55 protein-coding genes and 1 pseudogene (2 of these 56 running past the window's edge) are annotated in these 57,671 nt (G+C 71.2%); 20 read left to right on the plus strand and 36 right to left on the minus strand.

All coding sequences use genetic code 11. The features are described from left to right. From NE234_RS45325 to NE234_RS16245, 7 genes are all read right to left on the minus strand, one after another. Positions 1 to 498, minus strand: the 5' portion of a protein-coding gene (locus NE234_RS45325) for an RDD family protein (RefSeq protein WP_252781114.1). Its footprint begins 288 nt before the window's first position; 498 of the gene's 786 nt are visible here — the first part of the coding sequence; it begins with the start codon at positions 496 to 498; its stop codon lies beyond the left edge, outside the window. A 72-nt stretch (positions 499 to 570) separates the two neighbouring features. After that, positions 571 to 897 (minus strand): DUF2752 domain-containing protein, encoded by a 327-nt coding sequence (locus NE234_RS44340; protein WP_256512267.1) that lies wholly within the window; start codon positions 895 to 897, stop codon positions 571 to 573. A gap of 287 nt (positions 898 to 1,184) precedes the next feature. Further along, complete coding sequence (locus NE234_RS16225) at positions 1,185 to 1,934, minus strand: PP2C family protein-serine/threonine phosphatase (protein ID WP_252781116.1); 750 nt, start codon at positions 1,932 to 1,934, stop codon at positions 1,185 to 1,187. Positions 1,935 to 2,049: 115 nt separating this feature from the next. Further along, positions 2,050 to 2,676, minus strand: a complete 627-nt coding sequence (locus NE234_RS16230) for a response regulator transcription factor (RefSeq protein ID WP_308206896.1) — start codon at positions 2,674 to 2,676, stop codon at positions 2,050 to 2,052. Then, a complete protein-coding gene (locus NE234_RS16235) occupies positions 2,673 to 3,779 on the minus strand; it encodes a GAF domain-containing sensor histidine kinase (protein ID WP_252781117.1) in 1,107 nt (368 codons plus the stop codon). The genes NE234_RS16230 and NE234_RS16235 overlap by 4 nt, the downstream gene beginning before the upstream one ends. Before the next feature lie 116 nt (positions 3,780 to 3,895). Then, positions 3,896 to 4,213, minus strand: coding sequence for a DUF4190 domain-containing protein (locus NE234_RS16240; protein WP_252781118.1), 318 nt, complete (start codon positions 4,211 to 4,213; stop codon positions 3,896 to 3,898). 11 nt (positions 4,214 to 4,224) lie between these two features. Continuing rightward, complete coding sequence (locus NE234_RS16245) at positions 4,225 to 4,575, minus strand: DUF2752 domain-containing protein (RefSeq protein ID WP_252781119.1); 351 nt, start codon at positions 4,573 to 4,575, stop codon at positions 4,225 to 4,227. A 148-nt stretch (positions 4,576 to 4,723) separates the two neighbouring features. Here NE234_RS16245 and NE234_RS16250 point away from each other — a divergent pair, with 148 nt between their 5' ends. From NE234_RS16250 to NE234_RS16260, 3 genes are read left to right on the plus strand one after another with little or no spacing between them, the layout of a single operon-like run. Then, positions 4,724 to 5,392 (plus strand): SDR family NAD(P)-dependent oxidoreductase, encoded by a 669-nt coding sequence (locus NE234_RS16250; protein ID WP_252781120.1) that lies wholly within the window; start codon positions 4,724 to 4,726, stop codon positions 5,390 to 5,392. Further along, positions 5,389 to 6,744, plus strand: coding sequence for an MFS transporter (locus NE234_RS16255; protein ID WP_252781121.1), 1,356 nt, complete (start codon positions 5,389 to 5,391; stop codon positions 6,742 to 6,744). The genes NE234_RS16250 and NE234_RS16255 overlap by 4 nt, the downstream gene beginning before the upstream one ends. Beyond that, entirely contained in the window at positions 6,713 to 7,723 is a 1,011-nt protein-coding gene (locus NE234_RS16260) for an S-adenosylmethionine:tRNA ribosyltransferase-isomerase (RefSeq protein WP_252781122.1), read from the plus strand. The genes NE234_RS16255 and NE234_RS16260 overlap by 32 nt, the downstream gene beginning before the upstream one ends. An 84-nt stretch (positions 7,724 to 7,807) precedes the next feature. Here the strand turns inward: NE234_RS16260 and NE234_RS16265 are convergent, their stop codons facing one another. From NE234_RS16265 to NE234_RS16270, 3 genes are all read right to left on the minus strand, one after another. Continuing rightward, positions 7,808 to 8,185 (minus strand): hypothetical protein, encoded by a 378-nt coding sequence (locus NE234_RS16265; RefSeq protein ID WP_252781123.1) that lies wholly within the window; start codon positions 8,183 to 8,185, stop codon positions 7,808 to 7,810. A 465-nt stretch (positions 8,186 to 8,650) separates the two neighbouring features. Next, positions 8,651 to 8,773 carry a hypothetical protein gene (locus NE234_RS44345; RefSeq protein WP_256528850.1) on the minus strand — a complete coding sequence of 41 codons (123 nt, stop codon included), beginning with the start codon at positions 8,771 to 8,773 and terminating at the stop codon, positions 8,651 to 8,653. Then, positions 8,770 to 9,003 (minus strand): hypothetical protein, encoded by a 234-nt coding sequence (locus NE234_RS16270; RefSeq protein WP_252781124.1) that lies wholly within the window; start codon positions 9,001 to 9,003, stop codon positions 8,770 to 8,772. The genes NE234_RS44345 and NE234_RS16270 overlap by 4 nt, the downstream gene beginning before the upstream one ends. A 161-nt stretch (positions 9,004 to 9,164) precedes the next feature. On the opposite strand from NE234_RS16270, the gene NE234_RS16275 reads away from it, so the two are divergent. Both NE234_RS16275 and serB read left to right on the plus strand, forming a co-directional pair. Beyond that, entirely contained in the window at positions 9,165 to 9,446 is a 282-nt protein-coding gene (locus NE234_RS16275) for a winged helix-turn-helix domain-containing protein (RefSeq protein WP_252781125.1), read from the plus strand. A 229-nt stretch (positions 9,447 to 9,675) separates the two neighbouring features. Beyond that, the gene (serB, locus tag NE234_RS16280) at positions 9,676 to 10,881 is read left to right on the plus strand and encodes a phosphoserine phosphatase SerB (RefSeq protein WP_252781126.1); all 1,206 of its coding nucleotides are present in this window, start codon (positions 9,676 to 9,678) and stop codon (positions 10,879 to 10,881) included. Positions 10,882 to 10,897: 16 nt separating this feature from the next. Here serB and NE234_RS16285 read toward each other — a convergent pair whose 3' ends face one another. The 5 genes from NE234_RS16285 to NE234_RS16305 form a co-directional block, all read right to left on the minus strand. Beyond that, positions 10,898 to 13,054 (minus strand): FUSC family protein, encoded by a 2,157-nt coding sequence (locus NE234_RS16285; protein WP_252781127.1) that lies wholly within the window; start codon positions 13,052 to 13,054, stop codon positions 10,898 to 10,900. A 143-nt stretch (positions 13,055 to 13,197) separates the two neighbouring features. After that, positions 13,198 to 13,668, minus strand: a complete 471-nt coding sequence (locus NE234_RS16290) for a SixA phosphatase family protein (protein ID WP_252781128.1) — start codon at positions 13,666 to 13,668, stop codon at positions 13,198 to 13,200. A 269-nt stretch (positions 13,669 to 13,937) separates the two neighbouring features. Beyond that, positions 13,938 to 16,328, minus strand: coding sequence for a sodium-translocating pyrophosphatase (locus NE234_RS16295; RefSeq protein ID WP_252781129.1), 2,391 nt, complete (start codon positions 16,326 to 16,328; stop codon positions 13,938 to 13,940). A gap of 575 nt (positions 16,329 to 16,903) precedes the next feature. Further along, positions 16,904 to 17,335: an ATP-binding protein gene (locus tag NE234_RS16300; protein ID WP_252781130.1), complete on the minus strand. Its 432-nt coding sequence runs from the start codon at positions 17,333 to 17,335 to the stop codon at positions 16,904 to 16,906. A gap of 7 nt (positions 17,336 to 17,342) precedes the next feature. Next, entirely contained in the window at positions 17,343 to 17,696 is a 354-nt protein-coding gene (locus NE234_RS16305) for an STAS domain-containing protein (RefSeq protein ID WP_252781131.1), read from the minus strand. A gap of 368 nt (positions 17,697 to 18,064) precedes the next feature. Between NE234_RS16305 and NE234_RS16310 the strand changes: the two genes are divergently transcribed. Next, entirely contained in the window at positions 18,065 to 20,290 is a 2,226-nt protein-coding gene (locus tag NE234_RS16310; protein WP_406567018.1) for a DEAD/DEAH box helicase, read from the plus strand. A 25-nt stretch (positions 20,291 to 20,315) separates the two neighbouring features. Here the strand turns inward: NE234_RS16310 and NE234_RS16315 are convergent, their stop codons facing one another. Further along, positions 20,316 to 20,909, minus strand: coding sequence for a TetR/AcrR family transcriptional regulator (locus NE234_RS16315; protein WP_252781132.1), 594 nt, complete (start codon positions 20,907 to 20,909; stop codon positions 20,316 to 20,318). Between the two features lie 91 nt (positions 20,910 to 21,000). On the opposite strand from NE234_RS16315, the gene NE234_RS16320 reads away from it, so the two are divergent. Further along, positions 21,001 to 22,194, plus strand: a complete 1,194-nt coding sequence (locus tag NE234_RS16320; protein ID WP_252781133.1) for an FAD-dependent monooxygenase — start codon at positions 21,001 to 21,003, stop codon at positions 22,192 to 22,194. A gap of 104 nt (positions 22,195 to 22,298) precedes the next feature. On the opposite strand, the gene NE234_RS16325 is transcribed toward NE234_RS16320, so the two are convergent. Beyond that, entirely contained in the window at positions 22,299 to 23,501 is a 1,203-nt protein-coding gene (locus NE234_RS16325) for an MFS transporter (protein WP_252781134.1), read from the minus strand. Positions 23,502 to 23,671: 170 nt separating this feature from the next. On the opposite strand from NE234_RS16325, the gene NE234_RS16330 reads away from it, so the two are divergent. Continuing rightward, the gene (locus NE234_RS16330) at positions 23,672 to 24,568 is read left to right on the plus strand and encodes a LysR family transcriptional regulator (protein ID WP_252781135.1); all 897 of its coding nucleotides are present in this window, start codon (positions 23,672 to 23,674) and stop codon (positions 24,566 to 24,568) included. Positions 24,569 to 24,592: 24 nt separating this feature from the next. Here the strand turns inward: NE234_RS16330 and NE234_RS16335 are convergent, their stop codons facing one another. The 9 genes from NE234_RS16335 to NE234_RS16375 all read right to left on the minus strand — a co-directional run bounded on the left by NE234_RS16335 (position 24,593) and on the right by NE234_RS16375 (position 34,331). After that, on the minus strand, positions 24,593 to 25,294 hold the full coding sequence (locus NE234_RS16335; protein WP_252781136.1) for a hypothetical protein: 702 nt from the start codon (positions 25,292 to 25,294) through the stop codon (positions 24,593 to 24,595). Positions 25,295 to 25,904: 610 nt separating this feature from the next. Then, on the minus strand, positions 25,905 to 26,384 hold the full coding sequence (locus tag NE234_RS16340) for an Rv3654c family TadE-like protein (protein ID WP_256528853.1): 480 nt from the start codon (positions 26,382 to 26,384) through the stop codon (positions 25,905 to 25,907). A gap of 569 nt (positions 26,385 to 26,953) precedes the next feature. Beyond that, positions 26,954 to 27,307 carry a TadE family type IV pilus minor pilin gene (locus tag NE234_RS16345; RefSeq protein WP_252781138.1) on the minus strand — a complete coding sequence of 118 codons (354 nt, stop codon included), beginning with the start codon at positions 27,305 to 27,307 and terminating at the stop codon, positions 26,954 to 26,956. Positions 27,308 to 27,426: 119 nt separating this feature from the next. Beyond that, positions 27,427 to 27,621 carry a DUF4244 domain-containing protein gene (locus NE234_RS16350; protein WP_252781139.1) on the minus strand — a complete coding sequence of 65 codons (195 nt, stop codon included), beginning with the start codon at positions 27,619 to 27,621 and terminating at the stop codon, positions 27,427 to 27,429. 282 nt (positions 27,622 to 27,903) lie between these two features. Beyond that, entirely contained in the window at positions 27,904 to 28,485 is a 582-nt protein-coding gene (locus NE234_RS16355) for a type II secretion system F family protein (protein WP_252781140.1), read from the minus strand. A 553-nt stretch (positions 28,486 to 29,038) separates the two neighbouring features. Then, positions 29,039 to 29,776, minus strand: coding sequence for a type II secretion system F family protein (locus NE234_RS16360; RefSeq protein ID WP_252781141.1), 738 nt, complete (start codon positions 29,774 to 29,776; stop codon positions 29,039 to 29,041). Beyond that, the gene (locus NE234_RS16365; protein WP_252781142.1) at positions 29,773 to 30,927 is read right to left on the minus strand and encodes a TadA family conjugal transfer-associated ATPase; all 1,155 of its coding nucleotides are present in this window, start codon (positions 30,925 to 30,927) and stop codon (positions 29,773 to 29,775) included. The genes NE234_RS16360 and NE234_RS16365 overlap by 4 nt, the downstream gene beginning before the upstream one ends. 298 nt (positions 30,928 to 31,225) lie before the next feature. After that, positions 31,226 to 32,296 (minus strand): septum site-determining protein Ssd, encoded by a 1,071-nt coding sequence (gene ssd / locus NE234_RS16370; protein WP_252781143.1) that lies wholly within the window; start codon positions 32,294 to 32,296, stop codon positions 31,226 to 31,228. 1,249 nt (positions 32,297 to 33,545) lie between these two features. After that, positions 33,546 to 34,331 carry a Fic family protein gene (locus NE234_RS16375; protein ID WP_252781144.1) on the minus strand — a complete coding sequence of 262 codons (786 nt, stop codon included), beginning with the start codon at positions 34,329 to 34,331 and terminating at the stop codon, positions 33,546 to 33,548. A 241-nt stretch (positions 34,332 to 34,572) separates the two neighbouring features. Between NE234_RS16375 and acs the strand changes: the two genes are divergently transcribed. From acs to NE234_RS16395, 4 genes are all read left to right on the plus strand, one after another. Beyond that, positions 34,573 to 36,543, plus strand: coding sequence for an acetate--CoA ligase (gene acs, locus NE234_RS16380; protein ID WP_252781145.1), 1,971 nt, complete (start codon positions 34,573 to 34,575; stop codon positions 36,541 to 36,543). A 292-nt stretch (positions 36,544 to 36,835) separates the two neighbouring features. Then, positions 36,836 to 37,270 carry a phage holin family protein gene (locus tag NE234_RS16385; RefSeq protein ID WP_252781146.1) on the plus strand — a complete coding sequence of 145 codons (435 nt, stop codon included), beginning with the start codon at positions 36,836 to 36,838 and terminating at the stop codon, positions 37,268 to 37,270. Positions 37,271 to 37,316: 46 nt separating this feature from the next. After that, positions 37,317 to 38,255 (plus strand): alpha/beta fold hydrolase, encoded by a 939-nt coding sequence (locus NE234_RS16390; protein WP_252781147.1) that lies wholly within the window; start codon positions 37,317 to 37,319, stop codon positions 38,253 to 38,255. Beyond that, a complete protein-coding gene (locus tag NE234_RS16395) occupies positions 38,239 to 38,724 on the plus strand; it encodes a DUF309 domain-containing protein (RefSeq protein ID WP_252781148.1) in 486 nt (161 codons plus the stop codon). Before NE234_RS16390 ends, NE234_RS16395 begins: the two co-directional genes overlap by 17 nt. A 70-nt stretch (positions 38,725 to 38,794) precedes the next feature. Here the strand turns inward: NE234_RS16395 and NE234_RS16400 are convergent, their stop codons facing one another. The 3 genes from NE234_RS16400 to nth form a co-directional block, all read right to left on the minus strand. Further along, entirely contained in the window at positions 38,795 to 39,991 is a 1,197-nt protein-coding gene (locus NE234_RS16400; protein ID WP_406567010.1) for a MarP family serine protease, read from the minus strand. 81 nt (positions 39,992 to 40,072) lie between these two features. Next, entirely contained in the window at positions 40,073 to 40,735 is a 663-nt protein-coding gene (locus NE234_RS16405) for an NUDIX hydrolase (RefSeq protein WP_252781149.1), read from the minus strand. An 87-nt stretch (positions 40,736 to 40,822) separates the two neighbouring features. Next, positions 40,823 to 41,563, minus strand: a complete 741-nt coding sequence (gene nth, locus NE234_RS16410) for an endonuclease III (protein WP_252781150.1) — start codon at positions 41,561 to 41,563, stop codon at positions 40,823 to 40,825. A gap of 246 nt (positions 41,564 to 41,809) precedes the next feature. On the opposite strand from nth, the gene NE234_RS16415 reads away from it, so the two are divergent. Together NE234_RS16415 and NE234_RS16420 are read left to right on the plus strand one after the other, a co-directional pair. Next, on the plus strand, positions 41,810 to 42,943 hold the full coding sequence (locus tag NE234_RS16415) for a hypothetical protein (protein ID WP_252781151.1): 1,134 nt from the start codon (positions 41,810 to 41,812) through the stop codon (positions 42,941 to 42,943). A gap of 36 nt (positions 42,944 to 42,979) precedes the next feature. Then, entirely contained in the window at positions 42,980 to 43,840 is an 861-nt protein-coding gene (locus NE234_RS16420) for a hypothetical protein (RefSeq protein ID WP_252781152.1), read from the plus strand. A 50-nt stretch (positions 43,841 to 43,890) separates the two neighbouring features. Here the strand turns inward: NE234_RS16420 and NE234_RS16425 are convergent. Continuing rightward, a pseudogene (locus NE234_RS16425) lies at positions 43,891 to 44,103 on the minus strand (endonuclease III domain-containing protein); the annotation flags it as partial. Between the two features lie 54 nt (positions 44,104 to 44,157). On the opposite strand from NE234_RS16425, the gene NE234_RS16430 reads away from it, so the two are divergent. From NE234_RS16430 to NE234_RS16440, 3 genes are all read left to right on the plus strand, one after another. Beyond that, positions 44,158 to 44,844, plus strand: coding sequence for a Crp/Fnr family transcriptional regulator (locus NE234_RS16430; protein ID WP_252781153.1), 687 nt, complete (start codon positions 44,158 to 44,160; stop codon positions 44,842 to 44,844). An 87-nt stretch (positions 44,845 to 44,931) separates the two neighbouring features. Continuing rightward, a complete protein-coding gene (locus NE234_RS16435) occupies positions 44,932 to 45,261 on the plus strand; it encodes a trypco2 family protein (protein WP_252781154.1) in 330 nt (109 codons plus the stop codon). Then, positions 45,248 to 49,216, plus strand: a complete 3,969-nt coding sequence (locus NE234_RS16440) for a S1 family peptidase (protein WP_252781155.1) — start codon at positions 45,248 to 45,250, stop codon at positions 49,214 to 49,216. The genes NE234_RS16435 and NE234_RS16440 overlap by 14 nt, the downstream gene beginning before the upstream one ends. On the opposite strand, the gene NE234_RS16445 is transcribed toward NE234_RS16440, so the two are convergent. The 5 genes from NE234_RS16445 to NE234_RS16465 form a co-directional block, all read right to left on the minus strand. Beyond that, complete coding sequence (locus tag NE234_RS16445; RefSeq protein ID WP_406567012.1) at positions 49,213 to 49,992, minus strand: MBL fold metallo-hydrolase; 780 nt, start codon at positions 49,990 to 49,992, stop codon at positions 49,213 to 49,215. The genes NE234_RS16440 and NE234_RS16445 overlap by 4 nt on opposite strands. A gap of 73 nt (positions 49,993 to 50,065) precedes the next feature. Continuing rightward, positions 50,066 to 50,926: an NUDIX hydrolase gene (locus NE234_RS16450; protein ID WP_252781156.1), complete on the minus strand. Its 861-nt coding sequence runs from the start codon at positions 50,924 to 50,926 to the stop codon at positions 50,066 to 50,068. 120 nt (positions 50,927 to 51,046) lie between these two features. Then, a complete protein-coding gene (locus NE234_RS16455) occupies positions 51,047 to 51,508 on the minus strand; it encodes a RidA family protein (RefSeq protein ID WP_252781157.1) in 462 nt (153 codons plus the stop codon). Beyond that, complete coding sequence (locus NE234_RS16460) at positions 51,505 to 51,660, minus strand: DUF4177 domain-containing protein (RefSeq protein WP_252781158.1); 156 nt, start codon at positions 51,658 to 51,660, stop codon at positions 51,505 to 51,507. Before NE234_RS16460 ends, NE234_RS16455 begins: the two co-directional genes overlap by 4 nt. Positions 51,661 to 51,673: 13 nt before the next feature. After that, positions 51,674 to 52,633: a slipin family protein gene (locus NE234_RS16465; protein WP_252781159.1), complete on the minus strand. Its 960-nt coding sequence runs from the start codon at positions 52,631 to 52,633 to the stop codon at positions 51,674 to 51,676. Positions 52,634 to 52,758: 125 nt separating this feature from the next. Here NE234_RS16465 and NE234_RS16470 point away from each other — a divergent pair, with 125 nt between their 5' ends. Further along, complete coding sequence (locus tag NE234_RS16470) at positions 52,759 to 53,754, plus strand: ArsA-related P-loop ATPase (protein WP_252781160.1); 996 nt, start codon at positions 52,759 to 52,761, stop codon at positions 53,752 to 53,754. Beyond that, on the plus strand, positions 53,751 to 54,902 hold the full coding sequence (locus NE234_RS16475; protein ID WP_252781161.1) for an ArsA family ATPase: 1,152 nt from the start codon (positions 53,751 to 53,753) through the stop codon (positions 54,900 to 54,902). The genes NE234_RS16470 and NE234_RS16475 overlap by 4 nt, the downstream gene beginning before the upstream one ends. Positions 54,903 to 55,096: 194 nt before the next feature. Here NE234_RS16475 and NE234_RS16480 read toward each other — a convergent pair whose 3' ends face one another. Beyond that, positions 55,097 to 55,405, minus strand: coding sequence for a WhiB family transcriptional regulator (locus NE234_RS16480; protein WP_252781162.1), 309 nt, complete (start codon positions 55,403 to 55,405; stop codon positions 55,097 to 55,099). A 239-nt stretch (positions 55,406 to 55,644) separates the two neighbouring features. Here NE234_RS16480 and NE234_RS16485 point away from each other — a divergent pair, with 239 nt between their 5' ends. After that, positions 55,645 to 57,671, plus strand: partial view of a penicillin-binding protein gene (locus NE234_RS16485; protein WP_252781163.1) — the 5' portion only. 298 nt of this gene lie beyond the right edge of the window; only the first 2,027 of its 2,325 coding nucleotides appear in the window; it begins with the start codon at positions 55,645 to 55,647; its stop codon lies off the right edge, out of view.

Genomic DNA, 57,671 nt, shown 5'->3' on the forward strand with positions numbered 1-57,671 from the left:
GCCGCTCCCGCCGATCGCTCCGCCGATGGCGTAGAGCAGGCCGTACGGCACACCGATGATCAGCCCGTCGACGAGCGTGGCGCCGACCCGCGAGATCCAGCTGGCGTACTGGCCCTGGTTGTACCCGGTGCCGTAACCCTGCTGGCCGTACCCCTGACCGTACGCCGCGGGCTGCTGGCCGTACCCCTGGCCGTAGTCCTGCTGGCCGTATCCGGGCTGCTGACCGTACCCCTGCTGCTGGCCGTAGTCCTGCCCGTACCCGGGCTGCTGGCCATAGCCCGGCTGCTGCTGGCCATATCCGGGCTGCTGACCGTAACCCGGCTGCTGCTGGCCATAGCCCGGCTGCTGACCGTAACCCGGCTGCTGCTGCCCATAGCCCGGCTGCTGCTGACCGTACCCGGGCTGCTGGCCATAGCCCGGCTGCTGACCGTATCCCGGCTGCTGACCGTACCCGGGCTGCTGCTGACCCTGGCCGTACGGGTCGTAGGGGGTGCTCACGCTCTTACTCCTTCATCGAATGACGCCCGTCTGCCAAGCCGGGCTCGCTGTCGCCGTGACGAGATATGGAATTCACCACTGCAGGAGCCCGAACCGGGCAAGCTGCCATAGCCAGGACAGGACAACCACGACGCCGAGCAGCGCGGTTCGGGCGCGCGGCTCGATCGCCCACCACCGGCGCCCGATCCCCAGGGGCGCCACGGCCAGCCCGAGCGCTCCCGCGAGAGCGAAGGGGTTCGCGAGGATGGCTCTGACCGGGTGGGCGGCTCCCAGCTCCATGAAGACGGTGGTACCGCCGCAAAGAGGGCAGGGAACTCCGGTGAATCGCCGAAGCGGACACAGTATGCCGGGATCGTGGGCACGGTGCACGAGCGCCGCGAGTACGGCCGCGACGGCCATGCTCCCCGTGCGGATCGCCACACCCCGTACCCCGTCCCCTGCGGCGGCGGTGAAGGAGGCGAGTAGCCGCGCCGGCGCGGTCGGCGCACCAGGGGTGACCCTCGTCCCCCGTGCGACGTCCAAACTCCGCCCTCCAACCCCGTGCCGTTGTACGCCTGTGCGACCTATATCGCAGCAAGGCGGGCAACGGTCAAGTCAGAATGCGGCACAGAGCTCAGAACGTGATCGCACGGAGACCTTCCCGGGCGAGCCTCACGCCCGGGAGAACCTCTGCCCGGGTACGGACCTCAGCCCCGGGCGGCGCCCACGACGACCGGAGGGGTCGCCTCCGCGCCCTCCGCGATGACGTCCACCACGATCACGGTGATGTTGTCCGGTCCGCCGGCCTGGTTGGCCAGGTCGATGAGCGTGCCGACGACCGCTTCGGGCTCCGGCCGGCTCGTCAGGACCTGGTGCAGCGTCTCGGCGCCGACCGGGCCGCTCAGGCCGTCGGAGCAGAGCAGATAGCGGTCGCCCGGCAGGGCCTCGCGCAGGGACATGTCCGGCTTGCGGTCCGGCTTGCCGTCGAGGACCCGGACGAGGCGGTTCGCCAGGTGGGGCGCCGCGCCGTCCTCGCCGGTGAGCATCTTCTCCAGCGTGTGGTCCTCGGTGATCTGGTAGAGGATGCTGTCCCGCAGCATGTACGCGCGGGAGTCCCCGATGTGCGCGAGGGCGAGCTGGGTGCCGGACCACAGCATGGCCGTGCAGGTCGTGCCCATGGACTGCAGCACGGGCTCCTGCTCGACTCGCTGTGCGATCGCCTGGTTGGCGGCCAGCACGGCACGTTCGAGAGTCTCCACGAGCGCGGGCTGCGGGACCTCGGCGTCGGTCGGCGCGAGGGTCTGGACGGCGAGAGAGCTTGCGATCTCCCCGCCGACGTGACCCCCCATTCCGTCGGCGACAGCGAGCAGCCATGGGCCCGCATACGCCGAGTCTTCGTTGTTCTCGCGGGTACGGCCGACGTCCGACCCCGCGGCGTAGCGAATGGCGACTCTCATGTGAATTCCGATGACGTCCTCGGCGATGCGGTTCACTCAGCCGACTACTGAGGTTCATCAAGATATTCGACCGGCGCGCCTTACGCCTCCCGGATCTCACGCGAATGCTCGCGAGTCACCGATCGGCGAGGCCGTGACGGACGGCGTACAGGGCCGCCTGGGTGCGATCCTGCAGCCCTAGCTTAAGCAGGATGTTCGAAACGTGCGTCTTGACGGTCTTCTCCGAAACAACGAGCGCCCGGGCGATCTCCCGGTTGGAGCGGCCCCGGGCGATCTGGACGAGGACCTCGCGTTCACGCTCGGTGAGCGCGCCGGCGCTCGGGTCCGCCCGCTCGGGGGCCAGCATCGCCTCGGTCGCCTCCGGCGCGAAGAGCATGTGCCCGTCGTGGACGGCGCGGATCGCCTGCACCAGGGCGTGCGGGTCGACGTCCTTGTAGAGGTACCCGGAGGCGCCGGCGCGTACGGTCGGCAGGACGTGCTCCCGCTCGCCGACGCTGGTGAGCACGATGACGCGGGACTCGATGCCGCGCGCCCGGAGCTCGCGCAGCGCGGTCGTCCCGTCGACGCCGGGCATCTTCAGGTCGAGGAGGACGACGTCGGGCCGCAGCGCCTCCGCGCGCGCGACCGCCTCGGCCCCGTCGGCCGCCTCGCCGACGACCTCGATGTCCTCCTGGACGCCGAGGAACGTGCGCAGGCCCTGGCGCACGACCGGATGGTCGTCGGCGATCAGCACGCGGATCACGCGGGCACCTCCAGGCGTACGACCGTGCCGGCGGGGGACGAGTCGACGGTCAGGCGCCCGCCGATCGACTCGGCGCGTTCGCGCATGGACGCCAGCCCGAGACCGTCGCGCGCCCCGGCCCCGGTGTCGAAGCCGGTCCCGTCGTCGCGGACCTCCAGCACTCCGGCCGTGAGCCGCACCGTCACCTCCGAAGGGTCACCGTGGCGTAGGGCGTTGTAGAGGGCCTCCTGGGCGACGCGGTACGCCACCTCCTCGGCCTCGGGCGGCAGCGCGACGTCCTCGCCCTCGAAGCGCACGCGCGGCCGGCGGCCGCGTCCCGAGCCCCAGGCGCGGTCCAGGACCCGCACGTGCTTGCGCAGCGACGCCGCCAGGCCGTCGCCCTCCAGCTCGGCGGGGCGCAGCTCGAAGATGACCTCCCGCAGCTCCGCCAGGGCCTCCTTGGCGAGCGTCTGGACCCGTTCGAGCTCGGCACGCGGGTCCGCCGCCGACAGGGCCGCAGCGGCGGTCAGGCGAAGGGAGAAGAGCTTCTGCGCCACCGCGTCGTGCAACTCGCGCGCCAGCCGGGCGCGCTCCTCGATCACCGTGAGCTCGCGGTTGCGCTCGTACAGCCGCGCGTTGGTCATCGCGATCGCGGCGTGCGCCGCGAAGAGGGTGAGCAGCTCCTCGTCGGCGGCGGTGAAACCACCCGGTGTGCGCCGGTTGGCGAGGAAGATGATGCCGAGCGTCTCGGTCCCGTCCTTGATCGGGACACCGAGGAAGTCCTTGAGTACCGGGTGCGCGGCCGGCCAGCCCTCGAACGCCGGGGCCCTGCGCACGTCCGGCAGCCGCTGCGCGCGGTCGTCGCGGAGCATCAGCGCGAGCAGCCCGTGCTGCCGGGGCAGCGGCCCGATCCGCTCCCACTGCTCGTCCGAGACGCCCTCGACGACGAACTCGGCGAACGACCCCTCGTCATCGGGCACGCCGAGCGCGGCGTAGCGGGCGTCGAGGAGCTGGGCCGCGGCGCGGACGATCACCTGCAGGACCTCGTGCACGGACAGGTGCCGCGTGACCGCGAGCACCGCCGTGCTGACGGCGTGCAGCGTGGCGTCCCGATCGGTGTCCACGGCTCAGACCGTACCGCCGCGAAAAGCTCGCGGGATCCCGCCGTAACGCCGCAGGACCGCGGTCGTGCCGCCGCGGGGTTCCCGCCCGGGCCGGGCGGGAACCGCACGGAAGGACGTCAGGTGCCGGTCTGCATCCGGACGATCGTGCCGAGGATTCCGAGGACCAGTGAGACGATGCCGCCGATCCAGGCGACCTTCGCGATCGTGTCGGGGCGTCCCTGCGCGCGGAACTGATTCTGAGCGACGAAACCGAGCACGATCGCCGCGATAGGGCAGCAGAACCAGCAGACGATGCCGACGATCGACAGCACCTGAGGAGTGCTCGACTGCGGCTGCGCCGGCTGTCCATAGCCGCCGCCGTAACCGGGCGGCGGAGGTGGCGCGGACGGCGGGCCGTCGCCGTAGCCGGGCGGCCCCTGAGGCGGGTATCCCACGGTTCCTCCAGTCAGATGATGCCGAAGCGGGCGAGCTGCCAGACCTCGGAAACGATCAGAGGTGCGACGATAACGACGATCGGGATGATCTGTCGCGTCCTGCGGGACGATCGTTGCCAGAGCGTGCCCAACCGGGAACGTCGCGCGATCGGAACGACCACGAACCCGGCGCATACCGCGACCGCCAACGGCGATGCGGCCAAGGCGCCGAGGAGATCGGCATGACCGAGATGGACCGCCGCCGTCGTGAACCCGCACAGCGGACAGGGGACGCCGGTGTACTGACGCAGGATGCACAGGGTCGGCGGGCGCGGGATGCGCAGCGCGGCCAGGCCGACGACGACCGCGACGAGCAGCGCCACCCGCGCGGGCACTCCCCACGGCCGCCCGATCGCCATCCGCCCCTGTCTCACAGGTCAAGTGTGCCCGAAGGACCTACGACCATCCGCCGGGTCGACCCAGGTCCCTCGGCCGATGTCGGTCACGCACCGCCTGCCTAGTGTCGAGGACATGAAGGCACTGATCACCGGGGCGTCCCGCGGGCTCGGCCTGGCGCTGGCCCGCGCGCTCGCCCAGGACGGCTGGACCCTGATCCTCGACGCCCGGGGAGCGGCCGGCCTGGAGAAGGCCGCCGCCGACCTGGCCGCCGCGGGAGCGGACGTGACCGCGATCCCCGGCGACGTCGCCGACCCGGCCCACCGGGACGCGCTCGTACGGGCGTCGGACGGGCTCGACCTGCTCGTCAACAACGCGAGCACACTCGGCGCGACGCCGCTGCCCCACCTGGCCGACCATCCGTTGCTCGACCTGGAGCGCGCGTTCGCGATCAACGTGCTCGCGCCGCTCGCGCTCGTCCAGGGCGTGCTGCCCGCCCTCCGCGCGCGCCGTGGCGCGATCGTCAACGTCACCTCCGACGCCGCGCGGGAGGCGTACGAGGGCTGGGGCGGGTACGGCGCGACGAAGGCCGCCCTCGACCAGCTGTCCGGCGTCCTGGCCGTGGAGGAGCCCGAGATCGCCGTGTGGTGGGTCGACCCCGGCGAGATGCGCACCCGGATGCTCGCCGACGCGGGAGAGGACGCCGACGCCGCACCCCTCCCCGAGGACGTCGCCGTCCCCGCGCTGCGCAGGCTGATCACCGAACGCCCCGCGAGCGGCCGGTACGCGGTGGGCGACCTGTGAGCGCGCCGGCCGGGACGACGGAGGCGGCCGCGGGGGCGCCGCGTCCCGGGCTGCTGACCGGCCCGTACCGCACGCCCACGATCGGCATCCTGGTCGTCGTCACGCTGCTGGCGTTCGAGCAGATGGCCGTCGGCACGACCATGCCGGTGGCGGCGCGCGAGCTCGGCGGCCTGTCGATGTACGCGTGGGGCTTCAGCGCGGTGTTCATCAGCGGGCTCGTCGGCAACGTGCTGGCGGGCGGCTGGGCGGACGCCCGCGGCCCCGCCCTGCCGCTGCTCACCGGCCTGGCGATCTTCGTGGCCGGGCTGGTCGTCGTGGGGACCGCCCCGGCGATGGCGTGGTTCGTGGCGGGCCGCGCGGTCCAGGGCCTCGGCTCCGGCCTGGCGAGCGTCCCGCTGTACGTGATCGTGGCGGCCGTGTACCCGGAGACGTCCCGGCCGAGGGTGTTCGCCGCGATGTCGGCCGCCTGGGTCGTGCCGTCGCTGGTCGGACCGTCCGTCGGCGGGTTCGTCGCCCAGCACCTCGGCTGGCGCTGGGTCTTCCTCGGCCTGGTCCCCCTGGTCGTGCCCGCCGCGGCCATGCTGGCTCCCGCGCTGCGCGGCTCGCGGACGCGCGGCGCGCTCCCCCGCGGCCGTACGCTCGCCGCCGTCGCGCTCGCGGTCGGCGCCGCGCTCGTGCTGTGGGGCATCGACCACCGGTCGCCGCTCGGGCTGCCCGGCCTGGCGGGCCTCGCGTACGGACTGCGGGTGCTGCTGCCGCGCGGAACGCTCCGCCTCGGCCGGGGGCTGCCAACCGCCATCGCCATGCGCGGCCTGCTCATGGGCGCGATGTCCGGCACCGAGGCGTTCATCCCGCTCGCGCTGATCACCCGGCACGGCTTCAGTCCCACGGCCGCCGGCATCGTGCTCACCGCCGGCGCCCTGGGCTGGAGCGGCGGCTCGTGGTTCCAGGGCCGGTTCACGGGCGGCTCGCGGGCACGGTTCGCGGTGCGCGGCGCCGCCCTCCTGACCACCGGGGTCGCCGGGATCGCCGTGGCCCTGTACACCTCCGGCTGGGCCGCCGTCCCCGCCTGGATCGTCGCCGGGCTCGGGATGGGCATGGCCTTCCCGACCCTCAGCGTCACCGTGCTCGCCCTCTCCGCGCCGTCCGAACAGGGCGCCAACTCCTCGGCGCTGCAGATCTCCGACACCCTCGGCTCGTCTCTCGGCGTCGGCGTGGCCGGCGCACTGGTCAACGCCGCGGGCCTGGGCGCCGGGCTCGCCTGGACCCTCGCCATCGTCATCGTCGCGGCCGCGGCCGCGCATCGTGTGGAGGCCCCCCATGCTCGACTTCGCCCTTCCCCCCGCCCTTGAGGCCCACGAACCCCCGCCGCGCCGCGACGGCGTCCGCCTGCTCGCGGCCACGCGGAACGGCGTCACGCACCACGCGTTCACCGACCTGCCGGACCTGCTCCGGCCCGGCGACCTGCTCGTCGTGAACACCTCGGCCACCCTGCCCGCCGCCGTACGCCTCGACCGCCTGTCCGTCCACCTCTCCGGTCCCGTCCCGTCGGAGCCGGACTGCTGGCTCGTCGAGCTGCGGCGGCGGACCGGGCGGGCGTCCGAGCCGTACACGGGAGGGTGCCCGGGCGAGTGGTTCCCGCTGCCCGGCGGCGCGACGCTGACCCTCGTCGACCGGTACACGCCCCGCCTCTGGCGGGCGCGTCTCGACACCGACGTCGAGCCGTACCTGCGACGCCACGGCGTGCCGATCCGGTACGGCTACGTCGCCCGCGACCAGCCGGCGGCGGCGTACCAGACCGTTTTCGCGGAGGCGGTGGCCCGGGAGGACGGCTCCGGCAGCGCCGAGATGCCGAGCGCGGGGCGTCCCTTCACCGCCGACCTGGTGACCCGGCTCGTCGCGCGCGGCGTGCTGATCGCGCCGCTGACCCTGCACACCGGGGTCGCGTCGCCGGAGAAGGACGAGTCGCCCTACCCGGAGCGCTACGAGGTCCCGACCGCGACGGCGGCGCTCGTCAACCATGTGAGGTGGGAGGGCGGCCGGGTGATCGCCGTGGGGACGACCGTCGTACGTGCGCTGGAGAGCGCCGTGACGGACTCGGGATTCGTCCGGGCCGCCGCCGGCTGGACCTCCCATGTCGTCACCCCGGAGGAGGGCGTACGGGCGGTGGACGGGCTGCTCACCGGCCTGCACGAACCGCGCTCCTCACACCTGCGGATGCTGACCGCGATCGCCGGCGAGGACCTGCTCGAACGCGTCTACACCGAGGCCCTGGCACACGGTTACCGCTGGCACGAGTTCGGCGACACGAACCTTCTTATTCCCCACTGACGGCGCACACGTCGGCCCCTGGCCGGTCGGTCGTGCCGCTCACGGCCGGGGTGGGCCGTACGTGGGCCACCCCTCCCCATCGGATCACTCCAACTGTTTCCAGCCCTGGCGTTCGCCGCCGACCTGCAAGGCGAGGCACAGACCGACGAGTACCGCGAACGTGAACACGAGGTCCCGCATGGAGTAGCCGACGATGGTCCACTCAAAGCCGAGATCTGCCGCACAGAGCAGCACGTACCCGTAAAAACCCCACTTCTTCCACCGACACAGCGCGAGGAGACACACGACACCAATAACGTCGAACGCTAGCGCCGCGAGATATACCCACCCGCTATGAAGCAAGGTCTTCCCGGCCCACAGGAGCATCATCACGACGTCATAGGCCACCCCGACGATGCTGAAAGTTAGCAACGCCCCCAGATACACCACGAGGAATCCATGGGGAGGTTTCCGCTGATTCACGCGCAGAATGGTCCCACGGCGTGCCATGCGCTCCGGTGGGGTCTGTAGGGGAAGACCGACACGGACGGGTCTCAAGCGGGATAGGCGACGCGACGAAGAGCGCGCTAGCGGGACGTCTCAACGCTCGCCCTGGCGCTTCCGCCCCCAGGTCAGGGCCTCCAGGCGCGCCGCGCGTGTACTGAGTTTCCCATTGGGCCGCTAACGGCCGGTCAGACGCGAATTCTTGCGCCCCGTTCCCCTGCCACTTCCCGGACCTGCTCCGCGTCCGGGGAGTAAAGCCACTCATCGGCCGTTGCGGCGTCGTACGCGTCAATCACGGCCGGCCGGCCCGAATTCGTGATGCGCATCCGATGGCCGCAGGAACCTTGCCGTCAGTGGCGACCGGACAGAACGGCTCAGATGAGACCGAGCCTGGTGCACCGCGACGGCAAGGTGGCCTCAGCGACGGTGAAGCGGCGGGGCGCGTCACCACAGGGCGCGGTGCCGTCCGCGGTACACCGGACGGCGGCGGCCGATCGTGAGCGCCGCTAGCACCGTGCCCAGCGCCGTGATGTCGGTGGCGATCGCCGCAGCACTGAGCACGATCATTCGCCGGCCCCCTTCACGTCCCCTTCCGAGAGCCGGCCGCGCGCCGCCCACACGCGGTCCTGCCGCACCGTCTCGCGGACGCACGCGGCCTCCGTCGGGCCGTACGCGTCGCAGTCCAGCGCCCCCGCGTCCTCCGGCCGGACCAGTCGCGCATGCCAATAGGTCCCGTCTTCGCTCCGTTCGGGTCGCGTCCACCGCGGGGACACAGTGGCCGTACGCTCGTTGCCCATCGGATCGGCCTCCTAGCCAGGTTGATCCGTAGCCCCGCCCGGCCGGTCCCACGGTTGAGCGGGGCGTTCTGTTTCTGGACCTCCAAGCTTAGGCAACCTACGCACGTTACGCAGCCTAGGCGAGCTAAGAAGCATACGCATGCTGGGCATAAGTTCGGATCATGGTCGAGCTGGACGGCGACGCCCCGCTACGCACGCAACTCGCGGATTTGATAGCGGCGCGCATCGCGGACGGGACTTACCCGCCCAAGACGGCCATTCCATCCGGGGCCGAACTCGCGGCAGAGTGCGACGTATCCCCACGAACAGCAACGGAAGCGGTGAAGATCCTCAAGGCGCGCGGCCTGGTCCGAGGCGTCCCCGGGAAAGCCGTGATCGTTAAGGCTGACGCTCTGGAAACCCTCGCGGCGGAAACCGGCGACGCCCCACGCGCCGCGAACTGACACAGGACCTGGCCCCATAGATCAACGCATGCGTGGTCCCGCACTCCGGGAGCACGCGTACGCTCATGCAGCCGCCTGCCGCAGCGGACGTGTCCGGAAACGATGTGACCTGCGGAAACGCGAGGTGGGCGGGAGCGGTCCGGACGGCGACGTCTCGCCGAACCCTCGGTGTCCGGATCGTGGACCGGTCAGCGGCGCACGATGACCGCCAAGTACCGTGGTGAACAGCATGAATGCCAAGTCGCGCACGCTGCTGATCACGCTGACCGGCCGTGACCGTCCCGGAGTCACGTCCCGCCTGTTCAGCGCACTCGCCGCCTTTCCCGTCACCGTCTCCGACGTCGAGCAGGTCGTGATCCGCGGCCGTCTGGTGCTCGGCGTGCTCGTCTCCTACGGTCCCGACACCGACATCGGCCGGGTCTGGGCCGCCGCCGAGAAGATCGCCGCCGACCTGGGCATGGAGATCGAGCTGGCCACCGGCACCGGGAACGGTGACCCGCGCCGTCGCCGGGGCCGGCTGCACGTCACGATCCTCGGCAACCCGCTGACGCCCGCCGCGCTGGCCGGGATGGCGGGGCGTGTGGCGGCGCACGGCGCCAACATCGACCGCATCGAGCGGCTCGCCCACGACCCGGTGACCTGCATCGAGATGGACGTCTCGGGCGCCGACCCCGACGGACTGCGCGCCGCGCTCGCCGCCGAGGCGGCCGAGCAGCACGTCGACGTCGCCGTCCAGCGCGGCGGTCTCGCCCGGCGCGCGAAGCGGCTGATCGTGATGGACGTCGACTCGACCCTCATCCAGGGCGAGGTCATCGAGTTCATCGCCGCGCACGCCGGGCTGGAGGCCAAGGTCGCCGAGATCACCGAGGCCGCGATGCGGGGTGAGCTCGACTTCGAGGGCGCGCTGCGGGAGCGGGTGGCGATGCTCGCCGGGCTCGATGAGAGCGTCCTGGCGGAGGTGCGCGACCGCATCGAGTTCTCGCCGGGCGTTCGTACCCTCGTGCGGACGCTGAAGCGCCTCGACTACAAGTTCGCGATCGTCAGCGGCGGGTTCACGCAGATCACCGACGCGCTCGCCGCGGACCTCGGCATCGACTACACCGCCGCGAACGTCCTCGAGGTCGAGAACGGCAAGCTCACCGGCAACCTCGTCGGCCCCATCGTCGACCGGGCGGGCAAGGCGGAGGCGCTGCGCCGGTTCGCGGCCGACGCCGGCGTGCCGATCAGTCAGACCGTCGCGATCGGGGACGGCGCGAACGACCTCGACATGCTCGCCGCCGCGGGGCTGGGCATCGCCTACAACGCCAAGCCCGTCGTACGCGAGGCGGCCGACACGGCCCTCAACGTGCCCTACATGGACAGCATCGCCTTCCTGCTGGGCATCTCCCGCGAGGAGATCGACGCCGCCGACGCCGAGGACGCCGGTCTGCTCTGAGTCCTCGGGCCCCGGGTCACGGGGTCGCGTCGGTCAGGACGGTCCGGCGGAGGCGTTCGGCGTCGGACGCGAGCCCGCGCAGGGCGTGCCGTGCGGCCGCGACCTGGACGAGTGAGCGGCGCAAAGTCGTGACCGCGTCCGTGCCCACGCCGTCGTCCAGTTCGGCGCGGCGGCGGCGCGTCAGCTCGGCCAGGTGCCGGTCGAACTCCTCCAGCAGGTCGTCCAGGCGCAGCTCGGCGGCCTCGCCGTCGGCGGACAGGAGGGCGTCCGCGCTCTCCTCGAGCTGATCGGCGACCCGCTCGAGGATGGCGGGCAGCGGGCCGGCGTCCGTCCGGTCCTCCCACAGCGCGCCGACGGCCTGCACGTCGTCGCGCAGCCGCCGCGCGATCGACGTCGCGTCGAGCAATCGCCGTACGAGGTCCTCGGGGGGCGCCGGCTCCTGCCCGAGCCGGGTCGCCGACTCCTCGACGTCGGCGGCCGCCGCGGCGGCGTCCTCCATCCGCCTGCGGATCGACGCCTCTGCCTCGCCGTCGAAGCGCGCCGCGACCGCCCGTGCCAGCGCGGCGTGCGTCCGCATCAGGCGGGCCAGCCGCCCGGGCAGGAGGCCGATCGTGCCGGCCGGCCAGAGCACGCGAGCTGCGGCCAGCGCGAACAACCCACCGGCGGCGGTGAGGCCGATCCGCCACGCGGCGGCGTGCCAGCTCAGCGGGGCCGAGTAGTCGATCAGCAGCATGATCATCGGGGTGGCGACGGCCATCCAGTGGCCGAAGTTGACCGGGCGCACCGTGAACCCCAGGGCCGCTCCGACGAAGACGAGGCCGATGAGGGTGCCCTGGTGCGGTACGAGCACGAGCGCCAGCGCGGCGACGATCGCGCCGATCGCCGTGCCGCCGATCCGCTTGACGACCCGCGTCACCGTGTCGCCGTACGAGTCACGCAGGCTGGCGACGACCGTGATGGTCAGCCAGTGGCCGTGCGGGAGCCGTAGCCAGGCCGAGAGGGCCATGGCGACGGCGATCGCCACTCCCATGCGGGTCGAGTGCCGGAACCCGGGCGAGCGGGTGCGGATGCCCTCGACGAAGCGGCTCCAGCCGCCCGTCGGGCGTTCGGGGAGCCGCGGCGAGTCGATGCCGATCTTCAGGCCGGGAGCGATGGTCTCGCGTGCGCCGTCGACGGTCGCGGCCATCCGGGAGATCGACTGCCGGACCTGGACGATGAGCGCCGTCCGTACCAGGTCGTCCGCGAGCCAGGCCTGACGGACGTCCTCGCTGACCCGGGCGAACCGGTGGAGGGCGACCGGCTGGTCCGCGCCCAGCGGGGTGCCGCCACCCGCCTCGATCCCGCCGACGACCAGCCGCAGCCGGGCCGCCATCGCGGCCACGGCGACCCGGCGCTCGCGCTCCCACTCCTCGGGCGGCGACGCCTGCCGCGCCGCGTCGAGGAGCGTGCGCAGCGCGACGGCCTCGTCCATGACGCGGTTGAACGCCTCGATCAGCCGCCTCGGGCGCTGCTCGTCGTCCCGCCCGCCCGACAGGTACAGCCCGTACGTCGTCCGGGCCTTGTTGATGTCGTCGTACGCCTGGCGCCGCCGGCGCTCCCACTCGTCGGTCCGTGGTTCCGGCTCGGCCAGGAGGTCCAGCGCGAACGCCACCGATCCGCCCGCCTCCGCGAGCGCCGTCCGCAACGGCTGCAGGCGCCGGGTGAGCAGGGGGACGACCATGAGCAGAGAGACGTACAGCCCGCCGATCATCTCCAGGAACCCGTCGAAGAACACGGGACTGCCCGCCGGCCGTACCGTCGCGGCGATCATGACCAGGGTCGCCGTCACGCCCAGCCACGGAACGGCCGCCGCCACCGCCGCGACCACGGGTACGACGGCCACCGCGAGCGTGGGGTGGCCGGCCAGCAGGCCGCCGAGCATCGAGAACCCCGTCACGACCAGGACCGCCGCGAGCAGCGCACGCGCGCGGGCGCCGTACGGGCCCTGGGGGGTGGTGTTGACCACGAAGAAGGCGCCGAGGGCCGCGACCCCGCCCTGGGCCGGATGCCCGGTCACCGTACCGATCACCAGAGGGGTGGCGATGCCGACGGACGCCACGACCCCGTACATGGGCGACGCGCGCCCCTCGGACTCCGCGTACGTCTCCCGCAGCCAGGCAAGCGACGACCGCAAAATGTACCCCTTCGTCCTGAACGTCCCGCCGTAAGCGTACGAAAGGGCCGGTAATCGGGGTCGCGGCGAGGAGAAGCGCCGGTCGACCGGGGACGGATCGCCCGCCGATCCGGAGCTTCACCGAGCGTTCCGCCCGGCGGACGTCACCGGGCGCGCGGAGTCCAGTACGCGGTGAGGCGACCGGCGCCCGGCCACAGGTCGGACCAGTCCCCCGCGAACTCGATGATCGCCGTGGCCGACGTGGGGAAGCCCTCGTCCGCCGCGCCGCCGAGGTCGAGCACCAGCCGGTGCATCGAGGGGTTGTGGCCGACGAGGAGGAGTGTTCCCGGCTCGTCCGGCCGGGCGCGCAGCACGTCGAGGATCGCTTCCGGGTCGTTGTCGTACACCCGGTCCTCGAACTCGACGGGAGCGTCGAACCGCAGCTCCTCCAGGGTCTGCCGGGTGCGCAGGGCGGGCGAGCAGATCACGTGGTCGGGCACGCGGCCGGCCGCACGCAGCTCGTCGCCGGCCGCGCGGGCGTCGCGCCGGCCACGGGGGGAGAGCGGGCGTTCGAAGTCCGGCGTGCCCAGGGGGGATTCGGCCTTGGCGTGCCGCAGCACGATCAGCGTGGGCATCAGACGCGATGGTGCGGCGAGAAGATCACGGCGATCAACATGATCACCAGAACGATCGCGAACATCACGCCGACGAGGATCGCGAACCCCTTCGCGCCGGACTGAGACTTCTGCATGCTCCCAGTCTGCCGCCTCCCGGCGATGCCCCGTACGGGGGTTCGGCCGAGCCACCTTCCCCGGTACTCGGAGAGGGCCTTCCGATACGCGGAGAGGGCCGGACGGTGATCCGTCCGGCCCCCTCTGCCTTCTCCACAAGGTGGCTGATGCGATCAGGACGCCTTGGCCGCCGCGGTCTCCTCGTCCGCGGCCTCCGTGCCGCCGGGCGCCGTCTCGCCGCTCTCGATGGCCGGCTCGGTCTCCCCGCCGATGGAGGAGGCCCGCCGCTTCGAGACGACGATCGCGCCGACGATGATGGCGACCGCGATGATCGTGACGATGATCCGCAGAGCGGTGTTCGCGGCGTACGTCACGACGGCCTGCGCGATCAGCAGCGACACGAGGTTCATCACCTTGATGAGCGGGTTGATCGCCGGGCCCGCGGTGTCCTTGAACGGGTCGCCGACCGTGTCGCCGATGACCGTGGCCGCGTGCGCCTCCGAGCCCTTGCCGCCGAGGTTGCCCTCTTCGACGAGCTTCTTGGCGTTGTCCCAGGCGCCACCGGAGTTGGCCAGGAACACCGCCATCAGCGCGCCTGCCGCGATCGCGCCCGCGAGGTACGCGCCGAGCGGCGCGTACCCGAGCGCGAAGCCGACGGCGATCGGCGTCATGATCGCCAGCAGACCGGGCGTCGCCAGCTCGCGCTGCGCGTCGGCGGTGCAGATGCTGACCACCCGGTCGTAGTCGGGCTTCTCGGTGTAGTCCATGATCCCGGGCTTGGTGCGGAACTGCTCGCGCACCTCGACCACGACGCGTCCGGCCGCGCGGCCGACCGCCATGATCGCCAGACCGGAGAACAGGAACACCACCGAGGCGCCGATGATCAGGCCGATCAGGACGTTCGGGTTGTCGACGCCCAGGTTGAAGTGCTGGAACGTCGGGCCGAGCGCCTTCTTGACGCTGTCGTTCGCCCCGCTCAGCTCGTTGACCACCGTCGTGCGGAACGAGCCGAACAGCGCGGTCGCCGCGAGCACGGCGGTGGCGATCGCGATGCCCTTGGTGATCGCCTTCGTCGTGTTCCCGACCGCGTCCAGGCTCTCCAGCACGCTCGCCGCCTCGCCCTCGACGTCGCCGGACATCTCCGCGATGCCCTGGGCGTTGTCGGAGACCGGGCCGAACGTGTCCATCGAGACGATGACGCCGACCGTCGTCAGCAGACCCGTGCCGGCCAGCGCCACCGCGAACAGCGCGACGGTGGTGTTGTCGAACCCGAGCAGGAACGCGGCGTACACCGCCGCGGCGATCACCAGCGCGGTGTAGACGGCCGACTCCAGGCCGAGCGAGATGCCCGACAGGATGACGGTCGCCGGGCCCGTACGGGCGCTGTCGGTGGTCTCCCTGACCGGGCGACGGTTGGTCTCGGTGAAGTAGCCGGTGAGCAGCTGGATGGCGCTGGCCAGCACGATGCCGACCAGCACGGCGCCGAGCGCGACCCAGCGCGGGTCGACGTCGGCGAGGTTCGGGTCGCCGCTGATCGCGGCGTTCACGCCGTGCAGCTTGGCGAACGAGTCGGGCAGGTACCAGAACGTCGCCACGGCGACGACGATCGCGGAGATGATCGCCGAGATGAAGAAGCCGCGGTTGATCGCGCTCATGCCCGACCGGTCCTTGGCCCGCGGCGCGACCGCGAAGATGCCGATCACCGCGGTGATCACGCCGATCATCGGCACGATCAGCGGGAACACCAGGCCCTCGGTGCCGAACGCGACCCGGCCGAGGATGAGGCTCGCGACGAGCGTCACGGCGTACGACTCGAACAGGTCGGCGGCCATGCCGGCGCAGTCGCCGACGTTGTCGCCCACGTTGTCGGCGATGGTCGCCGCGTTGCGCGGGTCGTCCTCCGGGATGCCCTGCTCGACCTTGCCGACGAGGTCCGCGCCGACGTCGGCCGCCTTGGTGAAGATGCCGCCACCGACCCGCATGAACATGGCGAGCAGCGCGGCGCCGAATCCAAAGCCCTCGAGCACACCCGGGGCCTTGCCCTTGAAGATGAGCACGACGACGGCGGCACCCAGCAGGCCCAGGCCGACGGTGAACATTCCGGCGACACCGCCGGTGCGGAAGGCGATCCGCATCGCGAGCTTCTCGCCGCTCTCGCGCGCCGCCGCCGCGACCCGGACATTGCCCCGCACGGCGAGCCACATCCCGGTGAAACCGGTGATGCCGGAGAACACCGCGCCGACCACGAAGAAGAACGATCTGCCGTACTTCACCCCGGTCGACTCCGCCGGAAGCAGGAGCAGCAGGAACGGAATGATGATCACGAAGATGAGCACCGTGAGGAACTGGCGTTTGAGGTACGCGAGTGCGCCCTCTTGCACCGCCCTTGCGATGTTCTGCATCTTCTCGGTGCCCTGGCTCGCGGCGAGTACCTCGCGGACCAAGACGCCTGCGACAGCCAGTGCCAACAAGGCGATCACGCCGACAACGACCACCAGACTCAGGTCGCTGCCGCCGAGACTCACCTCCGCACCGGCCTGGGCGGGCGGGTGAAGCCCAGACATGCATCCTCCTCGACAGCCGCGTTCGATCCGGCCGCCCCTCGGGGTGACCGGCCACCGCCACGCGTCGGGCGGGGCAATGGTGCCGGGAGTCTACGCAGGCGTAGCCGGAATTAGAAGCCTGCTCGGTTGCTTAACGGTAATGCGACCGAGACGTGACACTCGCTGCACCGGAAATTAATACTACGCGGCTAGCTGGACGCATCTTCGCTGGTCAAAGCGGACTTAGGCGGCGACCTACTTCTTGACCAAAAAGCCGCCCATAAGCGGTGAACACAGGATTAGGGCCGCGAAAACCGGGAAAAGTGTAGTACCCGTATAAAGCAGCACCCCCGAAGGGTGGCGCATCGTGCGCCCCCTCGGGGGTGGGAATCTGTGGCCGACCGCCGGCATCGGTCCCCGCCCGTCCTGCGGACGGTGGGACTCGGCTCTCGGGGAGGGTGTTCCCGGCGAGGCGTCTCAGGGCCGGGCGTGTCAGGCCGGGCCCATGCCGGCCGAGGGCCTGGGCCCGTGCGTGCCGGTCGAGGATGACCTCGACCGGCAGACACATACGTAGGGTCTTCGGTGAATCGGGCCGGTCAGTCCTTCTTGACCGGCCAGCTCATTGTGATCTCGACTCCTGACGGCGTCGAAGCGATGTCCACGTCGTCGGCCAACCCCGCGATGACGGCGAACCCCAGATTGAGTTCGCCGTTCAGCTCCGTGAGGTCGACCGGCTCCGTGCCGCCGCTCCGCGTCGGATCGTCGTCGGGCACGCGGTCGGTGACCACGACCACGAATCGATCTCCGCCGTCCCGCAGTTCGACCCGGACGGGCTCTTCCGGGCACTGTTTCCGGTGGGCCTCCACCGCGCGGGAGCAGGCCTCACCGACCGCCAACCGCACCTCGTCGAGCAACGACTCTTCGACCCCGCCCCGCCGGGCGACGGCGGTCGCGATCAACCGGGCGGTGCGGACATGGGCCGGGAGGGGACTGAACGCGAGCTCGACGGTGGCTGTCTCGGGCGCCATCCCGGTCCTACTTCTGCTTCTGGCGGTGCTCTCGCGCGTCGTCGACCGAGTCGAAGATGCCGAAGACCTTGGTCAGACCGGTGATCCGGAAGATCTTCAGGATGCGCTCCTGCGTGCAGACGAGCTCGAGCGAGCCGTCGTGCGCCCGAACCCGCTTGAGCCCGCCGACCAGGACCCCGAGGCCGGTGGAGTCGAGGAACTCGACCTTCTCCATGTCGACGAGAAGGTGGTACTTGCCCTTGTTCACAAGGTCGATGAGCTTCTCGCGGAGTTTCGGCGCGGTGTAGACGTCGATCTCTCCCTCCACGTTGATGACGGTGAGGTCATCGTCGGTGGTGTAGTCGTTCACCTTCAGGTCCACAGATCCTCCTGCGCCGTGCCGCGTATGGAAGTCGGGGCCATGGAACCCCGCCGTGATTCAACCACGCTCCGCCATCGTGTCTACACGAAATCACCACACAGGGCGACCCTGCCCAGCATGGCGCACGCCTCGTGCGAGCAGGGGGTAGCACGGATGACGGTCCAAGCGTTGTGCCCAGGATGCCAGACTGGAAACCTCCGCATGGCGAACCACTTTGAACCGAAGGGGTGACGCAGGCCATAGAGACGGACTCCGGCTTCCCCTCCGACCACGGCGCCCCGTCGGCCGCGGACGGCCGTACGGGCCCGCACGGGCGCGCCCCGCTGATCCTGCGCCGCCTGCTCGACGATCCCCGGCGCCGCGGCCGTATCACGCATGTGCAGAGCGTCCCCGCAGGTGACGGCCGTACCGCCGACTGGCCCGCGTGGGTGCCGCCGCTCCTGGTCGACCGGCTGCGCCTGGCCGGCGTCGACCGCCCCTGGGAACACCAGGTCAAGGCGGCCGAGCTCGCCCACGAGGGCAGGTCTGTGATCATCGCCACGGGCACCGCCTCGGGCAAGTCACTGGCGTACCTCCTGCCCGCCCTCCGGGCCGTGTTCGACGGCGGCTCGGTGCTCTACCTCGCGCCGACCAAGGCGCTGGCCGCCGACCAGCTCCGCTCGCTGCGCGGCCTGAAGCTCGCCCAGCTGCGGGCGGCGACGTTCGACGGCGACACGCCGGCCGACGAGCGGACCTGGGTCCGGCAGTACGCCGACTACGTCCTCACCAACCCCGACATGCTCCACCGCACGGTGCTGCCCGGCCACGCGCGCTGGGCGCCGTACCTTCGGCGGCTCCGCTACGTCATCGTGGACGAGGCGCACGGCTACCGCGGGGTGTTCGGCTCCCACGTCGCGCAGATCCTGCGCCGGCTGCGGCGCGTCTGCGCCCGGTACGGCGCCGAGCCGGTGTTCATCCTGGCGTCGGCGACCGCGTCGGATCCCGGTGTGTCGGCGTCCCGGCTGACCGGCGTGAACGTCGCGGAGGTGGCGGAGGACACCTCGCCGCGCGGCGCGACGTCGTTCGCGCTGTGGGAGCCGCCGCTGACCGACCTGCGCGGCGAGCAGGGCGCCCCCGTACGCCGCACGGCCACCGCCGAGGCGGCGGACCTCCTCGCCGACCTGGTGGTCGAGGACGTGCAGACCCTGGCGTTCGTACGCTCGCGGCGCGGTGCGGAGGCCGTCGCGCTCGGCGCCAAGCGGGCCCTCGAGGAGGTCGCCCCGGACCTGCCCGCCCGCGTCGCCGCCTACCGCGCGGGGTACCTACCGGAGGAGCGGCGCGCCCTGGAGAAGGCGCTGCGCGCCCGCGACCTCGTCGGGCTCGCCTCGACCAACGCCCTCGAACTCGGCGTCGACGTCTCCGGCCTCGACTCGGTCATCATCTGCGGCTGGCCGGGCACGCGTGCCTCGCTCTGGCAGCAGGCCGGCCGCGCGGGCCGCTCCGGCCAGGACGCCCTCGCCGTACTCATCGCCCGCGACGACCCGCTCGACACCTACCTCGTCCACCACCCATCGGCGATCTTCGGTACGCCCGTCGAGGCGACTGTTCTCGACCCGGACAACCCGTACGTCCTCGCCCCGCACCTGTGCGCCGCGGCCGCCGAGCTGCCGCTGACCGAGAAGGACCTGCCGCTGTTCGGCCCGTCGGCGAAGGAGATCCTGCCCGACCTCGTACGCCGGGGGATGCTCCGCCACCGGCCCACCGGGTGGTACTGGACCAAGCGCGAGCGCGCCACCGACCTCGCCGACATCCGCGGCGCCGGCGGCCCGCCAGTCCAGGTCGTCGAGGCCGCGACCGGGCGCCTGCTCGGCACGGTCGACGAGCCGTCCGCGCACACCACCGTGCACCAGGGCGCCGTCTACCTCCACCAGGGCGAGTCGTACGTCGTCCAGACCCTCGATCTGGACGACTCGGTGGCGCTCGTGGAGGCCGCGGACCCCGACTACACGACGACGGCCCGCGACGTCACCGACATCTCGATCCTGGAGACCCTCCGGTCGACGTCCTGGGGTGAGGCGACCCTCTGCTTCGGCACCGTCGAGGTGACCCAGCAGGTCGTCTCGTACCAGATGCGCCGCCTGGCCAGCGGCGAGGTCCTCGGCGAACGCCCGCTCGAACTGCCGCCCCGTACGCTCCGCACTCGGGCCGTCTGGTGGACCCTTCCGGACGAGGCCCTGCGCGTCCTGGGCGACGCCGACGTCGGCGGCTCCGCGCACGCCGCCGAGCACGCCTCGATCGGCCTGCTGCCGCTGTTCGCGACCTGCGACCGCTGGGACATCGGTGGCGTCTCCACCGCGCTGCACCCCGACACCGGCCGCATGACCGTCTTCGTGTACGACGGCCACGACGGCGGCGCGGGCTTCGCCGAACGCGGCTACGAACAGGCCGGGCGCTGGCTCCGCTCGACCCGGGAGGCCATCGCCGACTGCGAGTGCGAGCACGGCTGCCCCTCCTGCATCCAGTCCCCCAAGTGCGGGAACGGGAACGATCCGCTGGACAAGCAGGGCGCGCTCGACCTCCTCGACGCCCTGCTGAAGCAGGCTCCGCCCCGCTGATCCCCCGAAAGACCGGGGCGGGGTCTCACGGAGAGGGCGGCCGGGCGAAGGAGTGCAGCAGGTCGCGGAGGCGGGCGCGCAGCTCCTCGGGATCGGACCGGTGCGCGCCTGCCCCTGCTCCTGCCAGCCGGTCGAAGACCACGCCGTCGAGGAAGGCCACGAACATCGGAGCCCGCGAGGCGGCGTCCGGCACTCCCACCGACGTCAGCACCTTCTCGGCCACGGCCCGGTGGCGGCCGCCCGCGGCCACCAGAGCGGCTTGCAGCTCGGGCCTTCGGGTCGCTTCCAGGGAGAGCTCGTAGCGGGCGAGCATCCGTTCCCGGCCGGCGGTGGTCCACTGTTCGATCAGGTCGGCGACGGCCTCGGCGAGTCGCACGGGATCACCGGTCCCGGTGATCGCCGGCCGGCCGTCGAGGTCGGCGATGTCCACTTCGGCCAGCCGCTCCACCGTCGCCTCCAAGAGCGCCTGCCGGGTGCGGAAGTAGTACGAGCAGGTACCCGTCGGCACACCGGCGGTGCCGTCGACCGCACGGTGGGTGAGACCCCGCATCCCCGCACGGGCCAGGGTGGTGATCGCGGCGTCGGCCAAACGCTGCCGCCGCGTCGTCGCCTCGGTCACTGTCTCCTCCGCCGCATCGGTCCCGGGAGCCGACTCATCCTCTACTAATGTAGAGTACGCAGCATCCACTACGGGTGTAGAGGGAGGCGGGATGTCCGAGAGGACGGCCGGGAGCACGACGGGCGGACGCACGGCCATCGTGATCGGCGGAGGCATCGGCGGCCTGGCCACCGCCATCGCGCTGGACCGATGCGGCTGGCAGGTGGAGATCCTCGAGCGGGCTCCGGCGTTCGGAGAGATCGGCGCCGGCCTGTCGCTCTGGCCCAACGGCGTACGCGCGCTGGACGCGCTCGGTCTGGGCGACCAGGTCCGCGAGCGCGCCCTCACCGAGACGGAGGGCGGCATCCGCGACGTGACCGGCCGGTGGTTGTCACGAACGGACGTCGAGGAGCTGGGACGCCGCTACGGGCCGGTGGTCGCGGTCCACCGCGCCCACCTCCTCGAGATCCTGCGCCAGGCCCTCCCGGCCGCGGTGCTGCGCACGGGCACCGAGGTCACCGCCGTCGAAGCCGACGGTCCACGCTTCGAGGTACGCCACAGCGCGGGAACGTCACAGGGTGATCTCCTGGTGGGCGCCGACGGCATCCGCAGCCTCGTCCGGCGCTCCCTGTGGCCCGCTCACCCGGCACCCCGCTATGCCGGATACACGGCGTGGCGCGTGATCGTCGACGCAGGACGCCGTCCCACGTCCGGCGGTGAGACGTGGGGACGCGGCGAACGCGTCGGGATCGTCCCCCTCGCCGACGGTACGACCTACGTGTTCGGCGCCGCGAACGCCCCCGAAGGCCAACGCAGCCCCGACGGTGAGCTGGCCGAGATGCGGCGGCGCTTCAGCGGCTGGCACGCGCCGATCCCCGAGCTCCTGGCCGCGGCGTCCGAGGACGCGGTCATGCGGCATGACATCTACGCCCTGCCGCCACTGCGCACTTTCGTACGCGGCACGACGGCACTGCTCGGGGACGCCGCACACGCGATGACTCCGGACATGGGACAGGGCGCCAACCTGGCCCTGGAGGACGCCGTCACCCTGGCCGCGACGCTGTCCGCGCACTCGGCCGTGGAGTCCGCCCTGGTCGCCTACGACCGTGACCGGCGCGCCCGCACCCAGATGATCGCCCGTCGTTCCCGCCTGATCGGAACGGTCGCGCAGTGGAGCCGGCCTCCGGCCGCAGGGGTCCGGGACCTGGTCCTCCGCCTCAGCCCTTCGGCGGCCATGCTGAAGGCGCTCGACCCGGCCCTGACCTGGACCCCGCCGACTCTGAATTCCCTGCCCCGGCCGTCGTGAGGGCTTGGAGCCCCTGGACGGCCGTGCGGTGCCGTCTTCGCGGTGTCCCACCGCCCCGGTGGCGACGCACGGCCGGTCGGGGAGCACGCGCTTGGACGTGGTGTTCAGCGGCTGCGGTGGGAGCGGCTGAGGGCGGCCACGCCGGCGAGGACGACGAGGAGCACTCCGGTGAACCAGGTCATGGCGGTGGTGGCGGTGACGCTGCGGGTGGCGACGCCGATCCCGACGGCCGGGATGATCAGTCCCAGGTAGGAGATGAGGAACAGCCCGGCCAGGGCCTCACCGCGCTTGGCCGGCGCGGCCATCGCGACGACGGTTCCGACGGCCGCCTTGAACAGCACGCCGGCCCCGATGCCGGCCACGACGCCGCCGATCAGGAACGCCGCCAGGTCGGTGGCGTACATGCCGGCGACGAGGGCGAGGACTCCGCCGGCCTGGGCGACCAGGCCCAGGACCATCTTCGCCCGGGCGGACAGCCGACTGGCCAGCGTCTGCGCGAGGGCGGCGGCGCCGAAGACCGCGAACACCGTCGCGCCGGCCAGCGCGCGGGAAGGGTGGTGCAGTGCACTCGCGACGAAGCCCGGAGCGATCGAGGTGAACAGTCCGAACACCGCGAAAGAGGCGAAACCGGCTGCGGTCGCGGCGATGTAGCCGGACCGGTCGCCGTGGTCGGTGCTGATGCGCTGCGGCCGGTACGCGGGCTTGACCAACCGCTCCTCGACGGTCTCGGGCGTGCGGGCGAGCGCGACGATGCTCACCAGCAGCAGAGCGATGAAGACGAGGTACGGCGTACGCAACGGCGCGTGCACGTACTGGGCCAGGAAGCCGGTGATCAGCGGGCCGACGCCCAGGCCTCCGATGTTGGCGGCGGTGGAGACCACCTCGAAGCGCTGTCCCGAGGCGCCGGGCCGGTGCGCGACGTGCAGTTCATGCAGGTGAGCGGTGGCAGTCGCGGTGATCATCCCGACGCCGAGACCGGTCACCAGCCGGGCGACCAGCAACACGGGCAGTGAGGAGCCGGTGAGGAACAGCACCGCGGCGAGCACTTCGAGGGCCAGCGCCGGCAGGAGGATCTTCTTGCGGCCCACCCAGTCCGAGACGTGCCCGGCCAGCAGCAGGCTGATCACCACACCGACGGCATAGACGGCGAACACGATCGTGACCATGAAGGTGGAGAACCCGTCCCGCGCCATGTACAGCGGGTACAGCGGGGTGGGCACGGTGGAGAACGCCATGGCGACCAGGAAGGCGAAGGCGATCATCCAGAATCCGACGCCGTGCCGGCGCGAGCCGGCTGCGGTCCGCACGCCGTCGGGCCGAGCACCTGAGGGCATCGTCGATGAGGGCGCCGAGGTGGTCATGGCGCTGCTCCGATCTCATTGAGCGGTGGTCTACGCGTCCCAGCGTCCACCCGCCCAGCCATCGCGTCCAACGAATCTTTGCGCTGGCCACTATCGCGATCTGCGATAGTTGGTGCGTGGAGCTCCGTCACCTCGAGTACTTCGTCGCCGTCGCCGAGGAGCAGAGCTTCACCCGCGCCGCGGCCCGCCTGCACATCGTCCAGTCCGCCGTCTCCGCCGCCGTCAAGGCGCTCGAGCGCGAACTGGGCACGCGACTGCTGGACCGCAATTCCAAGCGGGTGCTGCTCACCGACGCCGGCGTGGCGCTCCTCCCCCGGGCACGGATCACCCTCGATGCCGCCCGCGACGCCGCCGACGCCGTCGCCGAGGTGCACGGCGGCCTGCGCGGTACGTTGCGTCTCGGCACCTTGACCTCGGTCGGCCTCATCGACGTGGCCGCAGTGCTCGGCGAGTTCCACCGCCGTCACCCTGGCGTGCTCCTGCAGGCCACCCCCGATCCCTCCGGCTCACAGGGGCACCTCGACGCGCTGCGCGAACGACGACTGGACCTGGCGTTCGTGTCCCTGCCCGGTCCACGCCCGGCCGGCATCGAGCTCACCAAGCTGGCCACGTCGATGATCGACCTCGTCGTCCCGGACGACCACGCCTTCGCCGGACGCGGCTCAGTGCCCATCGACGAACTCGCGGGCCTGCACTTCATCGACTTCCCGGTCGGCTACGGCAACCGCGCCGTCGTCGACCGCGCGTTCGCCGCGGCCGGGATTCCTCGCTATGTCACCATTCAGATCGCCGACGTCGCCACCGGCACCGACTACGTCCGCCACGGCCTGGGCATCGCGCTGCTGCCGCGGTTCGTCCTCGGCGAGGCCGACGGAATCACCAGCCTTCCGGTGACCGGCGCGGACCTTGAGTGGCCGCTGTACCTGGCGGCCCTGGCCGACCGCACCCCAAGTGCCGCCGCCCACGCACTCATCGCCCTCATCAAGAGGACGGTGAATGCGCCGCCTCACTGATCACGCGGCTCCCTCCGTACGGCCTCAGCCGCGACGGCGACGCCCGCGATAGCCACCGCGCCCGGACGTGGGCTTCTCCTCCTCGACGGCGGATTCCGCATCCGCCCCCGAAGGAGACACCTTGTCCGCGTCGGCGGCGGCCGATGGCGCATCGGCGGCGGCCGTCGGTGTACCGGTCTCGGCGGCGCCGGACGTCGCCGTTTCCGCGGTGGCGAGCTCGGTGACCGGCGGCCTCCGACGACGCCGTACGGACGCCGGCCCGCGACCGCCTGTCGGCTTGCCTGCGGGGCCGGCCTGCGCCGCGCGGGCCTCCGCCGCGAGACGCTGACGGCGGGACCACATGCCGAAGTGGGCCGACAGGAGCAAGAGCACCAGCGCGGCCGCGATGCTCTGCCCCCACTTGATCGGGCTGGTGGCGGAGGCGTCGTCGGCCCGGACCTGCTTGGCGGCCGGCTCGGCGATCTGCGGATCCGGAGTGGGGTACTGGAACCCGATCCCGGAGCCGTTCGGAGCCAACGACGGCAGGCTGAACGGCGAGTTCGGGTTGTTCAGCGACTGCGTCCCCGGGACGCCCGCGTCGCTCCCATTACCGGTACCGCTGCTGGTGCCGGTGGGCAGGGGCGGTGCCGATCCCGGAGCGGTCGGGTCACTGCCGGCCGTCGGGCTCTTGCTCGGTGTCCTGGAGTGCGTCGGCTTCGGCTTCGCCCCCGTAGCCTGCGCACTCACCGAGAACGAAGCACAGGCGTACGTGCGACCTGTGATGTTCCCGATGACGGTCAGGCTGACCGTTCCGGCTTCGGAGACGGTTACGTCATCCTCGATCGTGCTGCTGAGGAACCGTTGATCAGCTCGTTCGTTGACGCCGCCTCCGGAGATCTGGAGGCGGGTCGAGAGCAGTCCTTTGACCGAGGCACTCAGGTGAACGCGCGACCCGACCGTCACAGGCCCGGAAGGATGTGTGATCGTAGCCTCTGGCTTGGACGGGCAAGTGGAGGTGGCTTCGGCACTCGCGGAGCCACTGGTGCCGAGAGCGAGCCCGGCAGCGGCCAGTGGAGTCATCAGGGCGACTGCGGCGGCCTTGCCGACCTTCCTCACGACGCCGTCCCTTCCTCGATAACTCTCCCGTCGGCCCGACCTGTCGAACATCGGGGCGACGAATCCTTGCGCACGAACGACCCGGCGGAAGCGCGTCTAGGCCGTTCCGAGTGAATGTAGGGCCTTCTGAGACTGGCGGGGGTAATTGTTCGCAGCAGCTTATCGGACATTAGCTCCAATAGGGTCACCGATCAATACCGAAACGCGCAGCGTAGGGGAACCGGGAATCCTTGCGAGCGGTTCAACGAGCAGTTGCCCGACGGGTGACGGCCGGGGACGAAAAGTCGGGGGCGGGCACCGGCGTGTCGTCGACCGGCCCGGCCCGTGCCCGCGCGGTGGCGATCAACCGGCCGGCCCTCGCGACAGCGCCGACGCGGGACGTGACGATGACGTCGACGACCCGACCGCGAATGACGCATCGCCGGAGCGACCCGCCAGAGTCGCGGGCGACCCGTGCGGCCAGTCCGCAGGCGCGCTCGGTGCCCTCAGCGGTGTGGGCCGCCGCGGCGAGGGCCGCCAGATCGGCGGCGGCGTGTGCACGGTGCCGTGCGACGCGCGCTCCGCCCACCACCATGGCCATGACGGCGACCGCCCACACGGCTCCGATCAGCGCGACCATCCACACGGTCCCCGAGCCCTCATCGCGAGAACGCGTCCCCAGACCACGTCGACCGGCCCAGGACGAACAGGCGCGTTCGTCATTCCCGCCCGGCACTGCCATGGTCGCCCCTTTCGATCATCGTTCTCCTCGACGCCTTCCCGATGAGCCATCACAGCCCGACCGGTCCCGGCTGTGTGCCCATCGATCACCGGCGCGCCTACGAGGGGATCTGCTGCTCCACGAGGGCCTGGACGACTGCCCCCGTGGTTCAGCCGCCCAGGCATCCACCCGCCCCGCCCCCGATCGCCGACGGCGAGCGTCAGGCACCTCTCGCAGCCACCCGCCACCGCCGTGACATGGACGGCCGGTCCAGCGCCCCCACCGCCGCAGACACCGCACCCGGTCGATCTCACCGAGCTCCCCCTGCCGATATCGCGCCTCGTCGATCCGGCGGGTCGCCAGTGCCGCAGAGATCGCACCGGGCTGATCCCGCCGGGCTGATCCCGCCGGGCTGATCCCGCCGGGCTGATCCCGCCGGGTTGATCCCGCCGGGCTCCCCCGTGCCGATACCGCACATCGTCGATCCAGCGGCCTCTGGCGCCCGCCGGCACCCGCACCCGGTCGGACAGGGTGACCTCTCCCGGCCGTCCTTGGCCGCGTGCGGCCGCAAGCGGTGACCAGGGGAGCGGTCAGCGCTGAGCGGGCATCGGCTCGCCCCCTTCCTCCGGCTCGGTGGCGGCGACCGTCTGCGCTCGCAGCCGCAGCGGCGGGAACAGACGCCGAGCCGGAGGGGCGACGGTGGCCCTCACGAGCACGCGGGTGAAGTGCGGGTCACGAGTGATCGAGACCTGCGCTCCCGGAGGTGCGGCGCGTCGTGCGGCCGCGCGAACCTCGTCCAGCGGCTCTCCCCTGGCGGCGGCGCGGGCGCCCGCGCGAGCGGCGTCCACGCACGCCACCTGCGCCGCCGCAGCGCTCACACCCCACAGCGCGACCGCGAGAAGCAGGACGAGCGCGGGGAAGGCGACCGCCGTCTCGACCGTCACCGATCCTCGCTCCCCAGCCTGCCCGGTGCCCTCCGACCGCCTCCGGACCCCGCCCCACCCGATGGTTTCTGATCGCCTCCGCGCCTGGGACGCCGATGATCGCTTCGCGGCGTGGCCGGTCACCCGGCGAGGTTGAGCGCCTTGTGGATGATCGTTAAAAGCATCTGCCGGACCTCTGGGCTGGTCACGATCTTGAACAGCAGGCCGGCGAACGCGGCGGCCGCCACGGTGCCCACGGCGTACTCGGCGGTGGACATACCGTCGTCGGCCTTGCGCGCCCGCCAGCGACGCCTCAGCGCGGAAACGATGTGCATGGGAATCCCTCCTGTTCGGACGACGGACGCGAGCACGTCCAGGACCCAGCGTTACGGACCGTGGGGGCGCCCACCACAACCGAATGAAGTTCTGTGGATAACCGATTCGTTCATGACAGCAGTCGGCTGATCAGTTCGCCGCCGTGGCTGTTGTCCCGCGCTTGGGCCACGGCGACAGGTGGGGCGAGCCACAGGCGGCTCCCGTCAGAGCAGGAGCACGGTGGCGACAGGGGTCGGCTCCCATCAGGGCAGGAGCACGGTGGCGACAGGGGTCGGCTCCCATCAGGGCAGGAGCACGGTGGCGGCGATACCGGCGACCGCGGGCACGATGCCCAGCAGGATGAACGCCGGGAGGAAGCACAGGCCGAGCGGCGCGACCGCCCGTACACCGGCGGATCTCGCGCGCGTCGCCGCGGCGACCCGGGCCACACGCCGTTGATCTTTCGCGAGGCGGGTGAGCGTCGCGGCGAGCGGGGCGCCGCCGGACGCGGCCCGTGCCGCCGCCCGGCCCAGAGGGGCCAGAACGGGGTCGCGGGCGAGGGCGAGCCACTCGGCGGCAGGATCCGCCCCCAGCCGGATACGGGCCGCCACGTGGGCCAGTTCGGCGCCGAGCGGGCCGCCGACCGCGCCGGCCACGGCCTCGACGGACTCGTGCCACGCGCCACCGCCCCGAAGACACGCCGCCAGGAGGTCGATCGCAATCGGCAGTTCGGCGACCATACGGGCCCGGCGGGCGCGGACGGCACGTGGCTCGAGTCGTGCGAGGAAACGCGTCAAGCCGACCGCGAGCAGTGCGCCGGCCGACCAGCCCACCGGGCCGCCGAGCACCAGGGCGCAGGCCAGGCCGGCGACGACACTCACCACGGGCCGGAGCCGATCACTGGACGTGCCCTCTGCCGTCTCCGAACCCGCCTCCACGGCCGCCGTCGAACGGCCGTCCGCCGCACCCGGAAGTCCCGCAGCCGCTGTCGAACTGCTCGGACCCGCGCCGGGAAGGCCCATGAACGGGCGTCTGCCGCTCGCGGTGCTCCGCGAGCCGGTCGGAACCCGGGCGGCGTCGTTCCCTGCAGGCAACAGCCCACCGAGTCGCTTACGCACGTCGTCACCCGGAACGGCGATGAGACCGGCGAGAGCGGCGCATCCGACGGCGGTCAGCTCCAGGAACACCGGCCACGCCCCCGAATGACCTGGTGCACTGGACGATCAGCCTCGGCCGATGGAACGGCCTCCGCCGAAGGTCCACACCTGACCGGCGGCTCAGCCCTCGACGAAAGGCCAGCCTCGCCCAAAGGCCGGGGTGTTCCCACCACGGTGGCCCGGAGACGGCACCGATCTGGGACGGGGCCCGGATCGCCGCAGCGGCACCAGGAGCCGGCCCGGTCGGGAAGCGCGGCGGGGCGGCGTCGGCTCGGGGGGCTCACCGGAGCTCCTCGGCGGCGGTGGCGAGGCGTCTGGTCCACCACAGTCCGAGGGCGTCGAGGCCGGTCCCGAGTCCCAGGCACAGCCCTCCCGGGAGCGTGCCGAACAGGAAGGCGAAGGGCCGAGCGCCGAGCGCGACCGCCATGCCCATACCGAGCAGGGGCAGCCCGGCGAGCAGCCGCGCGGTCGTGCGAGGACCGGCGAGTTGCATGGCGACCTCCTCCCGGTGGGTCTGCTCGTCGCGGAGCGCCTCGGCCAGCCCCTCGACGACGGAGGCGAGCATGCCGCCGCGGTCGGTCCCGATCCGCCAGCATCCGGCGAGCAGGCGGAGACCTTCACAGCCGGGCGCGACGGCTGCCCGTTCGAGGCAGGCGGCGACGTCGTCACCCGACCGGGCGGCGGCCAGGACCGGCTCGAGCCGGGGAATGGGCGAGAGCCCCTCGGCCGCGCCGGTCAGAGCAGTGCCGGGTGGGCGTCCGGCCGTGAGCTCGGCCGCGATCCCGTCGCACAGCTCGATGACCGCCGCACGCCGCGCCGTGACGCCTCGTCGTCCGCCGGACAGCAGGTCCCGTACGCGGCTCAGCCGGTCGGCGAGACGAGGCGTCGACGCTCGCCCGGTGGCGTCGTCGACCGACTCGCTCCGCAAGATCGAGGTCAACCGCAGCACGGTCGGCGGCGGCAGGGACAGTGCCCATACGCCTGCGAACACGCAGGCCACGGCCAGCGCGGCGATCACGAGAGCGGACCTCCGAGCCGAACGGCCAGCACCGCGGCTCCCGGCCCCTCCCGGATCGCGCCCTCGGGCCCGTAGGACACGGCGGGGACCACCTCCACCAGGCCGTCCGAGCGCCGCTGGAAGACGCAGATCTCGGCGACCCGGCGTCGGCCCCCGGGTGCCTCGCGGACGAGGTGCACGACGACGTCGAGAGCCGCGGCCAGCTGGCTGTGGACGGCCTCCCGGCTCAGTCCGGCCGCACACGCGAGGGCCTCCAGGCGAGCGGGCACGTCGGCGGGGGCGTTGGCGTGCAGGGTGGCGCAGCCGCCCTCGTGCCCGGTGTTGAGCGCGGCCAGCAGGTCCACGACCTCGCGGCCGCGTACCTCGCCGACCACCAGGCGATCCGGCCGCATCCGGAGGGCCTGGCGAACGAGGTCGTGCAGGGTCACGCCGCCCATGCCCTCGATGTTCGGCGGGCGGGTCTCCAGGCCGATGACGTGTGGATGCGCGGGCCTGAGCTCTGCCGAGTCCTCGACGAGGAGGATGCGCTCGCCGGGGTCGGCCAGCGACAACAACGCCGACAGCACGGTCGTCTTGCCCGTCCCGGTACCTCCGGTGACGAGGAACGCCAGCCGGGTGGCGACCAGGGCGTCCAGCAGGTCCGCTCCCTCCGGGGGCACGGCGCCGGCCGCGACCAGCTCGTTGAGCGTGAAGGCCCGGCGTCTCGGCAGGCGCAGCGACAGGGCGGTGCCTCCGGACGCGATCGGCGGCAGGACCGCGTGCAGCCGGGCCCCGCCCGGGAGCCGTGCGTCGGCGTACGGCGCGGTGTCGTCGAGCCGGCGCCCGGCCGCGGCGGCGAGCCGCTGGGCCAGCCGCCGCACGGCGGACTCGTCCGGGAACCGTACGCGCGTGAGCCGCAGGCCGGCGCCCGTGTCGACCCAGACCTCTCCGGGGCCGTTCACCAGGACGTCGGTGACGCCGGGATCCCGCAGGAGGGGCTCGAGCGGCCCTGCTCCCACCAGGTCGGCCCGCACCTCATCGGCCAGGGACAGCACCTCGGTGTCGCCGAGCACGGGCTCCTCGGCCCGCAGCGCGGCCGCCACCTGGGCCGCGGTCGGGACCGTGCCCGTCCCGACGAGCCGCCCGCGCACCGCTTCGGTGAGGTCGCTCATGGCCGCCTGCCCTTCTGACCGGGTGAAGTGATCTCTGCGGAACGACGACTCGGCTGGACGTCTGGGACCGGCTCTGCACCGCGACGGCCCGCTGGGAAGCCCCCGAGGCGATCGGTGACCCTCTTCCCGCCCTGAGCGGGCCCCGCCACGGATCCCGCGAGGGCCGTTGCCACGGATCCCGCGAGGGCCCTCGCGACGGACCTCGTGGAGGCGCTCGCGACGGACCTCCTGGCGGACCTCGTGGCGGACGCGACGGACCTCATGGCGGACCACTCCACGGATTTCACGGCGGACCCCGTCATCGCGGTTCTCCGCTCGTCGGGCGCATCCGCTGGAGGTCGGTGATGAAGCGACGGCAGAAGCCGTCGAGCGCCCCGCTCCGGCCGGGACGGTGACCGCGCTCGATCGCGGCGGCCAGACGCCGGTCGGTGGCGACGACACCTGCCAGCGGAAGGCGAAGCGACTCCGCGATGACCGCCGGTTTGAGGCCGCCGGGGGCCGGGCCGCGTACGACGACCCGCAGGTCGCGGGCGTAGTTGCGGACCAGGTCGGCGACGCGGTCCGCCGCCACGGTGGCGCGTACCTCGGCGGGGACCACGAGCAACGTGGTGTCGGCGGCCGCCAGCACCTCGGCACCGGCGTCGGCCGGCTGACGGGGCAGATCTGCCACGACGAGGTCGTAGCCGCGGACGGCCGCGTCGAGCACCGACCGCATCGTCTCCGGTGAGACGGGCTCGGCCGCCCCGCGATGCCACGACAGCACGGCGAGGCCGTCCCGCGCCGGCAGCGAGTCGTGGAGCGCGGCGGTGCTGAGCCGCCCGTGCCGGTCCGCGTAGTCGGACCACCTGGCCCCGGGCGTCCCCTCCGCGCCCAGGACCAGGTCGATCCCCCCGCCGAGCGGGTCGCCGTCGAGCAGGAGCGTGCGCAGCCGGTGCCGGGCGGCGACGCCGGCCAGCACCGCTGCCAGGACGCTCGCGCCCGCGCCGCCGCGCCCTCCCACGACGGCGACCACGGCCGCGCGCCGGCCGGCCGGCTCGGTCGCCGCCGCCATCCGATCGACGAGCCAGGTCTCCCCCTCCGGCAACGCGATCACCTGCTGCGCGCCGACCTCGACGGCGAGGCGGTAGACCTCGTCGCCGTCCGGCTCTCCCACGGCGAGGACGACGCCCGGCCGTCGCTCCGGAGACGACCGGGCGAGCTCACCGGCTAAGTCGGCGCCGACCACGATCAGTGCGGCGTCGCGCCAGGCGGCCCGCGCGCTCGTCGGATCGGTGGCGAGTCGGGTTTCGACATCCGCGGCCGTGGCCAGGCGCAGCAGGTCGTCGATGAGCAGTGAGTCGGCAGAGACGATCAGCACGGTCGCGGACATGGCATCTCCTCGCTTTCGCGAGGTCAACGATGCGCCCCGGCCGGCTCACGCCGGAAGGACCCGGCGCAAGCCTGTGGATAACTCTCCCGGGAGGCCGGGTGCGGGAGTGAACGCCCCCGGACACGAGACGACCCCCGCCGGGGGGGAGAGCGGGGGTCGCCGGACGGTCCGGCTCCGGGGGGGTAGAGCCGGTCCCGTTTCCCGGAAGGGTCTCGAAGGCCAAGCCAAGGCCGGGCGTTCGTCACCGCACCGTAAACCCGGCTCCCCCAGTGTATGCAGGTTCAACATAAACGCGCCCGATCACTCGGAGTTCCGTCGAGTGGCGACCATTTCGTGATCATTGGTCGACCACCCAGAACGGGAGTATTCGGGCGTCCGTCACTCGGGGGGTGCGGCAAGAACGCCTGTCCTAAGTGGCTGCAGCGTAGCGGAAGGAAGCGTGATCGTTCTGCTCTCGGCCATGGTTGATTGATTCAGAGGTAGATCACGCTCCGTGATCATACTGCGGGAAGGCCGGACGATCGCCATCGTCCCGGCGACGCCTTCCGCGAGTCGATCACCCCCGCGAGCGCTCGCCGCCCGACCGGAAGAAGATCCTTCGTTTGACGTTCGTTAACCTCGCCGAGGGGCTTGCCATCTGGGCCGATTCGGCGTAGACAGAATGCACGGACCAAGTGTCCGAGCACGGCAGCCGGGCACCCACGCGCGACCAGCCGCGGGAGGCGCGTCGAGACGGGCTTGACCCGATCCGACGATTTTGAGGTGCACGCTTGGTAACCCGGTGTGACGTGCCGGCGACGGCGTTCCTCCGGGAACGCCGTTCGCTTTGTCGCAGGCCGCTACCTGTTACGGACCGGCCGATATCCGGATCAATGAAATGATCTTCTGGGGTTCGGCGCCGCGCGCGGGACCTGGAGATCGGCTCGTACGAGACACGGCCCCATGCCTCGATAGTGGCCTCACAAGACGGACAAAGCGCACATTTACGGCGATTCTATGGACTAAGGGCGCCATTCTCGCGGATCGCTCACGGTGAACGACCGTCCTGCAGCCGGCCCGGACGGCCCATGCCGCCGTCCGGATGCCGACACCCGGCGCTCGCTTCCCCAGCCCGGACACCCGGTGCTCGCTCCGCCGACCCGGACGCCCGGCGCTCGCTCCCTCACCCGGGCGAGCCGGCACCCGCCGCCCTCGCCGTACGGACGATGGGGCGGCGCGACGCCGGCCGCTCGCGCCGACGGCAGGAGGATCAGCCGCGCTGGAACGCCTCGCAGACGGCGAGTGCCTCGCGCGCGCCGAGTTCGATGGCCTCGGCGCAGTGGCGGACCCATCGGGCCACGCCTTCGGGGGTGCCGGTCGCGTAGCCGCGCAGCGCGTCGCCGTACTCCGCCCGCAGTTCGAGATGCCCGACCTCCGGGGCGGTCAGCGACTTCGGATCGAGGCCACGGTCGACGAGGGTCAGCCGTGCCGCCGCGCGGGCCACGATGCCGTCGCCCCACCCGAACGGCCGCAGGGCGAGCAGCTCTCCCTGGGCGATGGCCGCCACGACCATCGCCGGCGCCTTCGTCGGGGCGGTCAGCAGGTCGCTGAGCACGTCGAGCCGCGTGGCGACGTCCGCGGGCGGCGGAGGGGCGCCGAGGTCGAGCGGGTCGGTCGCCTCGTCGCCCGGACGCGGCCGGCCGAGCGCGTCGGGGTCGACGGCATCCGCGGCCGCCAGCGTGTGGAGCCGGGCGAGCGCCTGCCGCGGCGCCCTGTGCCAGGTGTCCGCCAGCGCGCCGAGCTCGGCGGACACGCGCAGCGTCCCCTGCACGACCGGGTCGTTCGACAGGCCGCCGCGTACCTCCTCCAGAGGAATCGCGACGCCCTCCAGGGCCGCCGACGCGCGGGCGCCCCGCAGCGCGGACTCGGCGGAGACCTCGGCGCTGCGCCGTCGCAGGATCCGGTGGCCGAGCAGCCGGTCGACGGCCTCCCGTGCCCGGTCGACCGCCTCGGGAACTTCGGGCAGGCCTGCGACGTTGGCAAATGGGTCGCTCATCGAACGCGCGGCGTCCGGTCACCGTCCCGGCGGCGGGCCGGTCCGGGGACGCCGCTTCCTCCTTGGATGTCGTGGCCGAACGGGGCACGGCGTGGGCGGATGCGGGCGCGGATCCCCGTCACGGGACGAGGACGGCGCCACCGCATGACCCTACGCGGCGTGCGCCCCTTGTAACGACACATGCGAAGCTGCTGAAGTTGGCTTGGACCGTCCTGACCTCCCGACCCCGAAGGAGCGCGCCGTGACGCAGGAAACCCCACACGAGACCCTCTCCAACCTCCTCCAGGAGAGTCGGCGGTTCGCTCCCCCGGAGGCCCTCGCCGCAGCGGCCAACGTCACTTCCGCGGCGTACGACGAGGCGGCGGCCGACCGGCTGGCGTTCTGGGAGAAACAGGCCCGGCGCCTGCACTGGAACGCCGAGTGGGACACCGTCCTCGACTGGTCGAACCCGCCGTTCGCCAAGTGGTTCGTCGGCGGCAGGCTGAACGCCGCGTACAACTGCGTCGACCGGCACGTCGAGGCCGGTAACGGCGACCGGGTGGCGTACCACTGGGAGGGCGAGCCCGGCGACACCCGCACGATCACGTACGCCGACCTGAAGCGCGAGGTCTCCAAGGCCGCGAACGCCCTCATCGAGCTCGGCGTCCAGAAGGGCGACCGCGTCGCGATCTACATGCCGATGATCCCCGAGACGGTGTTCGCGATGCTGGCCTGCGCCCGCATCGGCGCCCCGCACACGGTGGTCTTCGGCGGGTTCTCGGCGGACGCGCTGCGCGGGCGCATCGAGGACTGCGACGCGCACGTCGTCATCACCGCGGACGGCGGCTACCGCCGCGGCGCGCCGAGCGCGCTCAAGCCGAACGTCGACGACGCCATCGAGGGCATCGACCACGTGCGGAACGTCCTCGTCGTCCGCCGCACCGGCCAGGACGTCGCCTGGACCGAGGGCCGCGACGTCTGGTGGCACGACCTCGTCGACCGGCAGAGCGAGGAGCACGAGGCGGAGCCGCACGACGCGGAGCACCCGCTGTACGTCATGTACACCTCGGGCACGACGGCCAAGCCCAAGGGCATCCTGCACACCACCGGCGGCTACCTGACGCAGGTGTCCTGGACGCACCACGCGGTGTTCGACCTCAAGCCGGAGACCGACGTCTTCTGGACCGCGGCCGACATCGGCTGGGTGACCGGCCACTCGTACATCGTCTACGGGCCGCTGTCCAACGGCGCGACGAGCGTCATGTACGAGGGCACGCCCGACACCCCGCACAAGGGCCGCTGGTGGGAGACCGTCGCCAAGTACAAGGTCTCGATCCTGTACTGCGCGCCGACCGCGATCCGGACGTTCATGAAGTGGGGCGAGGACATCCCCGCCCAGCACGACCTGTCGTCGCTGCGGCTGCTGGGCTCGGTCGGTGAGCCGATCAACCCGGAGGCGTACGTCTGGTACCGCAAGAACATCGGCGCCGACCGTACGCCGGTGGTCGACACCTGGTGGCAGACCGAGACCGGCTCCATCATGATCAGCCCGCTGCCGGGTGTCACGCACGGCAAGCCCGGCGCGGCGATGCGGCCGTTGCCCGGCATCGAGGCCGACGTGGTCGACGACCAGGGCACGCCGGTGCCGAACGGCGGCGGCGGCTTCCTCGTCGTCAAGGAGCCGTGGCCGTCGATGCTGCGCACGATCTGGGGCGACGACGAGCGGTTCATCAAGACCTACTGGTCGCGCTTCGACGGGCTGTACTTCGCGGGCGACGGCGCGAAGAAGGACGACGACGGCGACTTCTGGCTGCTCGGCCGGGTCGACGACGTCATGCTGGTCTCCGGTCACAACATCTCGACCACGGAGGTCGAGTCGGCGCTCGTGTCGAACCCGAAGGTCGCCGAGGCCGCCGTGGTCGGCTCCACCGACCCGGTCACCGGGCAGGCCATCGTCGCGTTCGTCATCCTGCGCGGTGAGGTGGCCGACGACGGCGAGAAGCTCGTCGCCGAGCTGCGCGACCACGTCGCCAAGCACCTCGGCCCGATCGCCAAGCCCCGGCAGATCATGATCGTGCCGGAGCTGCCGAAGACCCGGTCGGGGAAGATCATGCGGCGGCTGCTCCGCGACGTGGCGGAGAACCGCTCGCTCGGTGACGTCACCACGCTGACGGACAGCACGGTGATGGACCTCATCAAGGACAAGATGCCCGCCTCGTCCGGCGACGAGTGACGACGGCGAACAGGTGAGCGCGGCCCCACGGGGCCGCGCTCGTTCCGTCACGGCCGATGACGGCCTTCCGTCACGGCCCGACCGAGTCTCCCGGCACGGCCGATGACGGCCTCGCGGCGATACCGGCCCGCCGCCGGAGATGACGGAACCCGTCACCGGTAACCTCGGACAGTCGCGTGCCGATAAGCCGTTCTTTCGCCGGGACTTCGCCGGTTCACTCCTCATCGGCGATTCGGCCTATTCGGATCCCGCGTGATCCGAGAGAGTGGCGACCGGTACTGAGAGGAGAAACATGACCGAGGTACGGCCGAACGGCCAGTATGACGACAAATCACTCGGCGAGCTGGTCGCCATCGCCACCGGCAGCGTCTCCCGTCTCGTGAAGTCGGAGCTCGAGCTGGCCAAGCTCGAGCTGAAGAGCGACGCCAAGAAGGCCGCCCTCGGTAGCACCCTGTTCGCCGTCGCCGGCGTGATCGGCGGCGTCGTCGTGATCCTGCTCTCGATCGCGCTCGCGTACGGCCTGGTCGCGCTCGGCATCTGGAACTGGGCCGCGTTCCTCATCGTCGCCGGGCTCTACGTCCTGCTGGCGGCCGTGCTGATCCTCATCGGCCTGTGGCGGATGAAGAAGATGAGCGGCGCCGCGCGGTCGCGGCAGTCCGTTAAGGAGGACTTCGCCATGCTCCGCCGGGGCGGCGACTCCGAGGAGAAGCCCGCCCTGACGGAGTGACCCGCACCGGCCGGCGCTCGCCGAGGGCCGATGGAGGAGACCGTACGTGACCGACGAGTCCGTCGTTCAGATCGACGGCCCCTGGCGGCATCGGTCGGTGAGCGCGGGCGGTACGCGCTTCCACGTCGTCGAGGCCGGCGAGGGGCCGCTCGTGCTGCTGCTGCACGGGTTCCCGCAGTTCTGGTGGTCCTGGCACCGCCAGCTGACGTCACTGGCCGAGGCCGGGTTCCGGGCGGTGGCCGTCGACCTGCGCGGGTACGGCGGCAGTGACAAGCCGCCGCGCGGGTACGACCTGATCACGCTGGCCCGGGACGCCGCCGGGCTGATCCGCGCGCTCGGCGAGGCGAACGCGGCCGTGGTCGGCCATGACTGGGGCGGCCTGCTCGCCTGGACGATGGGCGTCTACCAGCCCCGCGTCGTCCAGCGGCTCGTCGCCGTCTCGGCGCCCCACCCGCTGCGCATCCGTACCGCGATGGCGACGGACCTGCGCGGTCAGGCCTGGGCGGCCCGGCACACGTTCGGGTTCCAGCTGCCGATGGGGCCGGAGCGCCTCCTCGTACGGGACGACGCCGCCCAGGTGGGCCGGGTGCTGCACGAATGGGCGGCGCCGGGCTGGCCCGACTCCGGCAGCGAGCGGCTGTACCGCTCGGCCTTCCAGATCCCCGGCGTCGCGCACTGCGCCCTCGAGTACCACCGCTGGGCGGTGCGGTCGGTCCTCCGCCCGGACGGCCTGCGGTACGCCCGCCGGATGCGGACGCCCATCCGCGTCCCCACCCTCCAGCTGCACGGCTCATTGGACCGCTACGTCCTGCCCCGCAGCGCCCAGGGGTCGGGCCGGTACGTCGACGCGCCGTACCGGTGGCGGCTGATCGAGGGGGTCGGGCATTTCCCGCAGGAGGAGGGCCCGGGCGCCTTCGACGCCGAACTCCTCTCGTGGCTCGCCGAGCCCCGGAGCGGACAATGGGACCATGCGCGATCGAGATGAGGCGGGACGGGCACGCAACGCGCGGCCTCGGGATGCGTACGGCCGGCCGCTGCCGCACGGCGCGGCCGGGGAGGAGCGCGTCCCGGACGACTACGCGGCCGCGCCCGCCGAGGCGCTGGCCGAGGCGCAGCGGCTGCTCGACGCGGACCGGCCCTTTCACGCCCACGAGGTGCTGGAGGCGGCCTGGAAGGCCGCTCCGGAGGCCGAGCGCGCCCTGTGGCAGGGACTGGCGCAGCTCGCGGTCGGATTCACGCACGTACGGCGCGGGAACCCGCGAGGGGCCTGCACGCTGCTGCGCCGCGCCGCCGACCGCATCGCCTCGTACGCGGACGCCCCCGCGCCGCACGGCATCGCGGTGGCCGACCTGGCGGCCGCGGCCCGGGAGCTCGCCGACCGTATCGAGCGCGACGGCCTGGACGCGGTCGCGGACGCGGACCTGACCCCCCGACTCTCCGCCCGGCGAACCTGACGCCCCGCCCGACTCCCCATCCGCCCGGCGAACCTGACGCCCCGCCCGACTTCCCGTCCGCCCGACGGGCCTACTCCGAGCAGGACTGCGTGGAGACGCTGCCGCTCGCGTTGATGCCCGCCTCGGCGTCCGGCGCGACCTCGTGGGCGGTGAGGGCGTAGCCGGTCTCCTTGTTGTCCACGGCGGCGGCGAAGACGACGCCGTACACCTTGCCGGACGAGGACAGGAGCGGGCCGCCGGAGTTGCCCTGCTCGACCAGCGCGCGGATCGCGTAGATCTCGCGGGTGACCTGGCCCGAGTGGTAGATGTCGGCGCCCTTGGCCTTCTGCTTGGCGCGGATCCGGGCCGCCCGGGCGGTGAACGGGTGGTTCTTCGGGAAGCCGGCCACGACGGCGTCGTCACGGCTCTGGGCGCCCTCGTCGAACTTCAGGGACGGCAGGTTCAGGCCGGGGACGTCGAGGACGGCGATGTCGCGCTTGTCGTCGTACAGGACGACTCTGGCGTGGTAGTTGCCCTCACCCATCGTGTAGACGGTCGGGCCGGAGTCGACGCCCGCGACGACGTGCGCGTTGGTCATGACGCGGCCGGGCGCGTACACGAATCCGGTGCCCTCGATCCGGCGCTGGCAGCTGTGCGCCGTCCCCATGATCTTCACGATGCTCTTGCGGGCGGAGACCAGGGCGGGGGTGTTGAGGATCCTGGTGTCCGGGGGCGGCACCTCGGCGATGGGCTCGCCGCCGAGCCCGCCGAACACCTGCGGGAACTCCGTCTTCGACACGAAGCCGCGGAAGGAGGAGAACCAGGTGTTCGCCTGCTGCGGCATGAAGGCGTCGACGCCGTGCAGGACCTGGGAGTTCTTGACCTGGATGCGCAGCCAGACGATCGGCGAGGTCACCAGGGCGCTGCCGATGAACCATGCGACGACGAGCAGCGCGACGCTGCTGACGCACGCACCGCCGACGGCGTCGACGCTGCGGGCCGACTCCCAGGTCACGCGGCTGCGCAGTGCGGAGCCGACGGAGGAGGCGATGAGCTGCCCGAGCGTCGCGGCCAGGAAGGCGATGACGACGGCGAGCAGCGCCTGTTGCGCCGCTCCGCTGACGACCGCCTTCACCAGCGGTGGGGCGATCAGCATGCCGAGGACGACACCGCCGACGAAGCCGACGAAGCTGAGTACGCCCACGATGAAGCCCTGCCGGTACCCCGAGATGGCGAACAGCACGACGAGCACCAGCAGGATGAGGTCAAGTACGTGATCGCCCAGCACCGGTCAACCGTATAGCGCAAACGTGTCCGAGGACGTCCCCTCCCCGGACCAGATCCGGTACGGAAGGGTACGAACCAAGGACTACTCGCCCCGCGCGAGGTAGACGGCCTCGTCGGGAAGGTCCTCGATCCGGGTGGTGTCCCAGGGGCGGTCCCAGCCGCCCGCCTCGAGCACCGCGTGCAGGAGCCCGCCGGTGAAGCCCCACACGAGCATCCCGCGGACGCGGAAGGCGGGCCCGAGGTGCCCGGAGGGCGCGCGGACGCGGAGCCGGTTGGCCGGGTCCGTGAGTTCGGACAGCGGGACGCGCGCCACCGAGGCCACCTCGCCGGGGTCGGTCGCGTCCACCGCCGACGGCTCCCGCCACCAGCCGACGACCGGGGTGACGCGGTACCCGCTGTGCGCGATGTACATCTCCGGCATGGTGGCCAGGACGCTCACGCCGGACGGGTCGACGCCGGTCTCCTCGGCCGCCTCGCGCAGGGCCGCGCCCACGGGACCGCCGTCGCCGGGGTCGATGCCGCCGCCGGGGAACGCCGGCTGCCCGGCGTGCTTGCGGAGCGTGTCCGCGCGCTGGAGCAGCAGGAGGTCGGGACCGTCGGGCCCCTCGCCGAACAGGATGAGCACCGCGGCGGCGCGGGCGCCGTTCGCGGGGGGACGAAGGGGCGCGGGGACCGGCATCCGGGGAGCCTTGGCCGCGAACCCGCGCAGCCACTCCGGGCAGTCCGTGGCAGAGTCGACCGTCATCATTGAAGGTTCAACCGAGTCGGGCCCTTGATCCTTCCCTGTCACGAGAGCCGATTCTCCCCTGTCACGAGAGCCGGTTCCTCCCGGTCACGAGAACGGACCGGGCTTCACCAGCTTGCGCGCGGTCTCCTCGTCCGTCGGACCCTCGCCGTATGACGGGCAGAGCCGGGCGAGCGGGCAGGCGCCGCAGGCCGGGCGCCGCGCGTGGCAGATGCGCCGGCCGTGCCAGATCAGCCGGTGGGACAGGATCGTCCAGTCCTTGCGCGGGATCAGCTCGCCGACCTCGTACTCGATCTTCACCGGGTCGGTCTCGGTGGTCCAGCCGAACCGCCTGCTCAGCCGCTGGAAGTGGGTGTCGACCGTGATGCCCGGCACGTCGAAGGCGTTGCCGAGCACGACGTTGGCGGTCTTGCGCCCCACGCCGGGCAGCGTCACGAGCTCCTCGAGGGTGCGCGGCACCTCGCCGCCGAACCGCTCGCACAGCTCTTGGCCGAGCTTGAGCAGACTGTTGGTCTTGGCCCGGAAGAAGCCCGTCGACTGGATGATCTTCTCGACCTCCTCGCGCTCCGCTGCGGCGAGGTCGGCGGCGGTCGGGAAGCGGGCGAAGAGGTCCGGGGTGACCATGTTGACTCGCTTGTCCGTCGTCTGCGCGGACAAGATCGTCGCAACCAGGAGCTGGAACGGATCGACGAAATCAAGCTCACAGTGCGCATCCGGGTAAACTTCCGCCAGCTCTCGATTGATCCGGCGAGCCCGGCGTACGAGGGCGAGACGCGACTCCGGGCGTCCCCCGTCGACGGATCTCGACACGGTCGATTTCGTCGCCATGGCGCAAGCGTAGGGCCATAGCACCGAGCTTGGGCCACCGTCAGCGGCCTGGCTCGCCCGCTGCGGCACTGCCGTCCCATCACTTGCCGCCAACCACCGCTTTCTCCAGACCGGACACCGGCCGAAAGAAGCAAACTTGCTTGGACACCCCACTTGCACTGGTGAGGAAAGTTGGCTTTTCGAGCAAGTTTTCCTAAGGGCCGCCGTTCACCATGAGACGATGGACATGTGAACGGGGACATGCGGATGGGGGATCTGCTGGCGCGAGGGGTCGAAGCGCTGGGTGACCTTCTTGGGCCGACATGGGATGTGAGGGTGGTCTCCACCCCGCAGGAGGCGGCCGGAGCCGGAGGGCGACGACTCGACGCCCTCCTGGAGGTCCACCCCGAGGGCGGCAGTGTGTTCGCCCAGCTCCTGATCGATCTGAAGAGTCAGGTCACTCCGAAGGTCATAGAGCAACAGCTGCTACCCAAACTGGACCTGGTGCGCCAGGTAACTCCCCACACCCACCTGGTCGTGATGGCTCCGTGGCTCTCCCCACGCAGTCAAGAGATCCTCCGCGACCGCGGGATCGGTTATCTGGACCTCACCGGGAATGTCTTCTTGCGTATCCCCCGGCCAGCGATCGTGATCTCTACGGAGGGAGACAGACGAGCTCCTCGATCGGAACAGCCTCGCTCCGGTAAGCCGACCTTGGCCGGGCCGAAGGCGGGCCGACTCGTCAGACTGCTTGCGGACATCGCACCTCCCTACCGCGCGGGTGAGGTGGCGGCCGCCGCACGTCTCAGTCTGCCTTACGTATCTCGGCTTCTCGACGCCCTCGAAGAGCAACTCCTGATTCGGCGCGAGGGCCGGGTCATCGTCGATGTCGATTGGGTCGGCCTACTACGACTGCGCGCCGGGCATTTGAGCCTTTTGCGGCATAACTCGTACGTTGGGATGCTGAGTCCCAACGGGACCAGACATCTGATGATGCGTCTGCGCGACCGGGAAAGGGCCGGGAGGGAACCCCGGGTCACCCTCACCGGTTCTTACGCCGCGCACGCCATCGCCCCGCTGGCCGTCGGAGGCCAGGTGATGCTCTATGTATCGGCCGACCTCGACTCGACGGACACCGTCGCCGATGACCTCGGCCTCCTGCGCGTGGACGAAGGCGCAGACGTCCTGCTTCTCCGCGCCTATGACGAGGTCGTGTTCGAGCGCAATCGAGACGTCGACGGCATCCGGCAAGTAGCCCTCAGCCAACTCGTCCTGGACTGCTTGTCAGGGCCCGGCCGGATGCCTGCGGAAGGCGAAGCGGTCCTCAACTACATGGCGGAGGACGAACGCATCTGGCGAGCATCCGGAATTGAGCACACCCAACGGGTACAAGAGGGGTAACCTAGCCTTCCTTGACCAGTCGGATGCGAGAAAACAGTGTCCAATGTCCCCGATGACGTGAATCTACAGGAACTCACGGTCGTCGCCCGTCGAGTTCTCTTGGATGGTCTCAATGCCCTGAAGGGCCACCTTGAGGCGATCACCGTTGTCGGAGCTCAAGCCGTCTACCTCCGCACGCCGTCCGCTTCGATGCGGAGTGCGCCGTTCACTGCTGATGGCGACCTGAGTGTCGACCCTCTTCTCCTACCGGATGAGCCATTGATCGAGCAGGCTCTACGCGATGCCGGCTTCGAACTCCTTCATCGAGACCAACCAGGCCTCTGGGCTCGGACGGAGAAGGTGGGAGACAAGATCGTTCCGGTTGAACTCGATCTCCTGGTGCCCGCCAACCTGACGAAGCGCGGCAAACGCAGTGCGCGGATCCCCCCGCACGGCCCACTCTGCGCGCGGTGGGTCCCCGGGCTTGAGGTGGCGGCCGTCGATCGGTCCCCGATGACCATCAGCAGCCTCGATCCCGATGACCCGCGTACGGTCACGGTCAACGTCGCCGGACCGGCCGCTCTACTGGTCGCCAAGGCCTTCAAGATCGACGATCGCCGAGAACAGGCCGCGAAATCACCCGATCGATTGACGAACAAGGACGCCGGTGACGTCCTTCGTCTCATGATGACGGTCGACGCCCGGGATGTAGCCGCATCCTTCGCAGTCCTACGCGAGGATCCTCGCGTAGGAGCGACCGCAACCGAGGGCGCCGAGCGTCTGTACAGGCTCTTCGGCGGAGCATCCGCTCCAGGCGTCGAACTCGCCGTCGCCGCGCTTCGGGGCGACGTCCTCGAGGCACGGGTCCGGGCGCTCGCGCCGGCTTTCGTCAAGCGGTTGCGGGTGGACGTGCTTTAGGCCGCGTTGAGCGAGTGGCCGGGGAACCGCCTCACTGGCAGGCGATCACACGGTCCTGGCCCGTTGACTCGCTTGTCCGTCGTCTGCGCGGACAAGATCGTCGCAACCAGGAGCTGGAACGGATCGACGAAATCAAGCTCACAGTGCGCATCCGGGTAAACTTCCGCCAGCTCTCGATTGATCCGGCGAGCCCGGCGTACGAGGGCGAGACGCGACTCCGGTTTGCTTGGCACGAACGCAAGGGTAACTGGGGGGCCGCCCAAAACTCATCCTGCGATGTGCGTCACACTGTGGTGGTACGTCAGCAAGGAGGAAACGTGAACGACCGCGACGTGGAGGTTCTCGGACGGGCTCCACTGTTCGAAGCACTCGACGAGGAAGGGGCGAAGGCGCTTCGCGCCATCGTGTCAGAGGTTCACCTCTCACGCGGTCAGACGCTGTTCTCCGAGGACCAGGAGGGCGACCGGCTCTACGTCGTCCTCGACGGCAAGATCAAGCTCACCCGGACGGCGCCCGACGGCCGGGAGAACCTCTTGAGCGTGCTCGGCCCCAGCGAGATGTTCGGCGAGTTGTCCCTGTTCGACCCCAGGCCGCGTACGGCCAGCGCCATCGCCGTGACCGAGTCGCGGCTGGCCGGGGTGGGGCACAACGATCTGTGGCCGTTCCTCAAGGGCCACCCGGAGATCAGCATTCACCTGCTGCGCGCGCTCGCCCAGCGCCTGCGCCGGACCAACGAGAACATGGCCGACCTCGTCTTCACGGACGTGCCCGGCCGGGTCGCCAAGGCCCTTCTCGACCTCGCCGAGCGGTTCGGCCAGCCGAGCGAGAGCGGCCTGCACGTTCACCACGACCTGACGCAGGAGGAGCTCGCCCAACTCGTCGGCGCGTCGCGGGAGACGGTGAACAAGGCCCTCGCCGACTTCGCCCAGCGTGGCTGGCTGCGCATCGAGGCCCGCGCCGTGCAGGTGCTCGACATCGAGCGCCTCCGCAAGCGCTCCCGTTGAAATCGCCGGCGAGCTCTCTCCGGGTAAAAGAGAGTTCACCGCCTTATCATTGGAACGCCATATCCGCGGCGCATCCTTTGGGGGGCCATGTCCGAGGCGCGATCCATTGACGAAGAGTCCGGGCTGCCGCTCGCGGAGGCCGTACGGCAGCTCCGGACGGAGCTCCTCGCGGCTACGGAGGAGGGCCAGGCACACGGCCTGAAATTCACGGTCGAGTCCATCGACCTGGAGCTGAACCTCGTGCTCGACACCCGCACCAAGTACGACGGCAGGCTCGGCCTGTGGAAGGTGTCGGCAGGAGGCGGCCGGGACAGGGGGCGCCAGGAGACCCATCGCATGATCCTCAAGCTGAAGCCTCAGCGAACCGACGGCGGGGAGATCGCCGAGGTCAGCATCAAGGGTCATGGAGAGTACTGATCTCCCAGGCCTCCGCCTCCTCTGTCTGATCGAGGACCCCGCCGATCCCGGCGAGTGGGGCTCCGGTTTCGCCGTCGGACCAGACCTCGTCCTCACGTGCCGTCACGTGATCGAGCCGGAGCGGCCGGAATGGCACGTCACTCCGCATGAGGGCGCGCGGCTCACGGGCAGGGTCCTCTGGAAGGCGGAAGATCCCCACCTCGACGCGGCCCTCATCGAGCTCGACCACCCCGGTCCCTGGGCCGAGGACTTGTTTCCGCCGACGTTCGGAGAGCTGACCGACCAGGCGGGCCAGGTCGGCTGCGTGACCTACGGATATCCAATCCTGCGTAAGGTCGCCGGAGTCTCCGAGCATGAGAGTCGCCCCTGGACGATCATGGGGACGACCGGCGCCGAGAAGGGCCGATACCTGATCAGCACCCCGATGGCCCTGCCCCGCGACAGGGAGCCGGACCCGGACACCGGGGAGTACCGCTCGCCCTGGGCCGGTCTGTCCGGGGCCGCTCTCCTCAGCGAGGACCAGAGCGTCATTCTCGGCCTGATCGTCTCCGACCCTGTGCGGTACGTGGCGAGCACCGAGGCGATCCGCGCCTCCGCGCTCTTAAGGGACTCCGCCTTCCGGCGGTTCCTCCGAGCGGGCGAGCCGGTGCCATGGCCGCCCAGCGAAGAGGAAGAGGAGACATTCGCCGACGGAATCGTCCGCCACTCCGACGAGCTTCGCGGGCTTGCCGGCATGCGGGCGAACCTGACCGAGGACCGGTTGCCGTTCGTCGCCCCCGCCGAGAACTCCGACGCCCATCCGCGGCGGCTGCTGTCCCTGATCTCCGATCCCAACGACGACCGGGGGGTCGTGCTCGTCGGTGCGGCCGGCGTCGGTAAGACGAGGACCTGCCTGGAGGTCGGCACCGAGGCCGAGAAGCAGGGCTGGACCGTCCTCCATCTACGGACCGGCGAGCCGGCCGTGACCACCGAGCAGCTCGCCGCCGTGATCGCGGCCACCACGGACGACGTTCTGATCATCGTCGACTATCTCCACGAGAGCATCCTCAGTTCCTCCAGCCTGCATGCCCGAGTCCTTCCCGATGCCCGCCGCGCAGGCAGGCGCGTCGGCCTCCTCGCCTCGGCCCGCACCGCCTGGTTCGAGCGGAGAAGCCGGGAAGATCCGTACCTGTCCCAGCTCTTCCGCCGAGTCGATCTCAGACCGGATGACGTCCAGAGCCGCCTTATCCGCGACACCGTGATCAACAAGCTGGCCAAGAAGGCCTGCGGCATCCTCGGCGAGGACAAGGTCGCCGCTCTGTGCGGCACCCGCCCCGTCATCGCGATGCTGATCGCCGCCGAACTCGAGGCGAGCGCCGAACGGAGGACGCTGACCGCGGACGGTCCGATCCCCCGCTCCGGCATGCTCACCGGGTGGCTGCGCCGCCGGCTGCGCGAGGACGGACTGGCGGTGCCGCCGGACGAGGATGACCCGTTGGGCCTGCAGCCACCACCGGGATACCTCCAGGCGATCACCGCGATGGTCGCCGCCACCCCGCAGGACGAACAGTCCCTCCTCGACTGCGCCGCGGGCGTCCTCGACAACGAGGAGGGAGCCCGTCATCTGCTCGGCCTCGTACGCGGCATGGGGTGGCTGGTCGACACCCCGCAGGGACTGGCGACCGTCCATGACATCGTCACCGACCACCTGCTCGAGCAGTGCCTGCTCCGCCCCGACAGCGGCGTGGTGCGCAGCGAGGTCCTCGACCGGCTGCTCGGCGGCAGCCTGCGCCGGGGGCGAAGCGTCGCCCGTCACGCCACCAACCTGACCCGCCTGATCCGGGAGCTGGACGTCCCCGGACGGCCCAATGAGCTGGAGCAGCGGTACGCAGGGTGGGTCAAAAGCCGCGCCGAACGAATCGGCACGCTGCTGGCCGAGCCGACCGCCGAGGGCGCCACCGCCCTCATCGCCCTCATCACCAGTGCGGTCCTGAGAAGCGTGGTCTCCTCCCGCTGGGACGAACTGGCCGGTCCCTGGTTCGAACGCCACGACAGAACGCTTCCCGCTCTGCGGGTACTGGAGCAAGGGCTGAAGTCGCTCGACCCCGGCCGCAGAGCCTGGCTCGCCCGCTACACCATCCGCACGCTCGCCGACCGTCCGCCTCGCCTGGAGGAGGACCACCTCCTCTGCGTCCTGCTCGACGCGGACGATCTCACCGGCGTACCCCTCGGCTCCGTAACGAGCCTCGCGTTCCGCTGGCTCAAACTGTACGGCTCGCGGGACAACGCGAGCTTCCTGCTCATGTCCCTGCTCCGGCGACCCGGCCTGGATCCGGACACGCTGAGGGCGGTCGGGTCCAGGGCCCTCTCGTGGCTCCGCACGCGTGATCCCGCCGTCGCGAGCTATGTGATCAGGGCGCTGCTGGAGCGGGATGACATGTCCGAGGAGTTCGTGTCCCCGACGGTGGAGCTGGCCTATGCGCACGTGGTGGAATCTCCCGAAGCGCTCGAGACCAGCTTCCTGCTGGCACCGATCATCGCTCACCCAGCCGTCCCCGCCGACCGTGAGGACCGGTTGCGTGAGCTGGGGTTCGCCTGGCTCGAGCTTCATGGCGACAAGGCCGAGGCTCGTTTCATCATCAACCGGCTGCTGCGCGACCCCGAGGCCCCTGCCGATACGGTCGTGCGGAAGGCCTTCGACTGGCTCGAGGAGCACGGCGACGGCTACTATGCCCGGCCCCTCATCGTCAGTCTCATCCGGCGTGGAGGCGAAGTCCGGCGGGCAGCCCTGACCCAGGCCTTCCAGTGGTTGACAAGGCACTGGGAGAGGGCCGAGGCGAGCTACGTGCTCGAACGCCTCCTCGGGAGCCAGTCCCGCCATGGCCTCGACGCCGTGCCGTACGCGCTTCGCTGGTTGCAGAAGCACGGCACTCAGAACGTCGCGTCCTACGTGCTTGAGGAGCTACTCGCCCGCTCCGACCTGCCGGAGCAGGACGCCTCGGACGCCATCGCCTACGCGGACCGGTGGCTGGAGCCGCCACGACGCGGCGCCTGGGAGGCCAGGTTCGTGCTGGAGAAACTGCTCAGGCGTCCCGAACTGCGAGGGAAGGTCCTCGCCCGTCACGCGGCGACGGCGTTCCACTGGCTCGATGAACACAGCTCCGACGCTTCGGCGTCGTTCGTCCTCAGAGTCCTCCTCCAACGCCAGGACCTCGACCGGAGGGCGGCACGCCAGGCCACCGCGGCTGCGGTCACCTGGTGGAAGCTGCACCCGACCGTCCGGCACGCGCCCTATGTGTTCCTTCCCCTGCTCGAGCACCCTCTGCTCGATCCCGACCAGCGGACGGCGGTCGCCGAACGGATTCCCGCATGGATCGACGCCAACGAGGGTGCTCCGTTGAGCGCGATCTTCCAGCTTCTGAAGCCTGAATACGCCATCCCGGCAGAGATCCGAACCGCGCTCGCCGATCGTGCCCTTGTGCGCTTCACCAGCGCCAAAGGACTCCGCCGTCCTCTCCATCACGGCTCCCTGGACCTCGCACTCGAGGTCGCCTTCCCCTGGCTTACGACGCACGGCAGTCGAGAGGACGCTCTGGGGTTCCTCCTTGCCCTGATCACCAGGGGTGACGTCGTCGGCGAACCCCTGGAGCGGGTCGTCACCCACGTCCTCGGCTGGCTCGATGGCCGTCCTCCGAAGAGCAGCTACAGCCTGCTGCTGTGCAAGTTCCTTCCTCGCCACGCCGAACTGACGGACGACCATTTCGACAAGGCAGTCGAGCACGCGCTGATCTGCCTCGCCGCCCAGCCGGATCACGGTCCCTCCGGAAGGATCATCGTCGCGCTACTCGACGATCCCCGCCTGATCGGGCCTCGCCTGGCCCTCGTCAAGGACCATGCCCGGACCTGGCTGGGCGTGCACGGCGACGGACCTCACGCCGAAGCCGTCCGCGAGGCTCTCGCTCGCCGCGGCGGCTAGACCGCCCCGCGCTCGGCGAGGTAGTCGAGCTGGGCCTGCACGGCCCACTCGGCGGCCGGCCACAGCGACCGGTCGACGTCGGCGTACACGCGTTCGACGACGTCCCGGGCGGTGCGCGCGCCGGCCGCGAGGGCGTCCTCGACCTGCTGGAGGCGTTCGCGCCGGTGGGCGATGTAGTGGTCGAGCGCGCCGACGGGGTCGTCGAGCCGCGGGCCGTGGCCGGGCAGGATCACGTCGGCCCCCTCGGCCATCGCCCGCAGCCGGTCCAGCGAGGCGAGGTAGTCCCCGAGGCGGTCCACCACGGTGCTGCCGTAGCCGAGCACGGTGTCGCCGGTGAGCACGGCACGGTCGCCGGGCAGCCAGAAGCACAGCGAGTCGTGTGTGTGGCCGGGCGTCTCCATGACGCGCAGCTCCAGGCCGTCCAGCTCGACGACGTCGCCCTCGCCCAGGCCCTCCTCGCCCAGCCGCAGCGCCGGGTCCAGCGCCCGGACGGGAACGGGCCGGGAGCCGTCGGCGGCCAGCTCGGCGAACCGCCGTGCGCCCTCCGCGTGGTCCGGATGGCCGTGCGTGAGCAGCACGAGGGCCACGCGCCCCGCCTCGGCGGCGACCCGGCGCAGGTGCTCCTCGTGTTCCGGGCCCGGGTCGACGACGATCGAGCGTTCGGCGCCCGGCTCGCGCAGCACCCAGGTGTTCGTGCCGTCCAGGGTCATCGGGGAGGGGTTCGGCGCCAGCACGCACCGGGCCCGCTCGGTGCGCATGCCGTCGATGCCGCTCACGGCCGGGCTCCGGCGACGCGGCCGTCGATGGCACTCACCGGCCGGGCTCCGGGAACGCGGCCGTGGACGGCGTTCACGGGCGGGCTCCGGGAACGTGGCCGTCGAGCTCCGGCGGCAGGATGAGGTAGACGCCGTCGCCGGTCAGGCGCGTCTCGGGCAGCCGGGGCCGTACGACGCGTTCGGCGGCGAGGACCGCGGCGACCGAGTCGTACGCCGCCAGCTCGGTGAGCGTGACCATGGTCGGCGGCAGCAGCGCCATCTCGCCGCGCCGGGCGGCCTCGACCGCCTCCCGGGGGCGTACCCAGGTCACGCGGTCGGACTCGGTGCTCACGTCCTGGGTGCGCTGTCCGGCGGGCAGCGCCGCGACGAAGAACCGCGTGTCGTACCGGCGTTCCTCGATGACGGGCGTGATCCAGTGCGCCCAGGGGCGCAGCAGGTCACCGCGCAGGACGAGGCCGCGCTTGTCGAGCAGCGCGGCCAGCGACTGCGACCGGTCCAGCAGCGCCTGCCGGTCGGCCTCCCAGTCGTCGCCGCCGAGGTCCGCCACGATCGTGTCCGGTGTCGGACCGGCGAGCAGCACGCCCGACTCCTCGAACGTCTCGCGGACCGCCGCGCACACCAGCTCGCGGGCGAGGGTCTCCCCGGCGCCGAACGCCGCGCCCCACTCCGCGGGTGACGGCCCGGCCCAGCCCACCGTACGGTCGCCGTCGCGCGCGTCGACCGAGCCGCCGGGGAAGACGTACGCTCCCGGCGCGAACGGCATGGACGACACCCGGCGCAGCATGTACACCTCGACGCCTCCGTCCGTGGCGTCGCGGAGCAGGACGACCGTCGAGGCGTCACGCGGCGCGGCCGGCTCCGCACGGCCCTCCTCGAGGGCGCGGGCGCGTTCGGTGAAGTGGTCGGGCAGCCGAAGACCGGGAACGTCCGTCAACGGGGCCTCCTCGTTCGGGGTGGGCCGGGACGCCGTCCGGCGGTGACGGGACGGCGTCCCACGAGGGCTTTTCGGCCGAACGTTATTCGATCGGCCGAACGTTATTCGATCGGCCGATCGTTATTCGACCTCGGCGGTGAGTTCGACCTCGACGGGCGCGTTGCGCGGCAGCACCGCGACGCCGACCGCGCTGCGGGCGTGCCGGCCCGCGTCGCCGAACACCTCGCCGAGCAGGTCGCTCGCCCCGTTGATCACCTGCGGCTGGCCGTAGAAGTCCGGGGCGCTGGCCACGAAGCCGACGACCTTGACGATGCGCCGCACCCGCGACAGCTCGCCGACCTCCGCCTTGAGCGCGGCGATCGCGTTCAGCGCGGCCGTACGGGCCAGCGCGGCGGCCTCCTCCTCGGTGACCTCCGCGCCGACCTTGCCGGTGGCGAGGAGCTTGCCGTCGGCGATCGGCAGCTGGCCCGACGTGTGGACCAGGTTTCCGGTCCGCGCGGTCGGGACGTACGACGCCAGCGGCGCCACGACGTCCGGGATCTCCAGACCGAGCTCGCGGGCCCTCTCCTCGGGCGTGCTCACTGCTTCTCTCGCTTGAGGTAGGCCACGAGGTTCTCGGGGTTCGGGCCGGGGATGACGGTGACGAGCTCCCACCCGTCCTCGCCCCAGTTATCGAGGATCTGCTTCGTCGCGTGCACGAGCAGTGGAACGGTCGCGTACTCCCACTTCTTCATGGACCGAACCCTATTACCGCGGCGCCGGCGGCTCCTCGTGTCGCGCGGCGATGCCGGGCTGCTCCTTCGCGTGCAGTCCGGGCACGGGCGGCACCTCGTCGGCGGAGTCGATCGACGCCGGCTCGCCGGCCTCGGCCAGCTCCTCCTCGGCCTTGGCGAGGCGCTCGGCCAGGTCGGGCCGGTGGGAGCCCTCGGGCGGCGTACGGTCCCCGCCCGCCGCGCGGTCGAAGAAGCGCAGCAGCTCCACGGGGAACGGCATGACGAGCGTGCTGTTCTTCTCGGCGGCGACCTCCACGACCGTCTGCAGCAGCCGCAGCTGGAGGGACGCGGGGTCCTGCGCCATGACCTCGGCCGCGGCGGCCAGCCGCTTGGACGCCTGGAACTCACCGTCGGCGGTGATGATGCGCGCGCGGCGCTCCCGCTCCGCCTCGGCCTGCCGCGCCATCGACCGCTTCATGCCCTCGGGCAGCGAGACGTCCTTGATCTCGACGCGCTCGATCTTGACGCCCCACGGCGCCTCGGTCATGCCGTCCATGATCTGGCGGAGCTCGGCGTTGATCGACTCGCGGTCGGACAGCAGCTGCTGCATGTCGGCCCGGCCGATGACCGACCGCAGTGACGTCTGCGCCACCTGCGAGATGGCCCAGTTGTAGTTCTGCACGTTGACGATCGCCTTCACCGGGTCGATCACCCGGAAGTAGACGACCGCGTCGACGCGGACGCTGACGTTGTCCTGGGTGATGCCCTCCTGCGCGGGGACGCCCATCGCCACCGTCTGCATGTTGACCTTCGTCATCCGGTCGATCATGGGAAAGATCAGCGTCAGGCCCGGCGGCCGGAAGTGCGGCTGGACCTGGCCGAGGCGGAAGACCACGCCGCGTTCGACCTGCTGAACGACCTTGATCGACGACAGGATGATCAGCAGGATCACGAAGCCGATGACGCCTAGGAGCACGAATGCCGCTTCAGCCACGGCGCTCACCTTTCTGACGGCCGATTCCCTCATGTCCGACACTAGTCTTCGAATCCTCTGAGGTGGCAGACGTCACTTTGCGGGGGCTGCGAACGCGTCGCCGGACGGACGATAACCTCACAAGAGTGAGCGCGAGAGACACCGACTGGGACGGTGTACGGCTGCACGTCGTCACTGGTAAGGGCGGCACCGGCAAGACCACGGTGGCCGCCTCTCTGGCGCTCGCCCTGGCCGCGGGCGGCCGGCGGGTCCTGCTCATCGAGGTGGAGGGCCGCCAGGGGATCGCCCAGCTGTTCGACTGCCCGCCGCTGCCGTACGAGGAGCGCAAGGTCGCCGTGGCACCGGACGGCGGCGATGTGTACGCCCTCGCCGTCGATCCCGAAGAGGCCATGCTCGAGTACCTGGAGATGTTCTACAACATCAAGAGGGCGGGCAAGGCGCTCAACAAGATCGGCCTGATCGACTTCGCGACCACGATCGCGCCGGGCCTGCGCGACGTCCTCCTCACCGGCAAGGCGAGCGAGGCCGTGCGCCGCCGCGACAAGAGCGGCCGCTTCATCTACGACGCGGTGGTGATGGACGCCCCGCCGACCGGCCGCATCGGCCGGTTCCTCAACGTCAACGCCGAGGTCGCGGGGCTGGCGAAGGTCGGCCCGATCCGCAACCACGCCGACACGGTCATGCGGGTGATCCGCAGCCCGGAGACCGCGGTCCACTTCGTCACGCTCCTGGAGGAGATGCCGGTCCAGGAGACCCTGGACGGGGTCGTGGAGCTGCGGGAGATCGGCCTGCCCGTCGGCGGCCTGATGATCAACATGGTGCGGCCGCCGCTGCTGCCGGCCGAGGAGCTGGCGCTGGCCGTCCGCGACGAGCTCGACGTCGAGGCGATCCGCGTGGGGATCAAGGCGGCCGGCATCGAGGACCGCACCGCCGAGATCGCCGACGCGCTCGCCGAGGAGGCCGCCGACCACGCGCGGCGCAGCGCCCTGCAGGAGCGGGAGAAGGCCCGCCTCGCCGACGCGCACGTGCCCCAGTACGAGCTGCCGCACCTCAGCGACGGGATGGACCTCGCCGGGCTCTACGAGCTGGCCGCCGAGTTGAGGAGGCAGGGAGCAGCGTGACCGCCGCCGAGAAGACCCCGCCGGACTTCTGCATCGACGACCTGATCGACGACCCCGACACGAGGATCATCGTCTGCTGCGGGTCGGGGGGCGTGGGCAAGACCACGACCGCCGCCGCCGTGGGCGTCCGCGCCGCCGAACGCGGCCGCGACGTCGTCGTGCTGACCGTCGATCCCGCCCGCCGGCTCGCCCAGGCGCTGGGCCTCACCGAGCTGGACAACACTCCGCGTCTCGTCGAGGGCGTCGACGGCGAGCTGCACGCGATGATGCTCGACATGAAGCGCACCTTCGACGAGATCGTCGAGGCGCACGCCGAGCCCGAACGCGCGCAGCAGATCCTGGCCAACCCCTTCTACCAGTCGCTGTCGTCCAGCCTGTCGGGGACGCAGGAGTACATGGCGATGGAGAAGCTGGGCCAGCTGCACCGGTCCGGCGCCTGGGACCTCATCGTCGTCGACACGCCGCCGTCCCGTTCGGCGCTGGACTTCCTCGACGCGCCGGAGCGGATGGGCCGGTTCCTCGACGGCCGATTGATCAAAATCCTGATGGCCCCCGCGAAGGCGGGCGGCCGCTTCGGGCTGAAGGTCGTGACCGCCGGCTTCGGCATGTTCACGAACGCGATCACGAAAGTGCTCGGCGGTCAGCTGCTGAAGGACGTCCAGACGTTCGTGCTGGCCTTCGACACGATGTTCGGCGGGTTCCGGGAGCGGGCGGAGCAGACGTACCGCCTGCTGCAGGCACCCGGCACGGCGTTCCTCGTCGTCGCGGCCCCGGAGCCGGACGCGCTGCGCGAGGCGTCGTACTTCGTCGAGCGCCTCGCCGAGGAGCAGATGCCGCTGGCCGGGATGGTCCTCAACCGGGTCCACACGTCGGACGCCTCGCACCTGTCGGCCGTACGCAGCGAGGCCGCCGCGGAGACGCTGGAGGATCGCGGCGCGCATCCCCTGGCCGCCGCGCTGCTGCGGCTGCACGCCGAGCGGATGCACGTGACCGCGCGCGAGGCGCGGCTGTGTGAGAGCTTCACCTCGTCGCACCCGACGGTTCCGAGGGCCACGGTCGCGGCCATGGCCGAGGACGTCCACGACCTGGACGGGCTCCGGTGCATCGCGAGGGATCTGGCGGGCGAACACGAAGAGCCCGCGGCCTGATCACCACCGCACCCGCTCCGTACGAGACGAAGCGTACGGACTGAGCACCGTACGGGACCGAGGTGGCCCTGCGGGCTGAGCCGCTGTACGGAGCGACGCCGGAGGAACACGCGGCCTGATCGATCGGGCGTTTCGTGAGGGAGCCTGGCCGGCCGGGCGCGGCCAGGCGGTCGATCGGCGGACGACTCGCCGGATCAGCTCGCGACGAGCTCTTCGTCCGGGTCCTGCGACCGCTCGTACCGCTCCTTGGCGGTCTCCAGCAGCTCTCGCCACGATGAGACGTCCGGGCGCCGACGAAGCAGCGCGCGGCGCTCGCGCTCCGTCATGCCGCCCCAGACGCCGAACTCGATGCGGTTGTCGAGGGCGTCGGCGAGACACTCGGTGCGCACTGGGCAGCCGCGGCAGATCAGCTTGGCCCGGTTCTGAGCCGCACCCTGCACGAACAACGCGTCGGGATCCGCGTTACGGCAGGCGGCGCGGGCGGTCCAATCCGTGATCCACATCTTGGCCCCACTCCCCTTGGGTCGGTTGTCGTTTGCGAGCCCCGGCCGGACGGGCGCGGACGTCAGGCCGCCATACGAAAGCCGTGGGGAGAAACTTACGGAAGAGCGCGCGACTTCAACAGCCCCCGATGGGTCCATTCTTGAGATAGCCCCTACGGGCCATGGCAAGGCAACGAACTAGTCATCTGGCTCGGCGAGGTGCCCCATATGCACCTCTCGTCCCGCGTAACCTATGTCGCGTGACAGTTGAGAAAGCAGACCGGGAACACGCCATCGTCAAGCTGCTCCGCCTCATAGGGGCGGCACTCGTGGCCGGAGTCCTGGTCAGCTTCCTCGCCCTGCCGGCCGTCGGCAGCGCGGGAATGGCGACCCGGGACGCCTCCGACAGCTTCAACAAGCTCCCGGCCGACTTCAGCATCCAGCCGCCGCCGGAGCGCACCACGGTCTACTCCGCGGACGGCCAGGTCATCGCGACGTTCTACCACCACAACCGCGAGTCCGTACGCCTCGACCAGGTCTCTCCGCTCATGCAGAAGGCGGTCGTCGCGATCGAGGACTCGCGCTTCTACCAGCACGGCCCCCTCGACATGAAGGGCTCCGCCCGCGCGCTGGTCACCAACGCCCAGGAGGGCGGGGTCAAGCAGGGTGGTTCGACGCTCACCCAGCAGTACGTGAAGAACCTGCTGGTCGAGAGCGCGGACAACGACAAGGAGATCGCGGACGCGAAGGCCCCGACGTTCGGCCGGAAGCTGCGCGAGCTGCGGTACGCCGTGAACGTCGAGAAGCACCTCACCAAGGACCAGATCCTGCAGGGCTACCTCAACATCGCCTACTTCGGCGCCGGCGCGTACGGCGTGCAGGCCGCGGCCCAGCGGTACTTCAGCAAGGACGCCGCCGATCTGACCCTGCCGGAGGCGGCGCTGCTGGCCGGCATCACCAACAGCCCCAGCTACTACGACCCGACCATCTTCCCGGACCACGCCCGTGATCGCCGCAACACCGTGCTGTACCGCATGGCCGAGCTGAAGATGATCACCAAGCAGCAGGCCGACCAGGCGGCCGCGCAGCCGATCAAGCTGCACCCCAAGCTGCCCAAGAGCGACTGCGTCGACAGCAAGGTGCCGTTCTTCTGCCAGTACGTGAAGAACGAGATCCTCGGCAACCCGGCGTTCGGCAAGACGCAGACAGACCGGGAGAAGCTGCTGTACCGCGGTGGCCTGACGATCCGCACGACGATCGACATGAAGGCGCAGAAGGCCGCGCAGGCGGCGCTCAGCAGGCGTCCCAGCCACAGCAGGACCGCGACCGAGGCCATGGTCAAGCCCGGCACCGGTGAGATCAAGGCCATGGTGGTCAGCCGCACCTACGGCACGAACGTCAAGAAGGGCGAGACCCAGCTGAACCTCGCCGCCGACTACGCGCACGGCGGCAACCTCGGCTACTCCGCCGGGTCGACCTTCAAGATCTTCACGCTGGCGGCCGCGCTCGACAAGGGCATGAGCGTCGGCACCTCCTTCCCGGCGCCCACCAACACCACGGTGTCGGGATACCGGGACTGCAAGGGGAACGGCTCCGAGCCCTGGCCCGTCCAGAACGCCGAGAAGTCCAAGGCCAAGTCCGCCAACCTGGAGACCGGGACCTGGGAGTCGATCAACACCTTCTACGCCTACCTGGAGCGGTCGGTCGGGCTCTGCGACGCCGTCAAGATGGCGCAGAACTTCGGCATGAAGCGCGCGGACGGCAAGCCGCTCCAGCAGAACCCCGCTCAGGTCCTCGGCACCAACGAGATCGACGTCACCCACCTCGCCGCCGCGTACGCCGGCTTCGCCGCACGCGGCGAGTACTGCACGCCGATCGCGATCACCGAGGTGACCGACTCGAACGGCAAGAAGATCAACGTGCCCAAGGCCAAGTGCACCAAGGCGGTCGACACCGACGTCGCCGACGAGGTCACGAGCATCCTGCAGGGCGTCCTCACCAAGGGCACCGCGCGGGGTGAGGGCCTGGGCCGGCCCGCCGCGGGCAAGACCGGCACCTGTGAGAGCTTCACCTGCGCCGTCTTCGCCGGCTACACCCCCGACCTGGCGGCCGCCGTCTGGTACGGCGACCCGGAGGCGCCCTGGGGCCACCGCAACTACGGCGTCTACGGTGCGGACGTCGCGCCGATCTGGCGGGCCTCGATGCTCGGCGCGCTGCGCGGGACGAGCGCCTCCTCCTTCCACACGCCGGTGAAGGACTTCGGGACGCTCGACCAGCAGACGGTCCC

The sequence above is a fragment of the Actinoallomurus rhizosphaericola genome, from assembly GCF_024055675.1.
GTDB classification, from domain to species: Bacteria; Actinomycetota; Actinomycetes; order Streptosporangiales; family Streptosporangiaceae; genus Actinoallomurus; species Actinoallomurus soli.

Bases quoted from the DNA above. Each gene is read 5' to 3' on its own strand.
- NE234_RS44340 (WP_256512267.1), bottom strand. From the start codon at position 897: ATGGCCGTCGCGGCCGTACTCGCGGCGCTCGTGCACCGTGCCCACGAT.
- NE234_RS16225 (WP_252781116.1), bottom strand. From the start codon at position 1,934: ATGAGAGTCGCCATTCGCTACGCCGCGGGGTCGGACGTCGGCCGTACC.
- NE234_RS16250 (WP_252781120.1), top strand. From the start codon at position 4,724: ATGAAGGCACTGATCACCGGGGCGTCCCGCGGGCTCGGCCTGGCGCTG.
- NE234_RS16260 (WP_252781122.1), top strand. From the start codon at position 6,713: ATGCTCGACTTCGCCCTTCCCCCCGCCCTTGAGGCCCACGAACCCCCG.
- NE234_RS44345 (WP_256528850.1), bottom strand. From the start codon at position 8,773: ATGATCGTGCTCAGTGCTGCGGCGATCGCCACCGACATCACGGCGCTG.
- NE234_RS16270 (WP_252781124.1), bottom strand. From the start codon at position 9,003: ATGGGCAACGAGCGTACGGCCACTGTGTCCCCGCGGTGGACGCGACCC.
- NE234_RS16275 (WP_252781125.1), top strand. From the start codon at position 9,165: ATGGTCGAGCTGGACGGCGACGCCCCGCTACGCACGCAACTCGCGGAT.
- serB (WP_252781126.1), top strand. From the start codon at position 9,676: ATGAATGCCAAGTCGCGCACGCTGCTGATCACGCTGACCGGCCGTGAC.
- NE234_RS16290 (WP_252781128.1), bottom strand. From the start codon at position 13,668: ATGCCCACGCTGATCGTGCTGCGGCACGCCAAGGCCGAATCCCCCCTG.
- NE234_RS16295 (WP_252781129.1), bottom strand. From the start codon at position 16,328: ATGTCTGGGCTTCACCCGCCCGCCCAGGCCGGTGCGGAGGTGAGTCTC.
- NE234_RS16300 (WP_252781130.1), bottom strand. From the start codon at position 17,335: ATGGCGCCCGAGACAGCCACCGTCGAGCTCGCGTTCAGTCCCCTCCCG.
- NE234_RS16320 (WP_252781133.1), top strand. From the start codon at position 21,001: ATGTCCGAGAGGACGGCCGGGAGCACGACGGGCGGACGCACGGCCATC.
- NE234_RS16340 (WP_256528853.1), bottom strand. From the start codon at position 26,384: ATGGCAGTGCCGGGCGGGAATGACGAACGCGCCTGTTCGTCCTGGGCC.
- NE234_RS16350 (WP_252781139.1), bottom strand. From the start codon at position 27,621: ATGCACATCGTTTCCGCGCTGAGGCGTCGCTGGCGGGCGCGCAAGGCC.
- NE234_RS16365 (WP_252781142.1), bottom strand. From the start codon at position 30,927: ATGAGCGACCTCACCGAAGCGGTGCGCGGGCGGCTCGTCGGGACGGGC.
- ssd (WP_252781143.1), bottom strand. From the start codon at position 32,296: ATGTCCGCGACCGTGCTGATCGTCTCTGCCGACTCACTGCTCATCGAC.
- NE234_RS16375 (WP_252781144.1), bottom strand. From the start codon at position 34,331: ATGAGCGACCCATTTGCCAACGTCGCAGGCCTGCCCGAAGTTCCCGAG.
- NE234_RS16385 (WP_252781146.1), top strand. From the start codon at position 36,836: ATGACCGAGGTACGGCCGAACGGCCAGTATGACGACAAATCACTCGGC.
- NE234_RS16395 (WP_252781148.1), top strand. From the start codon at position 38,239: ATGCGCGATCGAGATGAGGCGGGACGGGCACGCAACGCGCGGCCTCGG.
- NE234_RS16405 (WP_252781149.1), bottom strand. From the start codon at position 40,735: ATGACGGTCGACTCTGCCACGGACTGCCCGGAGTGGCTGCGCGGGTTC.
- nth (WP_252781150.1), bottom strand. From the start codon at position 41,563: ATGGCGACGAAATCGACCGTGTCGAGATCCGTCGACGGGGGACGCCCG.
- NE234_RS16415 (WP_252781151.1), top strand. From the start codon at position 41,810: ATGGGGGATCTGCTGGCGCGAGGGGTCGAAGCGCTGGGTGACCTTCTT.
- NE234_RS16435 (WP_252781154.1), top strand. From the start codon at position 44,932: ATGTCCGAGGCGCGATCCATTGACGAAGAGTCCGGGCTGCCGCTCGCG.
- NE234_RS16440 (WP_252781155.1), top strand. From the start codon at position 45,248: ATGGAGAGTACTGATCTCCCAGGCCTCCGCCTCCTCTGTCTGATCGAG.
- NE234_RS16460 (WP_252781158.1), bottom strand. From the start codon at position 51,660: ATGAAGAAGTGGGAGTACGCGACCGTTCCACTGCTCGTGCACGCGACG.
- NE234_RS16480 (WP_252781162.1), bottom strand. From the start codon at position 55,405: ATGTGGATCACGGATTGGACCGCCCGCGCCGCCTGCCGTAACGCGGAT.